This window comes from Drancourtella sp. An57 (assembly GCF_002161525.1).
Classification (GTDB): domain Bacteria; phylum Bacillota; class Clostridia; order Lachnospirales; family Lachnospiraceae; genus Sellimonas; species Sellimonas catena.
Genome location: NZ_NFHY01000010.1, coordinates 1 through 57,671, shown reverse-complemented (window position 1 = coordinate 57,671; position 57,671 = coordinate 1). Strand labels below are relative to the sequence as shown.

54 protein-coding genes and 3 pseudogenes (1 of these 57 running past the window's edge) are annotated in these 57,671 nt (G+C 48.1%); 4 read left to right on the top strand and 53 right to left on the bottom strand.

The annotated features are described in order from the left end of the window. The 14 genes and pseudogenes from lysS to B5G11_RS09655 all read right to left on the bottom strand — a co-directional run. A protein-coding gene (gene lysS, locus B5G11_RS09715; protein WP_087253167.1) for a lysine--tRNA ligase crosses the window boundary here: on the bottom strand, positions 1–308 show its beginning. It extends 1,612 nt beyond the left edge of the window; 308 of the gene's 1,920 nt are visible here — the first part of the coding sequence; the start codon lies at positions 306–308; its stop codon lies off the left edge, out of view. Positions 309–360: 52 nt separating this feature from the next. Then, positions 361–843, bottom strand: coding sequence for a transcription elongation factor GreA (gene greA / locus B5G11_RS09710; protein ID WP_087253165.1), 483 nt, complete (start codon positions 841–843; stop codon positions 361–363). A gap of 172 nt (positions 844–1,015) precedes the next feature. Then, positions 1,016–1,978 carry a tRNA dihydrouridine synthase DusB gene (gene dusB, locus B5G11_RS09705; RefSeq protein WP_087253163.1) on the bottom strand — a complete coding sequence of 321 codons (963 nt, stop codon included), beginning with the start codon at positions 1,976–1,978 and terminating at the stop codon, positions 1,016–1,018. Beyond that, the gene (locus tag B5G11_RS09700; protein WP_087169183.1) at positions 1,975–2,334 is read right to left on the bottom strand and encodes a DUF6145 family protein; all 360 of its coding nucleotides are present in this window, start codon (positions 2,332–2,334) and stop codon (positions 1,975–1,977) included. The genes dusB and B5G11_RS09700 overlap by 4 nt, the downstream gene beginning before the upstream one ends. A 27-nt stretch (positions 2,335–2,361) precedes the next feature. Next, positions 2,362–3,156: a biotin--[acetyl-CoA-carboxylase] ligase gene (locus B5G11_RS09695; protein ID WP_087253161.1), complete on the bottom strand. Its 795-nt coding sequence runs from the start codon at positions 3,154–3,156 to the stop codon at positions 2,362–2,364. A 187-nt stretch (positions 3,157–3,343) separates the two neighbouring features. Next, a complete protein-coding gene (gene argF, locus B5G11_RS17000; RefSeq protein WP_330677447.1) occupies positions 3,344–4,282 on the bottom strand; it encodes an ornithine carbamoyltransferase in 939 nt (312 codons plus the stop codon). 525 nt (positions 4,283–4,807) lie between these two features. Beyond that, a pseudogene (locus B5G11_RS16995) lies at positions 4,808–5,383 on the bottom strand (patatin-like phospholipase family protein); the annotation flags it as partial. A 284-nt stretch (positions 5,384–5,667) separates the two neighbouring features. Further along, the gene (locus B5G11_RS09685) at positions 5,668–6,339 is read right to left on the bottom strand and encodes a cell wall hydrolase (protein WP_242959022.1); all 672 of its coding nucleotides are present in this window, start codon (positions 6,337–6,339) and stop codon (positions 5,668–5,670) included. Between the two features lie 526 nt (positions 6,340–6,865). Continuing rightward, entirely contained in the window at positions 6,866–7,129 is a 264-nt protein-coding gene (gene rpsR / locus B5G11_RS09680) for a 30S ribosomal protein S18 (RefSeq protein WP_048620576.1), read from the bottom strand. Positions 7,130–7,146: 17 nt separating this feature from the next. Then, positions 7,147–7,602: a single-stranded DNA-binding protein gene (ssb, locus tag B5G11_RS09675; protein ID WP_087169180.1), complete on the bottom strand. Its 456-nt coding sequence runs from the start codon at positions 7,600–7,602 to the stop codon at positions 7,147–7,149. Between the two features lie 19 nt (positions 7,603–7,621). After that, complete coding sequence (gene rpsF / locus B5G11_RS09670; RefSeq protein WP_087169179.1) at positions 7,622–7,909, bottom strand: 30S ribosomal protein S6; 288 nt, start codon at positions 7,907–7,909, stop codon at positions 7,622–7,624. Between the two features lie 105 nt (positions 7,910–8,014). Beyond that, a complete protein-coding gene (locus B5G11_RS09665) occupies positions 8,015–8,206 on the bottom strand; it encodes a DUF951 domain-containing protein (RefSeq protein ID WP_087169178.1) in 192 nt (63 codons plus the stop codon). Between the two features lie 19 nt (positions 8,207–8,225). Further along, positions 8,226–9,122, bottom strand: coding sequence for a class B sortase (srtB, locus tag B5G11_RS09660; RefSeq protein ID WP_087253156.1), 897 nt, complete (start codon positions 9,120–9,122; stop codon positions 8,226–8,228). A 154-nt stretch (positions 9,123–9,276) separates the two neighbouring features. After that, a complete protein-coding gene (locus tag B5G11_RS09655; protein ID WP_087169176.1) occupies positions 9,277–9,687 on the bottom strand; it encodes a sugar transporter in 411 nt (136 codons plus the stop codon). 224 nt (positions 9,688–9,911) lie between these two features. Here B5G11_RS09655 and B5G11_RS09650 point away from each other — a divergent pair, with 224 nt between their 5' ends. Next, positions 9,912–10,310, top strand: coding sequence for a hypothetical protein (locus tag B5G11_RS09650; protein WP_087169175.1), 399 nt, complete (start codon positions 9,912–9,914; stop codon positions 10,308–10,310). Between the two features lie 18 nt (positions 10,311–10,328). Beyond that, on the top strand, positions 10,329–10,847 hold the full coding sequence (locus tag B5G11_RS09645; protein WP_087253154.1) for a flavodoxin family protein: 519 nt from the start codon (positions 10,329–10,331) through the stop codon (positions 10,845–10,847). 27 nt (positions 10,848–10,874) lie between these two features. Here B5G11_RS09645 and B5G11_RS09640 read toward each other — a convergent pair whose 3' ends face one another. Genes B5G11_RS09640 through ilvD form a run of 3 tightly spaced genes read right to left on the bottom strand, consistent with a single transcriptional unit; the run spans position 10,875 to position 14,644 of the window. Next, positions 10,875–11,948 carry a Xaa-Pro peptidase family protein gene (locus tag B5G11_RS09640; protein WP_087253152.1) on the bottom strand — a complete coding sequence of 358 codons (1,074 nt, stop codon included), beginning with the start codon at positions 11,946–11,948 and terminating at the stop codon, positions 10,875–10,877. Between the two features lie 11 nt (positions 11,949–11,959). Further along, entirely contained in the window at positions 11,960–12,946 is a 987-nt protein-coding gene (locus tag B5G11_RS09635) for an ornithine cyclodeaminase family protein (RefSeq protein ID WP_087169172.1), read from the bottom strand. 27 nt (positions 12,947–12,973) lie between these two features. Further along, complete coding sequence (ilvD, locus tag B5G11_RS09630) at positions 12,974–14,644, bottom strand: dihydroxy-acid dehydratase (protein WP_087169171.1); 1,671 nt, start codon at positions 14,642–14,644, stop codon at positions 12,974–12,976. 213 nt (positions 14,645–14,857) lie between these two features. Between ilvD and B5G11_RS09625 the strand changes: the two genes are divergently transcribed. Together B5G11_RS09625 and B5G11_RS09620 are read left to right on the top strand one after the other, a co-directional pair. Then, positions 14,858–15,727 (top strand): LysR family transcriptional regulator, encoded by an 870-nt coding sequence (locus tag B5G11_RS09625; RefSeq protein WP_087253150.1) that lies wholly within the window; start codon positions 14,858–14,860, stop codon positions 15,725–15,727. 104 nt (positions 15,728–15,831) lie between these two features. Continuing rightward, positions 15,832–16,380, top strand: a complete 549-nt coding sequence (locus B5G11_RS09620; RefSeq protein WP_087253148.1) for a Uma2 family endonuclease — start codon at positions 15,832–15,834, stop codon at positions 16,378–16,380. A gap of 53 nt (positions 16,381–16,433) precedes the next feature. On the opposite strand, the gene eda is transcribed toward B5G11_RS09620, so the two are convergent. The 36 genes and pseudogenes from eda to B5G11_RS09440 all read right to left on the bottom strand — a co-directional run bounded on the left by eda (position 16,434) and on the right by B5G11_RS09440 (position 57,569). Continuing rightward, positions 16,434–16,874 carry a bifunctional 4-hydroxy-2-oxoglutarate aldolase/2-dehydro-3-deoxy-phosphogluconate aldolase gene (gene eda / locus B5G11_RS09615; RefSeq protein ID WP_343215496.1) on the bottom strand — a complete coding sequence of 147 codons (441 nt, stop codon included), beginning with the start codon at positions 16,872–16,874 and terminating at the stop codon, positions 16,434–16,436. Beyond that, positions 16,865–17,065 (bottom strand): hypothetical protein, encoded by a 201-nt coding sequence (locus B5G11_RS16990; RefSeq protein ID WP_343215495.1) that lies wholly within the window; start codon positions 17,063–17,065, stop codon positions 16,865–16,867. The genes eda and B5G11_RS16990 overlap by 10 nt, the downstream gene beginning before the upstream one ends. Positions 17,066–17,096: 31 nt before the next feature. Then, entirely contained in the window at positions 17,097–17,636 is a 540-nt protein-coding gene (hxlB, locus tag B5G11_RS09610) for a 6-phospho-3-hexuloisomerase (protein ID WP_087169167.1), read from the bottom strand. A gap of 28 nt (positions 17,637–17,664) precedes the next feature. Beyond that, entirely contained in the window at positions 17,665–18,291 is a 627-nt protein-coding gene (locus tag B5G11_RS09605) for an orotidine 5'-phosphate decarboxylase / HUMPS family protein (RefSeq protein WP_158099251.1), read from the bottom strand. Next, a complete protein-coding gene (locus B5G11_RS09600; RefSeq protein WP_204229595.1) occupies positions 18,269–18,493 on the bottom strand; it encodes a hypothetical protein in 225 nt (74 codons plus the stop codon). The genes B5G11_RS09605 and B5G11_RS09600 overlap by 23 nt, the downstream gene beginning before the upstream one ends. Before the next feature lie 311 nt (positions 18,494–18,804). Continuing rightward, positions 18,805–19,761, bottom strand: a complete 957-nt coding sequence (locus tag B5G11_RS09595; RefSeq protein WP_087253145.1) for a PH domain-containing protein — start codon at positions 19,759–19,761, stop codon at positions 18,805–18,807. A gap of 17 nt (positions 19,762–19,778) precedes the next feature. Then, positions 19,779–20,198 (bottom strand): DUF3887 domain-containing protein, encoded by a 420-nt coding sequence (locus B5G11_RS09590; protein WP_087253143.1) that lies wholly within the window; start codon positions 20,196–20,198, stop codon positions 19,779–19,781. Next, positions 20,195–21,517 (bottom strand): sensor histidine kinase, encoded by a 1,323-nt coding sequence (locus tag B5G11_RS09585; protein ID WP_158099250.1) that lies wholly within the window; start codon positions 21,515–21,517, stop codon positions 20,195–20,197. The genes B5G11_RS09590 and B5G11_RS09585 overlap by 4 nt, the downstream gene beginning before the upstream one ends. Before the next feature lie 10 nt (positions 21,518–21,527). Beyond that, a complete protein-coding gene (locus tag B5G11_RS09580) occupies positions 21,528–22,229 on the bottom strand; it encodes a LytTR family DNA-binding domain-containing protein (protein WP_087253140.1) in 702 nt (233 codons plus the stop codon). A 318-nt stretch (positions 22,230–22,547) separates the two neighbouring features. After that, positions 22,548–22,847 carry a hypothetical protein gene (locus B5G11_RS09570; RefSeq protein WP_204229594.1) on the bottom strand — a complete coding sequence of 100 codons (300 nt, stop codon included), beginning with the start codon at positions 22,845–22,847 and terminating at the stop codon, positions 22,548–22,550. 250 nt (positions 22,848–23,097) lie between these two features. Beyond that, positions 23,098–25,734 carry an ABC transporter permease gene (locus B5G11_RS09565; RefSeq protein WP_087253134.1) on the bottom strand — a complete coding sequence of 879 codons (2,637 nt, stop codon included), beginning with the start codon at positions 25,732–25,734 and terminating at the stop codon, positions 23,098–23,100. A gap of 18 nt (positions 25,735–25,752) precedes the next feature. Next, positions 25,753–27,411: an acyl-CoA dehydratase activase gene (locus tag B5G11_RS09560; protein WP_087253132.1), complete on the bottom strand. Its 1,659-nt coding sequence runs from the start codon at positions 27,409–27,411 to the stop codon at positions 25,753–25,755. Next, entirely contained in the window at positions 27,405–28,679 is a 1,275-nt protein-coding gene (locus B5G11_RS09555; RefSeq protein ID WP_087253130.1) for a 2-hydroxyacyl-CoA dehydratase family protein, read from the bottom strand. Before B5G11_RS09555 ends, B5G11_RS09560 begins: the two co-directional genes overlap by 7 nt. Before the next feature lie 88 nt (positions 28,680–28,767). Beyond that, a complete protein-coding gene (locus B5G11_RS09550) occupies positions 28,768–29,793 on the bottom strand; it encodes a low specificity L-threonine aldolase (RefSeq protein ID WP_087253126.1) in 1,026 nt (341 codons plus the stop codon). A 107-nt stretch (positions 29,794–29,900) separates the two neighbouring features. Beyond that, positions 29,901–30,593 carry an LrgB family protein gene (locus B5G11_RS09545; RefSeq protein ID WP_087253124.1) on the bottom strand — a complete coding sequence of 231 codons (693 nt, stop codon included), beginning with the start codon at positions 30,591–30,593 and terminating at the stop codon, positions 29,901–29,903. 1 nt (position 30,594) lies between these two features. Continuing rightward, positions 30,595–30,957, bottom strand: a complete 363-nt coding sequence (locus tag B5G11_RS09540; protein WP_087253122.1) for a CidA/LrgA family protein — start codon at positions 30,955–30,957, stop codon at positions 30,595–30,597. Positions 30,958–31,011: 54 nt separating this feature from the next. Continuing rightward, a complete protein-coding gene (locus tag B5G11_RS09535; RefSeq protein WP_158099248.1) occupies positions 31,012–32,124 on the bottom strand; it encodes a DUF3810 domain-containing protein in 1,113 nt (370 codons plus the stop codon). Then, positions 32,096–32,515 (bottom strand): riboflavin kinase, encoded by a 420-nt coding sequence (locus B5G11_RS16330; protein WP_158099247.1) that lies wholly within the window; start codon positions 32,513–32,515, stop codon positions 32,096–32,098. The genes B5G11_RS09535 and B5G11_RS16330 overlap by 29 nt, the downstream gene beginning before the upstream one ends. Before the next feature lie 92 nt (positions 32,516–32,607). Next, positions 32,608–33,042, bottom strand: coding sequence for an A24 family peptidase (locus B5G11_RS09525; protein ID WP_087253118.1), 435 nt, complete (start codon positions 33,040–33,042; stop codon positions 32,608–32,610). 120 nt (positions 33,043–33,162) lie between these two features. After that, complete coding sequence (locus B5G11_RS09520) at positions 33,163–34,575, bottom strand: HAMP domain-containing sensor histidine kinase (RefSeq protein ID WP_158099246.1); 1,413 nt, start codon at positions 34,573–34,575, stop codon at positions 33,163–33,165. 25 nt (positions 34,576–34,600) lie between these two features. Beyond that, positions 34,601–35,281 carry a response regulator transcription factor gene (locus B5G11_RS09515; RefSeq protein WP_330616794.1) on the bottom strand — a complete coding sequence of 227 codons (681 nt, stop codon included), beginning with the start codon at positions 35,279–35,281 and terminating at the stop codon, positions 34,601–34,603. Between the two features lie 137 nt (positions 35,282–35,418). Then, on the bottom strand, positions 35,419–39,795 hold the full coding sequence (locus B5G11_RS09510; RefSeq protein ID WP_087253327.1) for an acyl-CoA dehydratase activase: 4,377 nt from the start codon (positions 39,793–39,795) through the stop codon (positions 35,419–35,421). 227 nt (positions 39,796–40,022) lie between these two features. Next, complete coding sequence (locus B5G11_RS09505) at positions 40,023–40,778, bottom strand: PEP/pyruvate-binding domain-containing protein (protein WP_087253114.1); 756 nt, start codon at positions 40,776–40,778, stop codon at positions 40,023–40,025. A 518-nt stretch (positions 40,779–41,296) separates the two neighbouring features. Continuing rightward, the gene (locus B5G11_RS09500) at positions 41,297–41,488 is read right to left on the bottom strand and encodes a hypothetical protein (protein WP_087253112.1); all 192 of its coding nucleotides are present in this window, start codon (positions 41,486–41,488) and stop codon (positions 41,297–41,299) included. A 167-nt stretch (positions 41,489–41,655) separates the two neighbouring features. Next, complete coding sequence (locus B5G11_RS09495; protein ID WP_087253110.1) at positions 41,656–42,489, bottom strand: undecaprenyl-diphosphate phosphatase; 834 nt, start codon at positions 42,487–42,489, stop codon at positions 41,656–41,658. A 44-nt stretch (positions 42,490–42,533) separates the two neighbouring features. Continuing rightward, entirely contained in the window at positions 42,534–43,400 is an 867-nt protein-coding gene (locus tag B5G11_RS09490) for an EamA family transporter (RefSeq protein WP_087253108.1), read from the bottom strand. Between the two features lie 21 nt (positions 43,401–43,421). Beyond that, a pseudogene (locus B5G11_RS09485) lies at positions 43,422–44,038 on the bottom strand (response regulator transcription factor). 28 nt (positions 44,039–44,066) lie between these two features. After that, positions 44,067–46,364 (bottom strand): cation-translocating P-type ATPase, encoded by a 2,298-nt coding sequence (locus B5G11_RS09480; protein ID WP_087253106.1) that lies wholly within the window; start codon positions 46,362–46,364, stop codon positions 44,067–44,069. 374 nt (positions 46,365–46,738) lie between these two features. Continuing rightward, a pseudogene (locus tag B5G11_RS09475) lies at positions 46,739–47,578 on the bottom strand (ISAs1 family transposase); the annotation flags it as partial. Continuing rightward, entirely contained in the window at positions 47,568–47,870 is a 303-nt protein-coding gene (locus B5G11_RS09470; protein WP_087253102.1) for a transposase family protein, read from the bottom strand. The gene B5G11_RS09470 and the pseudogene B5G11_RS09475, both read right to left, overlap by 11 nt. Then, positions 47,857–48,438, bottom strand: coding sequence for a hypothetical protein (locus tag B5G11_RS09465; RefSeq protein ID WP_087253100.1), 582 nt, complete (start codon positions 48,436–48,438; stop codon positions 47,857–47,859). The genes B5G11_RS09470 and B5G11_RS09465 overlap by 14 nt, the downstream gene beginning before the upstream one ends. A 196-nt stretch (positions 48,439–48,634) precedes the next feature. Beyond that, positions 48,635–52,090, bottom strand: a complete 3,456-nt coding sequence (locus tag B5G11_RS09460) for a carbohydrate binding domain-containing protein (RefSeq protein WP_087253098.1) — start codon at positions 52,088–52,090, stop codon at positions 48,635–48,637. Then, a complete protein-coding gene (locus B5G11_RS09455) occupies positions 52,087–54,531 on the bottom strand; it encodes a glycoside hydrolase family 3 protein (protein ID WP_204229592.1) in 2,445 nt (814 codons plus the stop codon). Before B5G11_RS09455 ends, B5G11_RS09460 begins: the two co-directional genes overlap by 4 nt. A gap of 121 nt (positions 54,532–54,652) precedes the next feature. Next, positions 54,653–55,498, bottom strand: coding sequence for a carbohydrate ABC transporter permease (locus tag B5G11_RS09450; protein ID WP_087253094.1), 846 nt, complete (start codon positions 55,496–55,498; stop codon positions 54,653–54,655). Between the two features lie 3 nt (positions 55,499–55,501). After that, positions 55,502–56,464, bottom strand: a complete 963-nt coding sequence (locus B5G11_RS09445) for a sugar ABC transporter permease (protein ID WP_087253092.1) — start codon at positions 56,462–56,464, stop codon at positions 55,502–55,504. Between the two features lie 70 nt (positions 56,465–56,534). Beyond that, complete coding sequence (locus tag B5G11_RS09440; RefSeq protein ID WP_343215494.1) at positions 56,535–57,569, bottom strand: carbohydrate ABC transporter substrate-binding protein; 1,035 nt, start codon at positions 57,567–57,569, stop codon at positions 56,535–56,537. Positions 57,570–57,671 lie beyond the last annotated feature (102 nt).

Here is a 57,671-nt window from a genome sequence, read left to right as displayed (position 1 = left end):
TTATAGTGGTCTTCACCGATATTGTCTCTCGCAACGTAAGACTGAATGTTTCCTTCTAAATCCTGAATGTTGCAGAAGGACGCTTTTCCCATCACACGTTTCTGCATGATACGTCCCGCTACGGAAACTTCTTTATTTTCCAGTTCCTCAAAATGATCCTTGATTTCCTGGCTGTGATGTGTCACATCATATTTTGTAATCAGAAACGGGTCATCTCCTCTTGCCTGAAGCTCCGCCAGTTTCTCACGGCGCACCTTTCTAAGCTGATTCAGATCCTGATCCTGCGCATTATTCTGCTGTCCTGCCACTTTTTTCACTCCTTTTTTCTGTCAGACAGATATGTTCTCCCGTACCGTACGGTTAGATAGAACGCTCAATCTTTAATACTGTATATCTGATATTTCCGGCCGGTGTCTCAACATCTACAACATCTCCGACCTTCTTTCCCATCAGAGCCTGGCCTACCGGAGACTCGTTGGAAATTTTGCCCTGAAGGCTGTTTGCCTCTGTGGAACCTACGATTTTGAATTCAATCTCTTCATCAAATTCGTCGTCATGTACCAGTACTGTACATCCAACGTTGATCTTTTCCAGATCTACTTCTTCTTCTACAACAACCTCAACATTTTTGAGGATTTTTTCGAGTTCATCGATCCGGGCTTCAATATCTCTTTGTTCATCTTTTGCTGCATCGTATTCTGCGTTCTCTGACAAGTCGCCCTGCTCTCTTGCCTCTTTGATCTTCTCGGCAACTTCTTTCCGCTTTACGACCCTTAAATTTTCAAGTTCATCTTCCAAAGCTTTCAAGCCCGCATAAGTCAATATTGTTTTCTTTTCTTCCATCTTGTTTACCTTCCTTACATAAATGAACTAGTACGCAGCCGGATCTGCTGCAAAATGGTATGGAATATTCTACTTCCGTAATTTCAATATTATACATAACGCATCCCGGCATGTCAAGATTTCTGCGGGATTCCTTGCACTTTCCTCACTATTTCCCAGGCGTTTCCAGGCCCTACAGACGGTCATTTAAAAGTGCTTCCAGTTCCTCATAACTTTCGGCATGATTGATCTCATCCCGCAGCTTTGCGGAATTCGGAAATCCGGATGTATACCACGCCACATGCTTCCGCATTTCCCGGATTGCCGTGTAGTCTCCTTTGTAGCGGATCTGAAGTTTCGCATGACGCAGCATCATCTCCCGTACCTCATCCGCCGTCCGCTTTGCCGTCTCTTCTCCGGTCTCCTCATAGGTAATCAGATCGCGAAAGATCCACGGATTTCCCTGGGCGGCACGACCGATCATGATGCCATCGCAGCCGGTTTCCTGAAACATCCTCTCGGCATCTTTCCCGGAAGCCACGTCTCCGTTTCCGATCACCGGAATGGATACCGCCTCTTTCACTTTGCGGATAATCTCCCAGTCCGCATGTCCGGAATAATACTGTTCCCTCGTCCGTCCGTGCACAGCCACTGCGGCGCCACCGGCATCTTCGATGATTTTCGCGATTTCTACTGCGTTGACATGGTCATCATCAAAGCCCTTCCGGATTTTCACCGTCAGCGGTTTTTTAATTGCCCGGGAAACTTTCGATACAATCTCATGCACCAGTTTCGGGTTCTGCATCAAAGCGGAGCCTTCACCGTTCTTCACAATTTTCGGCACCGGACATCCCATATTGATATCCAGAAACGCAAACGGAAGCTCCTCGATCCTCTTTGCGATTTCACTCATGATATCCGGATCCGATCCAAAAAGCTGCAGCGATACCGGCGGCTCTTCCGGATGAATTTCCAGAAGGCTTTTCGTATTTTTATTTCCATATAAAATAGCTTTCGCGCTGACCATCTCCATACAGAGAAGGCCCGCTCCCATTTCCCTGCACAGAAGGCGGAAGGGAAGATCCGTCACCCCCGCCATCGGCGCCAGAATGTAGCGGTTTGCCAGTTCTACGTTTCCAATGGTTAATGTTTTCATACGTTTTCTTCCTGATCCTCCTGCTCTTCCAGATCTTCTCCCATGAAGAAGACTCTGTAATAGAGCTGAAGTGACTGAAGCAGCTCCTCCTTTGTTCTCTGAAGTTCCTTGATTTTCAGGGCGCTTCCGATATCGTCAAACATCGGATCTCCCTCTTCTGACGTAACTTCAAAGCAAAGGGAACCATCCTCTTCGTATACAAGCGTAAGAATTCCGCCGACATCGTGGACATAGAGAACACACATAATCTTCAGTTCGTCCTTGATATGATCCGGAAGATTATCAAAATCCGGATTCAGATAATATTTTTCTTCATATGAATTTGCACCGCACAATACTACTTTTTCTTCGTACATCCTGCTTTTCTCCTGACATTTTATTTTCTATACATAGCCGTACACGCCGCGGACAGACACTTCCCCGGATGAAATCTCACAGATCTCCCCACTGTCCTTTTTCACGATCAGCTCACCCGTCTCCGTGATCCCCGCAGCCACTCCGGTCCATTCCTTTCCCGGCTCCAGCACGCAGACACGCTTTCCTTCATTGACAAGAAGGGTCTCATACTCATCCTGGATAAACTCCAGCGACTTTCTTCTTGCGAACTCTTCGTACAGGCTCTCAAACTCCTGCAAAAAACGTGCAACGATCTCTTCCCGGCAGACCTCATGGCCGTACTCACATTTCAACGAAGTCGCTTTCTGCCGGATCTCCTCCGGGAACTCCGTCTGATTACAGTTGATTCCGATCCCGACGATCACATATTCCGTGCTTACACCTTTCATCCCCATCTCGGTTAGAATCCCGCAGATCTTCTTTCCATCCATAACCAGGTCATTCGGCCACTTGATCTGAGGCCTCTTCTCGCCGGGCTGGTACACTGCCCGCGCCGCCGCACAGGCCGCAAGAAGCGTCAGCATCGGCGCCTTCTCCGGCTCAAAGTCCGGGCGCAGAAGCACCGTCATATAAATATTCTCACCCCCAGGTGACTGCCAGGCCCGGCCCCTCCGGCCGCGGCCGTCCGTCTGCTGCTCCGCCAGAATCACCAGACCCGCACTCGCGCCCTCACCGGCTGCCGCCTTCACTCTCAGATTCGTCGAATCCGCTTCGTCCAAAACCCGGATCTCCCGGCCCATCCATCCCGTCCGAAGCCGGGATATAATCTCCTGTCCGCGCATAACCAAGCCACTCCTTCACTCAGAACTATTCTTTTTTCCGCTCTGAATCTGATACTTTCCTGATGAATTATAACACACCTTTCACAAAACGCAAATCCATAAACGATTCTGAAAATTTTCATTGGGGACGGGTTCCGATGCATCGGAACCCGTCCCCAATGATAAAAATATACACCGTATTCAATATTTATTCTTCTCCGAGTGTTGCTACCATCACGGCTTTGATGGTGTGGAGTCTGTTTTCTGCTTCGTCGAATACGACGGATGCCGGGCTTTCGAATACGTCTTCTGTGACTTCGTATCCTTTGACCGCTGGCAGACAGTGCATAAATATAGTTGTGTCTTTTTGTGTCTTTTCCATCAGTTTTCTGTTAACCTGGTACTTGTGGAGGAGTGCTTTTCTTTCGTCTGTTTTTTCTTCTTCGCCCATGGAGATCCATACGTCCGTGTAAATGATGTCAGCGCCTTCGACGTCGTTTGTGTTATCGGAGATGGTGATGGTGGATCCGGAGGCGTCGGCATATTCCTGGCATGTGCGGACGAGGGAGCGCATCGGCCACAGTTCGGACGGTGCGATCAGCACGAAGTCGATTCCGACTTTGGCGCAGCCGATCATGAGGCTGTTTGCCATATTGTTTCTTCCATCGCCGATATAAACGAATTTCAGACCTTCAAAGTACTGGAAATGTTCCTGGATGGTGAGAAGATCGGCGAGTACCTGGGTCGGATGGTAATCATCGGTCAGCCCGTTCCATACCGGGACTCCGCTGTATTTTGCCAGCAGTTCTACGTGGGAGTGCCGGAAGCCCCGGAATTCGATTCCGTCAAACATTCTTCCGAGTACCCGTGCTGTATCCTCCACGCTTTCTTTATGTCCGAGCTGAATTTCATTGCCGCTTAAATAGGTAGGAAATCCTCCTTCGTCATTTGCAGCTACCGTAAAGGCGCATCTTGTTCTGGTGGACGGTTTTTCGAAAATCAGTGCAATATTCTTTCCTTCCAGCGCATGGCCCCGGATTCCTTTTTTCTTTTTTTCCTTCAGTTCTGCCGCCAGGTTTACGAGATAACGGATCTCATCCGGCGTGAAATCTTTCAATGTTAAAAAGCTTCTTCCTTTTAAATTCATGTTCTTCTCCTCCCTGATTCCTGCCAATATATGGATAAATCCCGGTAATCCGGGTTCTCCTTTCATCTTCTCATATTTCATATGCACAAGTGCCGCGAGTTCATCTTCTGTATAAATCTGATATTTGGGGATCCGGAAATATTTTGCGCTTGCTTCCAGCATGGACAGATACAAGGTCTCATCTGTCGCTCCCAGCGGAACTTTGAGCACAAATTTGATTTCCCGTTTTTCTTTTTCCCGGAGGCCGGAGAGCATCTGCTGATAGTCCTCTTCTGTCCGGTCTGTGTCAATGTAGTAAATCAGGCCTTTCAGCCCGTAAATCACCCGTTTCGCATCATAGTATCCGATTTTCAGATTCTGTCTGCTGCGTTTCCCGTGAAATTCCAGAATGCTTCCCAGACTGACTCTCGGCGCGATCTCATACACTTTCGTATCCTCATCCAGATGTACCCGAGGCTCCCGCCCCGGTCCGTAAATCCGCACGGTAATAATGTTCTTATAGCCGCGTTTCACAAGCGAATTCAGCGGTACATTATTGATTACCCCTCCGTCCAGATACGTTTTCCCATGAAGCGGTTCGTTTTTAAAACCGAGCAGATAGGCGCTTGCCAGAAGAAAATCTGCAAGCAGCCCTTCCGGAATCTGATCCAGTGTAAGATCGAGTTCTTTCATATCTGATACGGAAAATGTGAGAAGGGAAAAATCAATCCCTGCATTCCGGATTTTTTCTTCATCCAGCACCTGATGAATCAGCTCTTTCAGAGGCGTCACATCAACTCCGCCGTCTTTCAGACAGCTCATCAGCTCTTTTATGAGTTCCCGTACTGTGACTTCTTTCTGAAAGAAACGCTCCATCCAGTTATCATCCACGTCCATGACTTTTGAAAATGTCATTTCTTCCCAGACACGTTCTGCTTCTCCTACATCTCCCATACAGATCAGCGCTCCATTCAGTGCGCCTACGGAAGTTCCTGCTACCCCTCTGATCCGGACCCCTGCCTCACGAAGTGCCTTCCACGCCCCAATCTGGTATGCGCCTCGTGCTCCTCCACCGTCCAGCACAAGCCCGTATTCTTTTGATAAATCGATCACAGGTTTCATTCTTTCACTCCTTATGCATTATAATACTCTTTTTTGCATAAAATTACAATCTATATTTTCAACAATCTTTTTCATTTTTTCATCTCTTTCTTGTGTAAAACATGGATCTATCAGCTTTTCACCGCTTTTCCCGCCAGGTTTCCCGCAGCATGATTTCATGCATTTTTATAAATCCATGCTGCTTGTATACAATTATAAGCCGTTTCCAATTCCCCGTAAAGCAAAAAAAGAGTTTCTTCCTAATCAGAAACTCTTTTTTGAAATCTATCTTTTCTTTCTAACCCCTAGTGGAACCAATGTGCTCCAATCTTGATTCCTGCATTTACTCCGTCCCCGAAATGCAGCGCGTTTCCTACCGGGCTGACGCCTGAAAGTGCGTCTACCGCTGCCTGGCGGCAGGATGATGGAATATTTCCGGATGCCAGTACCCGGTCAAGCTTTCCTGTCATCGCCGGTCCGAACTGTCCGCTCTGGTAAATGACTCCTCTCAGTGTGCTTGCATATCCTGCTTTCAGACGGTTCATTACAACAGCTCCTACTGCTACCTGTCCGTCATACGGCTGGTTACCCGCTTCGCAGTAGATCAGCGCAGCCAGAAGTGTCGTGTCCGCCTCCTGAGCCAGCTTTTTCTGACGTTCTTCTTCAGCCTTTCTTGCTTCTTCTGCTTTTCTGGCCTCCTCAGCTTTTCTCGCTTCCTCAGCCTGTTTTTCTGCTTCTGCTTTCTGCTGTTTTGCGGTTTCTGTATAAGTAAGAAAACTCTGTGAAACATTCTGTGCAGTTTCGGCATCCGCTGTCACAACAAGCTTTGCGCCCTGCGGCTCCTCCGGAGCAAATACGGAATTTCCATCAGCTGCAAATACCTGAACACTCATGCTCGCTGTAAGGATCACCGCCGAAAGAACTCCTGCGACCGCACCTTTCTCCAGACGTCTTCTATGACTGTTCCATGTTTTCATTTTTGTCCTCCTTTAATTATCCGCAGACTTCCTTCTGCGTCTTCCTCATTCTCAGTCCCTGTATCAATCGAACATAATATATATTACGTTCTGCCGCTTTTGTTTATTACAAATATTACGAATTTGTTACATCTTCTTGCGACGGTGTTAATAATAGCAGAGTTTTCTTTTTCTGTCAACCTTTGCACCTATTTTAGTACATTTTTGAAGTGTTTTAACGATTTTTCCAATCGCTTTTTATGTATTTTGTATATTTTTAATTGTCCGACAATTTCGAGGATTCCTATACTATTTTCCACTTTTCGACAATTTCTGCAAATAATACCAACTTCACTTTGTCACAATAACGTAATATATATTTCTTTTTTCTGTCGTATTTTTTACATTTGTTTCTTAATAATTTCGAAAACAGTTTTACCCGAGTGCGCATCCCGCGGAGCGTTTTTGTTTACCAGGGAACGAAGTTTCCTGGTAAACAAAAAAAATCCCGAAAGCTTTCGCTTTCGGGATCTTTCCTTATCTCTACTTATTCCTGAACGTATGGCATAAGAGCGATGTGTCTTGCTCTCTTGATTGCAACTGTCAAGGCTCTCTGATGCTTTGCACAGTTTCCTGTGATTCTTCTCGGAAGAATCTTTCCTCTTTCGGAAACGTATTTTCTTAATTTTGCTACATCTTTGTAATCGATCTCATTGTTTTCTTTTCCACAGAATACACAAACTTTTTTTCTTCTGCGGCCTGGTCTTCTTCTCATCTGAGAATCCGGTTTGCTTGTTTTATCGTAAGCCATTGTTCTTACCTCCAATACTAATTAAATGGTAATTCCTCATCAATTCCATCCGGGATGTTCATAAATCCATCACCCGCATCCACACTTGGTGCCTGCGGTGCCGGAGGAACCGGGCTTGCCTGATAACGGCTCTGATTTGCTTCACTCGCGCTCTTGCTTTCTGCAAATTCCTGCTCTTCTACGACAACTTCTGTCGTATAGACCTTTACGCCATCTCTGTTCGTATAGCTTCCTGTCTGGATGCGTCCACAGATCGTGATACGCATTCCCTGGCGGAAATACTTCTCCGCGAACTCAGCTGTTCTTCCGAATGATACACAGCTGATAAAGTCTGCCGTCTGCTCTCCATCGCGCCGGAACCGTCTGTCGACGGCCAGTGTATAACGGGCAATGGCCAGCGGGTTTTCCCCGCCCTGAGAATAGCGGACCTCAGGATCTCTTGTCAGGCGTCCCATTAAAATTACTTTATTCATATATTTCCTCTTTTCTTCTTTATGCTTCCTGTTTCACGCATAAATATCTGAGCACGTTGTCCATAATACGGATTCTCTGTTCGATCTCGCCCGGAGTCGTTGCATCAGATTCGAAGTGGATGAAATAATAATATCCTTCTTTCATCTTCTGAATTTCGTAAGCAAGTTTTTTCTTACCCCATTCATCAACGTCAGTAACATTGCCACCGAAACGTGTGATTAACGCTTTCACTCTTTCGATTACATCTGTTCTGGCATCGTCTTCGATTTTTGCATTGACAACAACAGCTAATTCATATTTGTTCATGTCACTTGCACCTCCTTATGGTCTTTTGGCTCCCGGCTCCCCGGCCGGGGACAAGGATAAATAATATATCACGGTGTATTATTTTAACATTATCCCGCGTAAGTTTCAAGCCTTTTTTTGAATTTCTTTCGTATTTTTTTCCACGATTTTCCTGGAAATCATGATCTGATGTCCGCAGCCGCAGCATTTCAGCCTGAAATCCGCACCCACCCGCAGAATCTCCCACTCAAAACTGCCACACGGATGTTTCTTTTTCATCCGGATCTTATCGCCCACCTCATACTTGATCTCTGACATATTCTTCCCTCTTTTCCGGTCAGTTTACTTCCACCTGGTATCCCTGTACAATCAGACGTTCTTCATTATTTGCTTTTGTACATGTCGACAGTGTCACTACATTTGCATCGGACGGAACTTCCACCCCTGTATCATAAAAGGAATGTTCCTTTGAAAATGCCAGAAACGACTGGAATGCCTCGTCATTTTCAAAGACTGTCTGATACGCGTCTGATGTATCATTAACCTCTCCTACTGCAAAGATCTGATATTTCAGTTCTTTTCCATCCGGTGTATAAATGTAAAAATACGGATAGGATCTATAGAATTCCTCATCCTGATATTCCTCCAGTTTTCCAAACATGGATTTACTGTTCATTCTGTGCCCGTATATGACACTGTTTTTGTCCGTCATATCCTTATTATTGGAAACGTTCAGGAAAATCGCGCCATAGGTGTTCGGATAGCCTGATATGGTCTTATCCAGATATTCCTGATTATCTTTTCCCTGCACAACCGGATAGCTGATGATGGACGGCTCATCAAACCGGATCCACGCAATGATGTCCTCGTTGACTTTCCAGAGCTCCTCGAAATCCACCGTGTATCTTGTGCTCTCTTCTCCCGTTCCCGCATCGGCGGAAATTCCGATCTCCTTCAGGTTATCGTACTCCTGATCTCCTTTGTGATATCCGTAAAAAATCCGGAACAGCTGGAATCCCGAAAAGCAGAACACGATAATTGCGGCAACGAGTATAATTGTGGAAAAGATTCCTCCCTTTTTCTTCTTTTTTCTTCCGCCTGTCTTCTGATTAATAGCAGGTCTTTCTTCTCTCTTTTCTTTTGTTCCGGCTTCCCCTGCCCCGGATGATGCCTTTTTCCGGGCTTTTTCTTCCTCAAGCCGTTTTTTTCTATCTTTAATGCGGTATTCGTCCATGTAACCTTACCTCTGTCTGTTTTATTTTATCATCAGGGTTTCTATATCGTACAGTTTCTAGTATAACGTATTTTTCGCAATAGAAAAAGAGGATGTTGCAGAAAATGGACTCTCCTTTTCCGCACATCCTCCCGGCCCGTTCTGTTTTCCTGTCTTAGAATGGAATTTCCAGATAAATATCCTTTCCTTCTTTGATCGAAATCACAAGCTTGCCTGCTCCTGCAGTCACCCTGGCTCCCTCTACAGAAACCTCCGGTGCCGGAGCTGCCTGCTCTTCTTCCTCTTTTTCCGGCTCCTCTCCTTCATCCGCGCCCTCGACAACGGCATCGATCACATCTGCTGTCACCGGTGTCAATGAATCACATGTCTTGATCAGTTTTGCGCCAAGGATCTGATGAATCTGAAGGCATCCGTCCAGATTCAGAAGGCCGCTTTCAACCAGCTCATCAAAAATAGCCGGATCTTCCAGATTTTCCGGTCCTATTGTAATGCCTTCCTCTGCCCTGCAGCAAAGTACTGCAGGATCATGAGCATGCTGTTTTGCTGTTTCTGCTGTGATAGACATATCTATTCCTCCTTCATAATTCTGTTTCTTTCATCTTAGTCCTGTTTATCACTGTTTTCCAATACATTCTTTCTATATTTTAGATCATTTTATCAAAAATGTCGATACCCCCGCCCCTCTCCATTTACGAATTTAATATAATTTTTATATACAGTTTATTGATTCCTGAGAAAAATGCGGTAAAATAGAATTCAGAAAAATATTAAGACAGGTTGTGTAGAAAAATGAAAGATAAGTTTTTACGCTTTATGTACGGCCGCTACGGCGTTGACCAGTTTTCAAAATTCCTGGTGATAACAGGGATCATTTTTTTACTGTTATCCGGATTTACCCGATACGGCGGAATTCTATATCTGTTTTCGCTTGCCGTTTTAATTTATTCCTATTTTCGAATGTTTTCACGAAACCATTCCAAACGTTACGCTGAAAATCAGCTCTATCTGAAATACACGGCCGGGATCCGGAAAAAGTTTTCCGCCATCCGTTACGGTCTCAGTCAGAGAAAACACTATCACATATATAAGTGTCCTTCCTGCGGACAGAAAATCCGGATTCCCCGCGGAAAAGGCAGGATCGAAATCCGGTGTCCGAAATGTAATGCCCATTTTATTAAGAAAAGCTGAGAAAGGAGGGCCATTATCATGCTTGATTATATGGTTCTGTATCAAAGTGAAACCGGCAACACAAAAAAACTTGCCACATCCATTTTTGCCGCCCTTCCTGGAATGGCAAAAGATCTCAGAAGTATCGATGAACTGAACGGTCTGCCGGATGCAGCCACTTATTTTGTCGGTTTTTGTGTCCACCGTGGCACCTGCAGCCTTGAGGTTGGAAATCTGCTTTCTTCCATCTCCGGAAAGAATGTCGCCTTATTCGGCACATGCGGGGCCGGTAATGTGGATAACTACTATAAAAACATCGAAAACAGTGCCCGGATCTGGCTCGAAGATGACAATCTCTATCTGGGCGGATTCTTCTGTCAGGGCAAGATGCCTGTGCAGATTCGCCAGAAATACGAGTCCATGTTAAATGGAGATCAGGCTCACGATCACCATCTGAAGCTTCAGCTGTCAAATTTTGATGAAGCGATGATTCATCCGACAAAGGAAGATCTGGCATGCGCCGCGGATTTTGCAAAAGAATGCCTCAGCCGTCTTTAAAAAGATGGCTGAGGCTTTCTTTTTTATTTATAGAATCATCAGATCTTTCGGGAAGTGTGTCAGTGTCTCTGCACCGTTTTCCGTAATCAGCACCGTATCCTCGATACGGACACCTCCCCATCCCGGAATATAGATTCCCGGTTCCATTGTAATCACGCAGCCAGGCTGCATTATTTTTGTACCATACATTCCAAGAAACGGCTCTTCATGAAGATCAAGTCCTACGCCATGTCCCATTCCGGAATAATAATACTCTTCATACTTTTTCACCAGTTTCCGAATCTCCGTGTCCGGTTTGGAAGCAACAATTCCCGGTCCCATGTTCCGGACTCCTGTTTCCTGCGCTTCGCGTACCAGTTCGTAAATTTCTTTTTGCTGTTCAGATACATGTCCTACCGCAAACGTACGGGTCGTATCGGAAATATATCCGTTGTATTTCGCACCATAGTCCACAAGAACAAAATCGCCTTCTTCGACCTTCCTGTCTCCCGGCTTTCCGTGGAGCAGGGATGTCTTGGCCCCGGAAATCAGAATCGTCTCAAATCCAATATCCTGTGCCCCGTGCATCTTCATGCTGAATTCCAGACGCGCGCACAGCTCTCTTTCCGTAACGCCCGGTTTGATATACGGAACCAGCTCTTCCAGAGCTTTATCCGCAATCTCGCAGGCAATTCTTGTATTGGCCACTTCTTCTTCGCTCTTTACATACCGCAGCTCTTCCACAATGTTTCTCGTTCCGGTCAGTTCAATCCGATGCTCTGAAAGAAGTCTGTGGATTTCTTCATATTTATCATAGGTTGTAAAGCATTCCTCAAATCCCAGTCTCCGGATTCCCGACTTGACGCAGATGCTTTCCACGGCCTTTGGGATACTCCTGCCACAGTTATGCCAGTTGACAACCTCAAAGTCCGGGCAGGACTGCTCTGCCAGCTCTGTAAAGCGGCTGTCCGTAATGAGATAATTCCCCTGCGGGCAGATCAGTGCATATGCCAGCTCATCCGGATATCCGCTGATGTATTTGACATTAGCTTCTTTTGTGATATAAATTCCGTCCAGACCTTGTTCTTTTAAAATCTCCAATACTTTTGCTATTTTTTCCATCACAAAGCTCCTTATCCCCAGATCATTCCGATTCCTGCTTCTTTTGCTTTGTCATAGATTGCTTTTGCCGCAATCAGGTCCTGTGTTGCCACACCGACTGTCTCAAACACAATAATTTCTTCATCGTTTTCACGCCCCGGAATTTCTCCTTTAATCAGCTGTCCCAGATCGCCTGTAAAATCCTCTTTTGTGATGATTCCTTCATCCAGCGGAATCAGAATGTCTCCGGATTCGGAAAGTACCGCTTCCTCAGAATCAAAATAGATTTTGGACGCTCTCGGAAGAATGGCCGGATCCATCTCCTGCATATGCGGTTGATAAGCTCCTACGCAGCTGATCGTTGCTCCCGCCTTTACTTTGGAAGCATCAAACACCGGTCTGGAGGACGGAGTTACCGTCACAAGAAGATCTGCACCTTCTACCGCTTCATCAGAAGATGCTGCCGCAACGATTCTGGCACCATATGATTTTAATTCTTCATTCATCTGCTCCGCGAAGGCTTTTGTCCGTTCCGGATTCATGTCATACACACGGACCTCTTCCAGATCTCTTACTGTCACCATTGCCTCCAGCTGAGTCGCTGCCTGTCCGCCTGTTCCGATCAGCGCGCCGACACGGCAGTCTTTCTTTGCAAGAAGATCAAATGCGGCTCCTGTAGCTGCTCCTGTACGAAGCTGTGTCACATAAGTTCCGTCCAGCACGGCCTCCACAATTCCGGTTGTTCCATCGATCAGAAAGACCTGTGCCGGTGATGACGGAAGCCCACGGTCAATATTGTGCGGGAAAATATTAACTACTTTTAAGGAAGCTGTATCCATCTCTTCCACGTACGCCGGCATAAAAAGGAAGCTTCCGTCATATTTCGGCGCCTGAATGTTTGTCCTGATAGGAGAGTCACATTTTCCCTCCACTACAAGCTGAAACGCTTTTTTGTCCGCTTCCACGGCGTCTTTCATGGTAAATACTTTTTTGATATCTTCTCTTGATAATAATAACATTTCTGAACCTCCTGTTCTCCTTGTATCCTATCGTTTAAAGCGCGCATCCAGTCCCCACGGCTGCATAGCGCCTCCCTCTTCTGCCGGTCTGCACATTTTTGCGTAAATATTCAGACATCCTTTTTCCTCTTTCAACGGCGGACATACCCAGTTTGCCTTTCTTCTTTCCAGTTCTTCATCGGAAACAAGCAGATTGACCTCTCCATTTGGAATATCGATCACGATTTCATCCCCATTTTCCACAAGTGCGATCGTTCCTCCATCGTATGCTTCCGGTGATACATGCCCGATAATTGCACCATAGTTAAATCCTGAGAATCTGGCGTCCGTGATCAGCCCCACGCTCTTGTGCAGTCCCAGTCCGATCAGGGCATCGATGCTCAGCATCAGTTCCTTCATGCCAGGAGCCCCTTTACATCCTTCATAACGAATGACAATGATGTCACCCGGTACGATTTCTCCTGCCTGGATTGCCTCAAACGCCGGACGGTCGCCTTCGAATACTTTTGCTTTCCCTTTCAGATATTTCACTTCTTCGTATACGGCTGTCGGACGGACAATCGCACCGTTCGGTGAAAGGTTTCCTCTTAAGATCTTCAGTCCCGGCTCATGGAATAACGGACGTTCCAGAGAATGAATAACTTCATTTTCTTTTGGCGTTACCTTGGAAAGGAGCTCTTTCCATGTGCAGCCGTACATACTCGGAGCATCGGTAAACAATTTGCTCTCCAGCATCTTCATCACATTCATAACACCGCCTGCGTAGTGGAAATCCACAACAGTATACGGGCCGCTCGGTACTACTGCATTGATGCAGTAAATTTCATCTGCGTATTTTTCAAAGTCTTCCAGAGTCAGTTTGATTCCCAGTTCATATGCGTAGGAAAGAATGTGAAGAACCGCATTGGTGGATCCAGCCACGGCCATATCAAACATAATCGCATTGAGGAGCACTTCTTTCGTGATCAGATCTGAAGGTTTTCTTCCTTCTTTTGCCATCTTAACCGCGTATTTTCCGGCTTCTCTTGCTCTGCGGAGCTTTGCGTTGTCGGATGCAGGGATCGTAGACGTACCCGGAAGCACCAGATTCAGCACCTCTCCAAGCATCTGCATGGTATTTGCTGTTCCCATGGACGGACATGCACCAAAGGACGGACAGACATTGTCTTCCATGTCCATCAGCTCTTCTTCTGTAGCGCCTGAAAATCTTGCGGAATCCAGATCCGCTTCCACTACGGTTTTCCCGCAGTACTGTCCCGGCTGCATGGAACCGCCCGTCACGATCATGGACGGAATGTCCAGACGCATTGCCGCAAGGTAACATCCGGCAATGATATTATCACAGGATGCGACCATAACAAGACCATCGAAATTGTGTACGCGTGTAACAAATTCCACGGACATTGCCACGATGTCCCGTCCAACCTGTTCGTATTTCAGTTCTTCTGCTCCGTTTGCGATGTTTCCGCAGGTTGCCGGAATTCCGAATTCCACCGGCACTCCTCCTGCTGCCCAGATTCCTTCTTTTACCGCTTCAGCGATCTGTCTTAAGTGGGCAGATCCCGGAGATCCTGACATATATGAATTCGGAACTCCGATATGCGGTTTCTTACGGATGTCCTCGTCGGAATACCCTGCCGCTTTCATCATAACTCTTCTGTGCGCCGCCTCGGCGCCATTCCAGTATTCTGTTCCCATAATTTCCTCCTGTCTGCGCTTTGCTTTCTCTTCAATCTCTTGACAAATAAATTGCCTTTGATGATAATAATAAAATAGAAACTGCAATTTCTGAATTAATATTTTTTAAATATACTATTCGGTTTTGCTTATATCCGCATTTGCATTATAGAAAATCATTTTAATTCATTTTTTCTAATATGAACCATTAAGAAATCGAATGGAAGGTGAATCATGAACAAGTATCAGACCATTTTAAGCGTCTGCGAAACACGCAGCATCTCCAAAACCGCCGCTTTGCTGAACTATACCCAGTCGGCGGTCAGCCAGACGATCAAAAATTTTGAAAAAGAGCTGGGGCTTGAGCTTTTCATCCGTTCCAAAAACGGTATGGAACTGAAATCCGACATGGCCTGGATCAAAGAGTCTCTTCGGACCATCTGCGAGGCCGAAAACCAGATTGCACGGACCGCCGCTTCTCTTTCCACTCTGGACAGCGGTCTGATCCGCATCGGCACGATCCAGAGCATTTCCTATCACTGGTTGCCGGGCATTATCAAAGATTTTTCTGAAGAATATCCGAACATTCTTTTCCAGCTTACCATCGGAGGATTTGGCGAACTGAAGGAAAAACTGATGGGCAATGAGCTGGACTGCATTTTCGTGTCCGAATTCTCCGTTCCGGGACTGCCGTTTGTACCACTTGGAAGTGATGAACTGATGCTCGTCACACCCCTTTCGCATCCTCTTGCAAGTCACCTGTCCGTCTCCCTGGCAGACGTCAACAACCAGGACTTCATTCTGTCCGCAGACGGTCTGGACTACGAAACCGGCAAAATCTTCGAGCTGAACCAGATTTCTCCAAACATCCGCTATCAGCTCAACGAAGATTTCACAACATTGAAAATGGTAGAACAGGGCTTTGGCATTACCATTCTGCCAAAACTGCTTCTCCACAACGCCCCGTTTGAAGTCTGCATCCGCCCGTTTACCGAGCACTACACCCGTACCCTCGGGATCGCTCTTCCGTCCGGCATTACGCCGTCCAAAGCAGTTTTACAGTTCCGGGCATTCGCAGAACACTGGTGCAGGGAGAATCTGTAGATAAAACGGAAATGATTTCCCCGCGTTATCCTACCTTTGTTTTGTATACCTACTCTTAATTTTATGGTATACTAAATTCATAGGAGAAGAAAGGATGTGTTACCATGGCATTAACACCGAAGAATAACGAATACACGATCGATGATATCTACGCTCTGCCTGACGGCCAGCGTGCAGAACTGATCGACGGTCAGATGTACATGATAGCACCGCCGAGCAGGAGACACCAGTTAATACTTGGTTTCCTTTACCGCAAAATTGCTGATTATATCGAACAGAAAGGCGGATCCTGCGAAGTCGATATTGCTCCATTTGCCGTATTTTTAAACGCAGATGATAAAAACTACGTCGAACCGGATATCAGTGTAATATGCGACTCCAAAAAGCTGAATGATAAAGGATGTACCGGCGCTCCGGACTGGATCATTGAAATTGTCTCTCCCGGAAGCAGACGGACAGACTATTTCACTAAACTCTTCAAGTATCGAACAGCTGGAGTTCTTGAATACTGGATTGTCGATCCTGATAAAAACAGAGTTACCGTTTATAATTTCCAATCCAAAGATACCGCGGAATTCACTTTCGCCGATTCTGTAAAAGCAGGAATCTACGGTGATCTTCAGATTGATTTCAGTTCATTAAATCTTTTATAGCGTCAAAAAGCGGATCCACTATAGGATCCGCTTTCCTCTTGTCTCATATTCTTTTATCTGATCTGCTCCACCGCTTCTTTGCAGAGTGCTTCAATTTCATCATACTTTTTCTCTGCAATCAGACTTTCTTTTACCATCCAGCTGCCTCCGCACGCAATGACCTGCGGGCAGGAGAGATAGATTCCAATATTCTCCTGGCTGATACCGCCTGTCGGCATAAACCGGAGCTGGAAATAAGGTGCCGACAGTGCTTTGATTGCTTTGACGCCTCCGTTTACTTCTGCCGGGAAAAATTTTACGACAGACAAACCAAGCTCCAGCGCCTGTTCAATCTCGCTTGCCGTTGCCACACCCGGATAAACCGGAATTCCTTTTTCCTGACAGTAGCGTACAATCTTGGGATTGAGCCCCGGACTTACGATAAACTTTGCCCCGGCCTCGATGGCTGCATCCACCTGTTCTGTCTTCAGGACGGTGCCTGCGCCTACCAGCATGTCCGAATATGATATGACTCGCTCATCCGGCGGATCGCTTCCGCGGCCGCATCTGTCCGAAAGGTCACCTCCGCACACGGGATGCCGCCTCTTACAAGAGCTCCGGCAAGATCTTTGGCATCCTCCGCTTTCTCAAGCTTGACTACAGGAACAATCCGGATTTCTTCAAACCTTTCATCTATTGTTTTCATTTCGTGTTTCCTCCTTCTACGCTTCCTCCGCCTACCAGTGTGCCCCGGTTGCACTTTCGTTTGCCGTGTTGTCTCTGTAACTTAAGAGCAGGCAGACCGCATCCAGAACAATGTGAAGGCTCTGGTCAAAAAGGGAACTCAAAAGCTGAATGGAACCACGCTTCTCCCCTGTATCTCCTTTTACGGTCCCCGGAATCACAAGGATCTGATCCGCAAATCCCGCAAGCGGCGACTCTCTTTTGCTTGTCACAGCAATTACCGATGCATTTTTCTCTTTCGCTTTTCTGGCAGCGTCCACAACGCTGATGCTCTTTCCGGATCCGGATACTCCTATCAGAATATCCCCCTCCTTTATGGCCGGTGTGATGGTCTCTCCCACCACATATACGGTGTATCCAAGATGCATCAGCCTCATCGCAAATCCTTTCGCGCTGAATCCGGAACGTCCTTCTCCCGCCACGAAGATCCTCCGGTCCTTCTGGATCAGACCGATCACCTGATCAATCTCGTCTTTCTTTACATTTGCGACTACATGTTCAATCTCGTCCATGATTGTCCGTAATACATCCATTGTCCTGCCTCCGTTCTCTATCCATATCTTACATCCGGACGGCCCCGGCAAACCGTGCGGCCGTCTCTCGTTTGTTTCCTGATTTTGTAATCGCGCTTCCCACGATCCCGATTTCAATTCCGCACTCTTTTAACAAAGGTACCGTATCAAGTGTTACGCCTCCGGCTGCCGCTATCTTTCGGACTCCCGAGAACTCTCTGACGCTGCTTCTGACCAGTTCCGCGAGCCTTTCCCCCTGTCTGTCGGACGGAAGGTGAATACAGAAAACAGCCTCCGGAAATGCTTCGCCAAGTACCCGGATCCGTTCTGCCGGCACTTCCAGCAGGTCAATCACATATTCCTTTCCAAACTCCCTGGCCACATCGGCACATGCCCGGATCGTTGTCACGGAAGAAAATCCCATGACTGTCGGAATATCTCCTCCGGCCTCATATGTTTTCCTGAACTCGTAAGCTCCCTCATCGCAGGTCTTGATGTCTGCCAGAAAACACTGTTCCGGAAACCGCTTCCGAAAATACGCAACGCTTCTGTCCAGACCGTAGTCTTTGATCAGGGATGTTCCGATTTCAATAATATCGGCAGACTCTTTAATCTCTTCTATCATAGCCTCTGCCGTCTCAAGATCTGTCCTGTCAATTGCTACCTGAAGTTTCAATGAGCCTGTCCTGGATATTTGTGCCTGCCCCCAGCTTTGGCGTAGATCCAATGAGAATGCGCACCTTCCCGGAACGCACCTTTGCGAACAGTTCCGCTTTTTTTACCTCTGTACCTGCTTCATGGATAAAAGCAATCTCCTCCCTGGGGATACCTTTTGCCACCAGCTTTTCCCGCACGTCATCATATACATTAACTTTCATATTTATTGTTCAAAATGCCGGAAACATCATCTTTCTGACAGCTACAATATACCGCGTCAGGAAAACAGTGTTCGTATTCGAACAGGTCTATACAATACTATGACATAAAAATCACGGAAACCGATTGTCCGTCCCCGTGATTTTCTAAATATATTATGTTATTCCAAATCATCAGCCTGTTGAGTCGTATGCCTTTGATTTCCTGCTTCTAATTCTTTTCTCTAACTAACGAAATCACTTCCAGATACGATTTTATCTCTGACTTCCATTTTCACCATCTCCATTTTTAGCATCTCCATTTTATCCAGCCCTTACTCCCAGATTCCTGCTCTTCGGTACACTTCCTCGATAAATGCCTGCTTCTCTTTCACCGCAACAAGAACATCATCCCCGGAATTTGTATGAATATAAATCCGGTCCAGCGACATAGCAAGTGATGAAAGCGGATTGTGTGTCTCCTCAAGCAGTTCAATGTTTCTGTACCGAATACGTTTTTTTATGAAACCGAATACGATCAGCAGTTCCTGCTCTCCAAGGTAAATATAATTTCTGAAATATATCGGTACCATCAGAAGATCCACCAGAACGAGTACAATCAGGGCTGTGATCACAGATGCGATTTCCTCTTTTTCTCCTCCTGCAGCCGGAATGACTGACCAGAGAACCAGTACATTGACAAAAATCAGAAGCGCCCATGCCCACAGATCCACTTTTCCCTGAAACTTCATATCCGGAATTCCAAGAGTATCGTCCCGTTTTTCGGTTCTGTATACTTCCTCTTCTCTCTGTACTCTGATCCTGCCGCTCTCCTGCGCCCGTCTCTGCTCCTGTCTCTGTCTGATAAATATGAAAACAAACAAAGCTGCAACAAATCCGAGGACAACAAAGAAAAAGTATTTTCCGAGTCTTCCAAGCCAGATCGTCCCCACGCTGCACCATCCAAAGATCAATGCGAGAAAGGGTCCGGTCACCGCGAGGGTATCTCTGTTCATCATACTGCCGGCCCCGGTCTTTACGGAATTTTTCACCGCCGCATGGAGAGCCCACTGTTCGATCACGGCCATCACCACGCTCACTCCGTAGAGAAAGAGAAGGCTTGTTTTGCTTCCCCAGCTGTCCGGCTGTCCCCATAGTCCAAAATGCGTCGGGATCACATCCGGAATCTTCTGATACATCACTGCAATATAGATTCCCACGCCGATCGTAACAATCCACATCAGAAGCATAGAAAAAATCTCAGTCTTTCTGTAGTGTTCAAACATCTTCATACCTGGTCCCTCCCGTCTTATTTGATGTAAAATCCAATACAGTTCATTTCCGTATCAAAGGAAATGGTAAACTGTGCCCTGCCGTCTGAAAACTGAGCCATTACAATGGCCAGCGCGTATTCTGTTCCCGTGTCCTTGTCCTTCTGTCCGCTGATATTGGTTCCGCTGATCTTTTCGAAATCCCCCAGCGGTTCGATGGTTCCCTCGATTCCGGCCCGGATCTGATCCTCCGTAATCTGTGCTTTCATCATCTCGCTGAGCATTCCGTAAGCTTCGCCGATCTTTCCCGTACAGGAAAGCTCTGCGATTTCTTCCGCTTTTTCCTGCACCTCCCTTTCATCGAAGTTTGACGAAAGCCTCGATGCACATCCGGCCGCAGGAAGCATCAACATGATTGCCGCCACCATAATACAAATTATTCTTTTTCCCTTTTTCATTTTTCTTCCCTTCTTTCTATTGGTATGGTGATACTCGTCTGGTATCCGTCTTTCAGTCTCGAAACCTGCATCGTTCCTCCATATGATTCCACAACATACCGGACATTGACAAGTCCGAGCCCTTCGTGTCCCTTTCTCTTTTTCCGCTTTGCCGGGCAGGAATTTCGAAGGCAGATCACAAGAAAATCTTTTGCTTCATCCATCTTGAGCGAAAGATAACGCTCTTCGCCGCACTCGGCAACTGCTTCCCTCGCATTGTCCAGCAGATTGGAAAAAATCGTCGTTACATCGATATCTTTCATGAACGAAAGATCCGCCTGCCCGATCTCAATACGAAGCCTTGCCCCTTTCATTTCCTGAAGATTCAGCTTTTCATTGAGGATCAGATTCAGCATCCGGTGTTCCGTATAGGTGACCCGTTCCAGACTCCTTAACATTCCTCCGATATCACTGCAATACCGGTCCGCCGCCTCCAGATCACCCAGGTGATACAGTTCCCCGATCATCTGAATATGATTTTTCACATCGTGAATTACCTTTCTGGATGCCTGATACTTCTCTTCCAGTTCCCGGTACTGATGCATCATCATCTCCTTTTGCTGTTCGTAGAGCTGATACTGTAAATTTTTCTTTTGCTGGCCGATCATATATCCGAAAAGATAAATAACCAGAAGATGAAGCAGTACAATCCCGAGCACCGCCACTGCCAGGCTCCCGTACCCGTAGATCATCAGCAGTGTCTCACCGTTCAGATACAAAGCAAAAATCAAAGCCAGCATCAGGAATGGAATAAGCAGAAATACTGCTGTCTGCCCGTTGGAAAGAAACACCTGATCCTTTTCACGGAACACTTTGACAAAATACCGGGAGACCAGAATGTATTCAGCTGCCAGCAGCAGATAAACCGCCGCCCGGAGCAGAAAATACCAGTTTCCGACCATCAGTGTCACGGAAGATCCAAAGCCGTATCCGAAAAAATCAAACAGCATCGTAAATACCAGATAACTTCCAAATACCGCCATGGCAAACAGGATGGTCTCCACAATTCCCGCCTTGGTCCGAAGGTAAAACAGCGATGACAGGACGAAGAGAATAAGCATACCGCATCCCGCATAAAGCAGCGCGTTTTCCTGCCTGAGTGTTAAAACCGAACTTAAGAATAAAATCAAAACCGTCGGAATACGGATGATGTGCGGGATCTCTTCCGCCCTGTGGTTCCGCTTCATGAAATACCATGCCGCATAGGTGTATGCCAGGCAGTAGAGAAGCTCTGCCAGTACAATAATGATTCTTTCTGTTTCTGTAAATCCTGTATTCATAACCATTTCCTCACAGCCGTCCGGCCAGAAACTGATTCAGTTCCTCCCGGAATGCCTTTCCCTTTTTCTGCGAAAGCGGAAGAACGCTTCCATCCATCATGGTAATCTCGTATCCTTTAATTCCCCTGACCTGATCCAGATTGACTACAAAGCTTTTGTGCGGCATTGCAAAGCCATACGGCCGCATTTTTTCCAGGCATTCACTGATCTTTGCCTGCTGGTAATAGACGCCTTCCTTTGTATGCACCTCAAGCATCCGGAATGTATATTCAAAGTAATAGATTTCCTCCGCCGGAATCCGGATTCTTCCCTCCTTCGTCAGAAGATCCACAACCGGCTTCTGATTTTCCTTCTGCATGTATTCCAGCGCTTCCTTAAGCTGCCGTTTAATTTCCTTTTCTTTGACCGGTTTGAGCAGGTAGCCGAAGGCATGAACTCCGAAAGCATATCCTGCATATCCGCCATAATTGGTAATATAAATAATTTCAACCTGCTTATCTGTCTTTCTGATCTCCTTCGCCGTCATGATTCCGTCCATCCCCGGCATATCAATATCCAGAAACAGAATATCATATTTACGGCCTGCCTCCAGTAATTCCTTTCCGCTTCGAAAGAGATCTACTTCGTATCGGTCCTCCTCTTCATGCAGGATCATTTTCCTGACATTTTCACACACAATTTCCTGATCGTCACAGACTGCAATCCGAATCATAAGCCCCTCCTTTTCCCCTTGTGCGTTCATTATAATTCTCTGAATTTTTATCTTCAAGTACCACAGCACGAAAGAAAGAAAATCCGGCATAAAAGACAGCAGCGGCGTTTCGTAGAACAACGAGTTGCGCTTGCGGAACTTTCGCGCCGGGCGTGGTCGCTTTAGCGACAAATTTCTGCTTTGCGCGAGTGTGCATCCCGCGGAGCGTTTTTGTTTAACAGGGAACGAAGTTTCCTGTTAAACAAAAAAAGACTCCGTCAGGTTTTGCCTGACAGAGTCGGTAATATTTCCATTTTTTATTTTGTCTGAACCTGTTTTTCAGGCAAGTGCCTCCTCGTTTCCTGCTATGGTCACCGCCCTTCGCCCTACCGCATCAAAGCTGCTCCAGAATGTCTCTTTCTCCACGGTCTGCCATCCGTTTATCGGATCCGCAACCCGATACTGCCCGTATTCTTCCCCGGTCAGAACGACACAGTGCAGGTTGGTATAAGGCACATATTCTTCGCCTTCCGGAAGGATCCATGTGTAGGAATCCGAGTAGGACGGCGGTGCATAATTCATCGTCACCCAGACCGCCACCGGAACAAGCAGCCATTTCTTCCTGTTTATTTCACTCATCTCCTCAAATTGGTTCTGTCTTTTCTTTCCGCCCCGCTCAATCGAAAGTACTTGTGAAATATGGCTCTTTGCCACTTCTCTCATTGCCAGGTTGTACACGTTTTCCGCGTTCTTCCTTTTATGCTTTCCTCTTCCGGCTGCCTGATTTATGAGGTAAGTGTAGCAGAGATTTTTTCCTTTGTAAAATACCTGTTTTAAATACAGCTCTATTCACTTTACCTATAAAAAGGCACAGGCCCGGGATTCCCTTTTATTTCCCGTTCCCGGCTTCTTTCCATATTTTCCGTTCCATCACGGTCAGCCAGATCTCCCAGATCAGGTAGTAGAGGATGGTAAAGACCGCTGCCGATGCCGAATACCGCAGCATATCCCCCGTCTGGTAGGACCGTACCTCAAATGTCAGCAGCGCAAATACTGTCTCGATCAGAATTCCGGCAGCCGCGGAAATCCAGAATGGCCGGTGAATCTGACGGTGCATCAGTTTCCGACGCTCTTTTCCCTTCATTCCAAGCCGGATCAGGAACAGATCCTGCTCCTGCATCGTTCCCGCCTCGCTCTGCGTCTTGGAATAAATCTGGAAGAGTCCGAATACAAAGACAAGCGCCGCTGCCACAGCCTGTGTCGTCAGATCCCGGACATTACTCTCTTTCACCTTTCCAATCATCTCATCCTTCGGATAAAGATTGCCGACCCGCTCATCAAATAACCGGTCGATCGGATGCTCTTCCTCCAGGAAAGAAAGCGCCGAAACCACATCCTCGTACTGATCCTTCGGTACTTCCCACAGAATCAGATTGGTCGGCCCGTCCGTCAGGTTGTCCTCATTCTGAACCATGTATTCTTCCCATGCTGCCTCTCCCTGCTCCAGAAGAACCGGCATGTTTTCTTCATTTTTCTTCCGTACGGATTCGTATCCCCGCTCAAATTCTTCATCGGAAAAGACAACAAGCTGTTCCTGTTCTCCTTCTCCCAGAACTCCCGTCAGAATGTCCCGCTCTCTGCCGACTTCCTCATGACCGGTATAAATCTCATGCCTGCGGTCTACGCTGTAGTAGAGAAGCGGCTGTCCGAACCGGAGATAATTTCCCGTTCTGGAACCGCTGTAATCCAGATTTCTGGCCGGCATGGATACATTCTGCTGGTAAACCGTGTGAATCTCTCCATCTTTTAAATCCAGATTCTCCGGTGTTTTCCCAAGTGCCTCTTTCAAAGCCCGGTAGGTATCTTCGGAAATCCCGATATACTGTCCCTGCTCCATGCTTACCATCCGCTCGTCTTCCAGACTGCTGTTTCCTCTTACCGAGTTAACCCGCACCATCGGATAAATCTGCGTTTTCACGTCATACTCTTCCATGACCGCCTCCACCCGGTCCATATCCTGATCATAGGCCATGCTGACAATATCATATGGCAGCTGCGCCTCCGCCGATGGCGTAATCATTCCACTGATTAACGGAATTCCGGCAAAGGAAAGGACGCAGATATGTACAACCGTCATGACGTAAATACTCCACCGGTTCTTTTTAAACCGGTATCTCCATTCCTTGTTCCAAAGCACATCCTTGATATATTTTTTCGGATTCAGCCGGGCTTTTTTGACGCTTCTTACCATCACTCCGGTCAGAATGAGGAACACGCCAAGGACAACAAACAGATAGCTTCCCTTATTCTCGCTCCAGGCCGCAGATGTATACCATGTTGCTGCCACATCAAGCAGCACCAGTCCTATAATCACCCTTCTCCATACGGCAGACGGCACGGTCTCCGCCTCTTTCTCTTCGTAGAGCACAGTGGAATTGCCCATCCGCAGGATATTCTCCTGATTCAGCATGGTAGCCAGAATCAGTGTCAGAAGAAACGCGATCCCGCCCCAGCCGATGACATAGGAGGAAAAGAACGATGGAAGCACGATTCTTCCCTGAAGCGCTTCTCTGAGTACAGAGTAGAGACCCCCTCCGGCAAGTATGCCGAGAATGGCGGATAATACCATACTGATGCCAAATTCTACCGCAAACAGAAGGTAGATCGTCCGGGTACGGATACCGAGAATCAGGAAAGTCCGGTATTCCCGGTTTCTCACCTTTGTATAATTGGAAATCAAGTTGTACATCAGCAGGATGCAGAGGAAAATAATCATCACTGTAGAACTTGTAAAGATCCCCTGCAGTTTCAAAATCCACTCCGGGATTCCCGGTACCTGCGGAATATTTCCGGATGAAAGGAATACTCCGAAGGCAACAATAAGGAAGATCGCAGTAAAGATCCCTCCCAGAATGAGAAGCACACCGTCTTTCATGCTGGAACGGAAGTTTTCCCAGATAAGGATTCCAAGCTCTTTCGGATACCGCCCCGGAAAATAAAGCGCCTGTTTTCTTCGGAGTTTCGCCGCTCTTTCCTGCCGTTTTACCTCTCGGTAGGCTGCCATCTGCTCATACCATTCATCCAGGAAGCGGAAACCTACATATTCAAACAGACTGGCAATGGATACAAAGAGCAGAGGCATCAGCTCAGCCTGTTCGCTGTTCAGTTCTGTTCCGTGTACGCCTTCATAAGCGTTTGCCGCCTGTATGCAGGCGATCAGGCACAGAAACACCATAGCCCGTGACGCAATATCCAGTGCATGTACCTCTTTTTTTAAAATCATCAAAATCAGGCGCGCTACATAAAGCAGTACGGCAATCGTTCCCAGAATATGGCAAAACGCCAGCGTCGGACCTGCCGATGATCCAAGCCAGAAGTGCATATAGTCACCGGACTGAAGCGCCTGAATCCATGCACTGATCAGATTGTAGTTTTCCCCTCCCACCGGAAGCTGCCAGACAACTGTATATAAGACCACTACACTCAAAGATAAAACAATTCTCCAGATTTTCGCCGCCTTCTTCATCTCTTCCTCTCTTTCTACCTACATCTGCTCCAGTGCGTAAAGCGCAGCTCCCACTGCTCCCACAATCTCCGGTTCCGGACAGATATAAAGTTTTTCCCCGATTTTTTCTTCTACCGCACGCACAACACCCGGATTTTTCGCAACGCCGCCGGTCATCATAAATTCCGGCTCCATCCCTGCTCTCTTTAAAAGTGAGTAGGATTTATTCGCGATCGCCCTGCAGATTCCATTTGCGATATCCGCCTTTTCTTTGTTATTGGCGATCAGAGAGATCACCTCCGACTCCGCAAAAACGGAACACATGCTTGTGATTTCAATATCCTCCGTCGATTTCATGGCGATCGGTCCCAGTTCATCGATATCGATCTCCAGAGATCTTGCTATCATCTCAAGGAAACGTCCGGTTCCTGCCGCGCACTTGTCATTCATGACAAAGTCCACGACTTCGCCGTTTTCATTTAACCGGATTCCCTTACTGTCCTGTCCTCCGATGTCGAGAATCGTCCGGATCTTCGAATTGAAATAATGAGCGCCCTTGCCGTGGCAGCTGATCTCGGTAACATTTTCATCTGCAAACGGAATGCTGACTCTTCCATATCCGGTAGATACAATTCTTGCGATGTCCTCTCGTTTCAGTCCGGCCCGGTCAAGCACCTCTTTTAAAATCCGGTCCGCACTCTCGCCGGACTTTGCTCCGGTCCGGATCACGGAAAATGCCCGGATTTTTCTGTCCTGATCCATGATCACGGCATTGGTCGACGTCGATCCGCTGTCAATCCCCATTACATACATGCTTTCCTCACCTCTCCTTTTTGATGTCTCTTTCCTGCTGCCTTTCAGTGATTCCAGAAATGCTTCCATCCTGGTCAGCACCTGTCCGTAACTCTGCTTCGTGTAATCTGTCTCCAGAAGCAGCATCGGCTTCTTTAAAATCCCTTTGAGCCATGCGTACTCATACGAATAATTATCGCAGAATTGGACGGTATGGTAAAGTACCCCGTCCACACTTTCTGCATATTTCTGAATCAGATCGTCTCTTCCGGCGGCAGCCTCCATCCGCATACACGGAAACTGGCTTAAAAGCCCTCTTACATATCCGCCAAACACATCTTCCGCATCGTAGAGCAGCTTTCTCGCAAGACCGGTACAGGTCAGGTCAAATGCCACATTGGCCCCTTTGTCCTTTAAGATCTGTTTGATCGTCTCGTCGGCTCTTGCACCGATGATTCCGATATTCGGCCCGCCCTTTTTCAGGGAAATCATTTCCTCCCTTTGATGGGCCCGGATAATTTCTTCCAGCTTTTCCTCCTCAAACTTCTTACCGGAATATACTTCATAAGCATGGATCATGTCACGGATCCGCTGTGCGTAAAGTGTGATCCCCGCATCTTTGATGATCCGCGGCGTATCCAGCATGTAAATGAATTTATCCGGCATCTCCTCGGTCAGTACGTCATAGAGCCTGCGTATGCTGTCGCAGCACGTCGTCAGGATGATTCCGTCATACTCTCCTTTTGACACTTCCTCCAGCACGCCCTTCGCAAAGCTGCAGATGTTCGGATGCATCTTCATATCCGCCTGATTAAAACTGGTCACCTGCGGCTCAATCCTCTGAACCGGTTCTCCCATGGCCGCGAAGACTTCCACAGGTGCATATTTACATATATATCCTAACATTCCTTTTCCTCTGTCTCCAACAATTCTAAAAATGCCTCCAGCCGCGTCTTGATCTGTCCGTCGTGGCTGTTTCTCTTGTCAATCCCGTCACCGTCCAGAATCAGCGTCGGGATGCCTTTTTCTTTCATCCGGTCTTTCAAGATCAGACTTCCGCCGGATGCCTGCTTGCATCCCCAGTGGCAGAAATGGATGACTGCGTCCGGTTTCAGCCGGTCCGCCAGCTCTCCGACCATATCGGCCTTCCGTGAATAAGAGCCATTGTACAGATTCCGGATGATCTTTTTGGCAAGTGACTCAAACGGTTTTTCCGGATCCATCTTCTCCATGTAATCAATGACAATATCCCCTGCCGTGATCTGATACTCTTTGCTTCCGTTAAAATATTTCTTCAGTGTTTCCTGATAAAACGGCAGAAGATGAATCCAGAGAATCCTCTTTCCTTCAAATTTCGGGTATGTCTGAATATCCTCGACCATAAAACGGATCAAGTCAAGAAATTCCTGCGTTCCGATAAGCAGATGGGTTCCCATCATCAGATACAACTGGCTGATAATCTCTCCCGGATAATAATAGGTATTCTGAAGTTCAAAAAACCGGAACAGCTCTTTTCTCGTCTCATTTTCGATCCGGATGGTCTCCCGCAGTTTTTCCTCGCTGAAACGTACTCCAAAAGTTTCGGAAAGCTTCTCTGCAAGTTCCCGAAGCTGATCCGCCAGATAGGAGACTGACGCCTCATCATCCCGGTACGGGACATCCAGAAAGGTAAACGGTACTCCCTTTTTCTTCTCCAGATAACGGAACGTATTGAGGTTTCCGTCACAGGAAAGAGAGGTCGTCACCGCATAGTGGGGCTGGCGCACCACGCCGCTGTCCACGCCTCCGACAAAAGTCTTATGATAGGAACAGAGTGTCGGCGCAATTCCGGCATTCTGTGCGTAGTCGATGAACTGATCTTCCAGATGATATCCGCTTAAATAGCACGAAAGACACTCGATGGAGAGTGTCCGGATTCCCATGCTCTGCATGATCTCGCACGGCGCGAAAATATTGCTCCACACATAGCTGTCCTCTCTGGCAAGAGCGTCCGCCACCAGTGACATCATCATCGATTCCAGCTTCTGATATCCTTTGGAAAGCCCGCTCTTTGGCAGAAGTCTGGTTCTCCATTTGTTTGCCTGAAACCCGAAAATCATTTTGTTCCAGCTTTTCTCAGGATGCTCGATTGCTTCCTGTCTTACAAAGTCAATATATTTGTCTGCAACTGACATGCTGTCATCCCTCCTTATTTCTTTGTAAGCGGTACGAAAGCCCCGATGAAAAGAGGATTCTCCTGTTTTTTCATCAGGGCCGGGCGTCTTAAAATGCCGCAAGCAGTTTTTCAATATGTTCTTCTTTTGTTGCCCATGACGTACAGATCCGGATCACCGTATGGTCCGCGTCATAGCGTGTCTCATGGTTAAACAGGAATTCTTTTTCCAGTTCCTGTAATTTCGTATCTTCCACAATCACGAACTGCTGATTCGTGATACTGTCCATATAGAAGCGGTATCCTTTCTCCTGAAGCTCCTTTTTCAGCTTCATGGCAAGCCGGTCCGCATGGCGTCCCATCTCCATGTAGAGGTCATTCTCAAACATGGCAAGGAACTGTAGGCCGAGGAGCCGTCCCTTTGCGAGCATTCCGCCTTTCTGCTTGATCAGGTAGCGGAAGTCCTCCTTCAGCGCCGAATGGCTGATAACGACACACTCCCCGAACAGCGCTCCCACTTTGGTGCCTCCGATATAAAAGGCATCTGTCAGTGCCGCAATGTCAGAAAGCGTCACATCGGTCCCTTCCGCTGCAAGTCCATAGGCAAGCCTTGCACCGTCCAGGAAAAGATACAGTCCGCACTCGTCGCAGACCTTTCTCAGATCTGTCAGTTCCTGTTTTGTATACAGCGTGCCAAGCTCTGTCGGATGTGAGATGTATACCAGCTTTGGCTGTACCATATGTTCATGCGCTCCATCCGCCCAGTGGCTGTCATGGGCCTCTTTGACCTGCGCCGCCGTAATCTTTCCGTCCTTGCCCGGCAGAGCAAGAACTTTATGGCCGCACGCCTCAACAGCACCGGTTTCATGAACATTGATATGTCCGGTCTGCGCGCAAAGCGCCCCCTGATACGGGCGAAGTGCCGCGTCGATCACGGTCAGATTGGTCTGAGTGCCGCCCACAAGAAAATGGATGTCCACGTCCTCCCGGCCAACTACTTTTCTGATACGGGCTCTTGCCTCTTCGCAGTACGGATCTTCCCCGTACCCGACACTCTGCTCCATATTCGTATCTATCAGTTTCTGAAGGACGGCCGGATGCGCTCCTTCCACATAATCATTCTGAAACATAATCATAGTCTTACCCTCCTGTCCGTTCTTTTACTCCTTATAACTCTCTATAACGCTGCGGATTGCTCCGCATTTCATGCCAACGTTATCAGTATATCACATTTTCCGGACATTTACATAAGCTGTGCGAAAAAGGATGCGCCCACAACCGTCAAAAGTCCTGCCGTGACGATCGCAAGGCTTCCCATGGCTCCCTCGACTTCGCCCATCTCCATGGCCTTGGCGGTTCCCATCGCATGGGAGGCGGTCCCAAGGGCCAGTCCTTTTGCGATCGGATGGCGGATCTTTAAGATCTTATAAAGCCATTCTGACGTGATATCTCCGATCATTCCGGTCACACAGATGACCGCCACGGTGATGGCGGTTATACCACCCATTTCCTCTGAGACTCCCATCCCGATAGCTGTGGTGATGGACTTCGGGAGCAGGGTTACATACTGCTCGTGGTTTAAACCGAACAGTTTGGATAACAGAAAAATGCTGACAAGGCTTGTCAGTACGCCCGCCAGGAGCCCGCACAGAACAGCCGCCAGATTTTCCTTCAGAAGCTTGAGCTGTTCGTAAAGCGGCACCGCAAGGGCAACCGTCGCCGGAGTCAGAAAATAACTGATATATTTGGCGCTTGCATTATAGGACTCGTACTCTACGTTGGTGAGCGCCAGAAAGGCGATCAGTACAATCGCTGTGATCAGAAGCGGGTTCAGCACCGCAAGTTTGTACTTCCGTTTCAGCAGAAGCCCCCCTTCGTAGACAACCAGGCTGATCACCGGTCCAAAAAAGAGGGAATGTTCAATAAAGCTCTGCATCTTATTCTTCTACTCCTTTCTCCGTTTTCTCGATGACCTTTTCCGTCACAATGCCGGTCACTACCATGACGAGAAGCGTCGTCACAAAGGTGATCACTATCACCGGCACTACCACCGGGCGCAGCTTATCCCAGGCTGTCATCAGTCCTACCGCCGCCGGAATAAACATCACCGGCATCAGTTCGATTAAAATCACCGATGCCTCTTTGACCTGAGGCACACGGATTAATCCGGTCATCAATGCCGTCAACATCAGCACCAGTCCATAAACACTGGCCGGAACCGGAAACGGGAGAATCCGGTTAAGGATCTCTCCCAGAAGTGAAATTATCATTATAATTAAAAATTGCCGTAATACTTTCATATTTTTCTCCTGTTTCTTTTCTGTCATTATGTAAAAGGCATATACGCAGCCGTTTTAGGATACGCCCTGCCCGGACGCATGATCCAGCAGATAGACAACAAGCATATCCACCATCTTGTCATAGCTTTCCATACCGTTTTCCTGCCCGTTCGACTTTAAATAGGCATCGTTAATCTGATTGGACACCTCCGCAATCCTGCCTTCATGCTCTGCCCAGAACGCATCATTTCTCTGAAGGTCTTTTCTTGCGTTTTCCGGAAGCATCCCGTAAAGTTCCTCGTAGGATGCCTGATCATAATTCCAGAGCTGGTTGGTCGCATACAGCCATCCGGATAAAGCCGCACTGTACCGGAATTCCGCCACATCCGACCGGCTGCACGCAAGCCAGGCGATGAAGTTTGCCTCCCGCTCCTGCATGAATCCTTTCAGGTGAGAGAGCTCGTGGCACATGGTAAACGGAATATTATACGCAGTCATGTCCCCATTATAATTGGCTTCCACCGTAAACGGGGAATAAATTCCCGTCAGTGACTGTATGGAAAGGAATTCCGAAAAAATCAGCTTTTTCGGCTCCGGATAATAACCCTTCAGTTCCCGGTAGTCTTCCCCCAGCGTCTGCATGGCCCGGACCGCATTCTTTCCGGCATCGGTCGTAAAGAGAAGCTCCCCGTCATCGTCCCTTGTAACAGAAGGCTCCGTATCCTGCACCGCCTGAGTCAGCGTCAGGCAGACGCTCCGCAGTTCATCCACGGTATAGTCCCGCGGAAGAATTCCGCTCCGCTCTGCAAACGAGGTGCTCCGGTAATTGATCCCGCAGTTGATCACATATAGAAATGCGAGAACCGATACGGTCCACAGCAGTACGACCGCCGTCTTCTTCGTCCGGTAAAAATTCCAGTTTTTATGGATAATCGAAAGCAGAATGTACAGAAAACCTAAAATGAGAGTCAGCACAAAAAGATACAGGCCGATCTCCGCCACAGAGGTCGGAACCAGCCCGAAAATCCGCCCGATACTTCCCGTCAGAGCCGGATAGATATGCTCTGTATGCCAGTCGGCAAATCCGTCTACATACACCGACGCAGCCATCAGGGCCACTGAGACGGCAAGAAGAATCAACGGAATCAGCACCCGCTTTTTAACTCGTCTCTTTCGTCTCTTCCTCATTTGCAAAACCTCCCGGAAACATCTTGTGAAAATAGTCTCTTGTCCGGCGGACATCCTGATCCACCTGATTTTTGACTTCCTCAAGGGAATCAAACTTCTGAATCCCCCGCAGGAAAAGATAAAACTCAATCATCACTTTTTTCCCGTACAGGTCCATGTCAAGCCCCGGTATATATGTCTCCACCGTAGTCTTCGGATCATTGTCCACCGAAGGTCTTGTCCCTACATTGGTGACACCTGCGTACCGCTTCCCGTCAATCCACGCCATAACTCCGTAGACTCCGTGCTCCGGAAGTTTGTCCTCTTCCTGATACTGTAGATTCGCCGTCGGCATACCGACCTTTCTTCCATTTCCTTTTCCGTGAATAATGATTCCTGTTAATGTATACAATGGTGTTCCTCCGCCTGTCCATTTTACTTCATAACGCTTATTATGACATTTTTCTCCAAAGCAATCAAGACTAACTTCTTTTTTGCACAAATTTATGGAAGCATACTTGCGGCCGCAAGACCGAGGGCAAGAAAGGGGCCAAGGGGAATGGTCTCTTTCCTTTTGCGCTTTTTGACGGCTGTCATGGCAAGTCCATAGATTCCTCCCGCCAGAAGCCCCAGAAACAGCCCAAGGATCCCCCGACTTGTTCCGAGGCAGAAGCCGGCTGCCGCCATCAGTTTGATATCTCCGCCTCCAAACGCTCCCTTTACAAGCAGGGCGGAAAGAAACAACGGAAATGCACTGGACACTGCCCCTGACACCGCCTGCAGAAGAGACAGCTGCTGCCACGTATCCGTAAAAACGGCAAGCAGCCCCGTAATCAGGAGAAGTGCCGGATAACGGTCCGGAATCTTTTTTTCGTTCCAGTCCGACACTGCCGCACCAAAAAGTACTGTCAGAAACAGTAGTTCACATACGATATTCATAACATCCTCTTTTCGTGATCATTTTATGATAGGTCAAATTGATAAAACAGAATTGTTTTCAGAAAAGGAGAAAGGGATGCGCCCTTTCCCCTGTTGAATGGTCTTTGAATAATCTTTTTGCTATTTTGATTCCTCATCCTTTAACGTCCGGAACCAGAAGACCGTCATCTGATCCTGATAATCCACCCCATAGGTCATGCCATGCGCTTTCAGGATCGTGCTGACAATGGAAAGCCCAAGCCCGGTTCCCTCCCTGCGTCCTGCCTGATGCTGGCTTCTCTGATACCTCTCCCAGATCAGTTCCCGCTCTTCCTCCGGAATTGGATTTCCCGGATTTTTCACTTCTACAAGACAGCCATCTTCTCCCGTCTTCAGGGATACGATAATTTCCTTTTTATTTTCAGTATGATTCAAAGCATTATATAGAAGGTTTCGGATCACCTGGCTCATTTTCAGCGCATCTACATATACCGGAATCTCCGTTTCATCCGAGACGTAACGGATCTGAATCCCGTACTCTCTGGCACTCGGTTCACAGAACATGATTTCGGATTCTACGATTTCATACAGGTTGTACCATTCTTTTTTCAACTGAAGATAGCCGGTCTGAAGCTGAGAATAGTCCAGAATATCATTTACCATCTCGCTCATACGCTTTGATTCCCGGATAATCAGGTTCAGATCTTCCGTACGTTTTTCCTCATCCTTCCAGTGGATGTCGCGGACCATTTCCGCATACCCTCCGATCAGGGCCAGAGGAGAACGGAGTTCATGAGAGACATTGGCAATGACTTCTTTCCGTAAATCGTCCACTCTCCGAAGTGCCCGTGAAAGCTCTTCCACGGAGTCCGCCAGCTGTCCGACTTCATCATTCAGCTTCAGGTTCGGTACCGCTGTCAGATCCCCTTTTGCCAGGTCATCTACGGTACCTTTGATAATATGGATCGGTTTCGTAAACTTTCTGGAAAGGATATGCGCCAGAATTGCCGAAGCAATCATCAGAAGAACGCTGAAAAAGATCAGCTGTCTGCGGTTCATATCCAGTACCTGATTCAGTTCCGTAAAATTCTGTGTCAGAATAATATATTCCTTTTCTCCGTTATAGAGGACCGGAATCCCGATTTCATAAGATATCAGCTGTGATCTTTCCCTCACTTCCCTGCTGAAAGACTCCCCGTCCAGAATGGATTGGTATTCTTCGCTGTCTCTGATATTCTGCCAGGGCTTGATATTTTTCTCATCTTCATCGATGTCCAGCTGGTGTCCGTAACTGTAAATGGCTTCCAGCCGGCCTTCGGAATCGACAATCATCAGCTTGCCGTTAATCGTCTTGCTCAAATATGGAATCAGCTGATCATTGTCTGCCAGATCTTCACTGTTGAGCTGTTCCTCCACCGGTTCCAGCCGTTCCTGTATCCCTTCAATCGCCACCTTGGTATAATTTCTCTCCAGGACAAGGATCTGGATAACCCACATCAGGACGATCGTAAAGATGACAAGAGCCATCATGATGAGCCAGAGACGCGCCATCATGCTGGAAAAAAGGCAGTGCTTTTTTTTATTCTCTGTACTCAAATTTATATCCGACTCCCCACACAGTCTGAATCAGCTTCCGGCGGTCTCCCAGATGCTCTCTCAGAGATTTGACATGGGAATCTACGGTCCTTGTATCTCCATGGTACTCGTATCCCCATACTGTCTCCAGAAGCTGTTCCCTTGTCAGGACAATGTGTTCATTTTGTGCCAGCTTAACCAGCAAATCAAATTCCTTTGGCGGCAGATTGATCGTCTTCTCCCCGATTTCCACCAGCCTCGCATCGATCTGAATCCTCAGATCACCAAACTGTAAAATCATATTCGGCGCGCTTCCGGTTCTTTTGAGTACCGCATTCACTCTTGCCATCAGTTCTTTCGGACTGAACGGCTTGGAGACATAATCGTCCGCGCCCAGATTAAATCCAAGAAGCTTGTCATACTCCTCGCTCCTTGCAGTCAGCATGATCACCGGGATCTGTGAGTGCTCCCGGATCTCCGCAAGAGCCTCAAAACCGTCCTTTCCCGGCATCATAATATCCAGAATCAATATATCAAAATCCGTCTTATCCAGCAGGTCGATTGCTTCCTGCGCATTTTCCGCCTCCTGGCACTGGAATCCCTCCAGTTCTGCGTAAGTCGATACCAGTTTTCTCAGATGCATGTCATCATCCGCGATCAGCATCCTTCTCAGCATCCGCCTCATCCTTACTCCTCCTTCCATCCTGCCCCATGGGCAGTACCCCTTTTCGGGTTCATTTTTTCTATTATAAAGTGTAATTGTAAGAATTTTGTGTGCATTTTCTAAAAAAACATGGGAAAACGGATGAGGCGGTTTTCCTGCTATTCTTTCCGTGTTTTCGCATTCATTACAAGCATCTGGAGCCGGTTTTCTATATTTGCAAAACTGACATCCGGATCATAATCCAGCGTCAGGATCTGGATATCCGGATACCGCTCTTTGAGCCTCTTGGAAATTCCTCTTCCGACCACATGGTTCGGTAGACATCCAAACGGCTGTAAAATAACGAAGAACTTACAGCCATTCTTTGCGTGGTGCAGGATTTCTCCCGGAATCAGCACCCCTTCTCCCGCGTCAAACGTATGATGAATGATCGGATCGCTGTCCTTGACCAGATCCTGCATTCTGCATGCCGGGCGATAAAGCGGATGCATTTTTGCGATCGAATCCGTCACGTTGTGGGCCAGATTGAAGATCTGATTTGCTGTGTGGAACCACACCTTATCCTTGACCGGCTTCTTCAGATGATATTCCCTGTTCTGGCTGTCTTTATAAAAATAAGTCTTACGGATTACATCCGTCATCCGCGCTTCAACAATCTCAAACCCGTTGTTTTCCAGATATCTTTCAATCTCATGATTGGCACCCGGATGGAAATTCAGAAGGTACTCTCCGACAATCAGTACCCGCGGCCGCGTGGTTGTCCGGTCATATGAAACCTGTTTCATGATTTCGATGGCCTTTTTAAAGCCTTTCTTCATTCCGGAAATGCCGGAGCGTTCCAGTCCTCCTATCACCTGATCCATTGCTTTTTCAAATGCCCGGTCCGCACTTCCTTCTTCCGTCTCATACGGCCGGATCTTCCGAAGAAGTTCCTCCAGCACATCGATCATCGGAAGACCGAAGGCAATCCGCATGGCGGAAAGCAGATTCATCTGAAAGCCCGGATGCAGGTTGTGATAATCCATATCGTCATTGGTCAGAATCGGAACATTCTCGTATCCCGCATCATCCAGAGCCTTGCGAAGCAGCGCACCGTAATGGGTAAGACGGCAGTCTCCGATATATTTTCCCATTGCGATTGCCACATGGTCGGTATCGTACTTTCCGCTTTTCAGTGCCGCAAGAGCTTCGCCAATGACAATCTGTGCCGGGAAGCAGATATCATTGTGCACATACTGCTTCCCGAGCCGGATCGCTTCCTCCCGACCGATCTCCAGCGGAACCGTGCGGATTCCCTGCCCTGCATAGGCCGCTGCCATCAGTCTGGAAAAGGCATGGGATGTATTCGGGATCAACACAACTTTTTCCTGTCTGCTTTCTTTCGTATATTTCACCGGATACGGATCTTTCAGTTCATGAAGTTCAAGTCCCCGTTTTTTCTCCCTTCCCATGGCTACCGTCTCCAGGAAGGAACGGACACGGATTCGGAGCGGTCCTTGAATATCACTTTCATCCAGCTTCAAAACAAGCGGTGTCTTACCGGAAATCTCCTTCATGAGACGGATGATTTCGTCTGAAAGGTATGCATCATGACCGCAGCCAAAGCTTACGATCTGCACATATTCCAGATGTTCGTTGCCAGCCGCAAGGATTGCAGAAGAAATCATCCGTGCATGGTAGTTGTTTACGATATCCAGCCGGCTTTTGCTTAAATCCACCTCATTGGCCTCCGTCAGGGAGTCCGCCGTCAGCACCGGGATTCCCATCCGCGTAAACATATCCGGCAGATCGTGGTTGACCAGAGAATCATTCTGATACGGCCTTGCCGCCAGTACCACCGCGAATCTTCCGGTACGGGTCACTTCCTCAAGGATGGCGCTTCCCGCTTTTTTCAGTTCGGTGTGGAAGGTATCTTCCGCCCGGTCTGCCGCTTCCATGGCCTGTCTTGTCATCTCTTCCGGGATCTGGAAGGTCGCTTTCATATACTGAGTCAGCTGCCTGTCCCGGTCTTCCTTCGTATACCAGTGGAACAGCGGGGCGTCATACGGGATTCCCCACATCTGCGCCGGATTGTCCGAGTTGCGCACGACAATCGGATATCCCTTTACAACCGCGCACATGGACTCACTTGTCTTTTCCGTGTTCTCGGTCGGAACCGTCGTGATCGATGGCATGAAAATCCGGTCCACCTTTTTGGACGCCAGATTTCTCAGGTGCCCGTGGACAAGCTTTGCCGGAAAGCAGACTGTATCTGAAGTTACCGCTGAAAGACCTTTTTCATAAATCTTCCTTGTACTCGGATCCGAAATCTTTACATCAAATCCCAGAGATTCAAAAAATGTTACCCAGAACGGCATCGTCTCCCAGAAGGAAAGGACACGCGGAATTCCGATGGTGATGTTCCTTTTCGGTGCAAGCTCCGGATGCGGATACTCCCGGAACAGAAGCTTTTCCCGCTTCCGGAACAGGTTCGGCACGGCATTTGCCTTCTGCGTCTTTTCCTTTAACTGCTGCCGAACATTGGAATCCTCCGGCATGCCAAGCACCGTTCCCCTTTCACACCGGTTGTTCGTGATCCACGCATTGCCGTTGGAGAAGGTGACGATCGTCCTCTTACAATGGTTCTGGCAGAACGGGCACGGAGAATTGGACTCCTGCTTATAGGAAAAATCATCCAGAGAGTCCAGATCGATAAACGTCCTTTTCTCCGGTTCTTTCTGGTGGCGTTCCTTTGCGATCAGCGCAATTCCGATGGCTCCCATGATGCCCGGATACGGCGCCCGGAATACTTCCCGCCCGAGGTATTCTTCCATCGCCCGGACTACCGCATCATTTTCAAACGTGCCGCCCTGCACGACAATCCGGTCTCCCAGAGAGTCCCGGTTGGAAATGCGGACGACTTTCGTAAAGACATTTTCTATAATGGAACGGCACAGACCGGCCATGATATCCTCCGGCTGTCTTCCGTTTCTCTGCTCTGTAATAATGCTGCTGTTCATAAAGACCGTACACCGGCTTCCAAGCACCGCCGGATGCCTGGACGAAAATGCCACCTCGGCGATCTGCTTTGACGGTATCTGCAAGGTAGATGCGAAGTTTTCCAGGAAGGAACCGCAGCCTGATGAACATGCCTCATTGACAAGAATGTTGGTAATAACACCGTTGTCCATCCAGATCGCTTTCATGTCCTGTCCGCCGATATCTAGAATAAATGTCGCATCACTGACATATTTCTGCACCGCCCTTGCGTGTGCTACCGTCTCTACGGTATGGTACTCTGCCTGGAATGCCTTGGCAAAGAGCTGCTCACCGTATCCGGTTGTCCCTGCCGCAATGATTTCCAGTCTAGCACCCGCCTTTTTGTAGCGCTCCCGCATCTCAATCAGGGCACGCTTTGCCACCATAAGCGGTTCTCCTTCATTCGGTGCATAGAAAGAGCCGAGAATTTCCTCGTCTTCTCCGATCAGAACAAACTTTGTCGTCGTGCTGCCCGAATCGATTCCCAGATAGGCTCTCACCGTCTCTCCCGGTTCCGGCTGTTTCCATTCCACCGGTTTTGTCGCATGTCTGCGGCGGAATATCTCTTCCTCTTCTTTAGACGCAAAAAATGGCCGGGCTTCCTTCGAGTCGGCATCCTTTTCTTCTTTTGCATTCTGAAGAAGCTGTGCGTACTCGGAAGCGGTACGGCTTTTCGTTTCAAACATCGTCTTCAGCGAGATGGCTGCGCCATAGGCCACCATCAGTTCCGGGTGTTCCGGCCTTAAAATATCCTCCGGAGAAAGATCCAGACGCTCGGCAAAGACACGGACGAGAACCGGATTAAAGGTAAGCGGTCCTCCCTCAAATGCTACCGGCTTTTCGATCTCAAGTCCCTGGGCGAGACCGCCGATGGTCTGCTTGGCAATCGCGTGAAATGCAGAAAGAGCCAGATCGGTCTTGGCCACTCCCTGATTCAAAAGGGGCTGGATATCGGTCTTGGCATACACGCCGCACCGTCCTGAAATATCATAGACACAGGTTCCCTGTTCAGCCAGCGCATTGAAATCCTCCACGGAAACTTTGAGAACAGACGCGATCTCATCGATAAATGCGCCGGTCCCTCCGGCACAGCTTCCGTTCATCCGCATATCCGCAACCTGGAGCGCGCCGGTCCCCTCTTCCTTTCGGAAGAAAATCATCTTTGCATCCTGTCCTCCAAGCTCAATGGCACTCCCGACGGACTCATATTTGTCCTGAAGCGCGATGGCATTTGCCGCCACCTCCTGTACAAAAGGGACATCCATTTTCTTTGCAACGGGTTTGGCTCCCGAACCGGTCAGCGCGATCCGCACCGGCACATCCGGGCATTCCCGCGCGAATTCCTCTACCGCGCGGACGACACTTTTTAACTGCTTTGCATGGTGCCGTCTGTAATTTGAATACAGGATTGTCCCTTGTTCCGGGTCCACCGCAACGATCTTTGTCGTGGTGGATCCAACGTCAATTCCAACCAGTAATTCCTGATCAGATGAAAGTCTCAAATTTCTGCTAATCATATACTTCATCTGCCTTTTCTTAATGTATCTTAAATTTTTTCATCTACCTTGAAACAGGATTCCCCTGACGGACCATCTGTCGGCAGGGGAATCCCATTCAATTTGTCATGATTGAATTATTAACACAAAGTGAGGAAAATGTCAATTTATCTCTTTACTGATTTAAAATCTGCATAAACTCCTCTTACAGTACCGGACATACGGTTTTCATATCCGTACCGTCTGTTTCATTTACGGTCAGGAAAAGTCCGTCTGGTCTCAGGGCGCAGCAGACCGCACAAAGTTTCCCCGGTCTGTTCATTATTCCAGTACCACAGATCTTCCGGCTCCGTCACCCGGAACATACCTGAAAGCACCTTCCGGTCCGGACAGATCTTCGGGAAAAGATCCTCCAGCCCGGCAAACAGTTCTTCATTATAATACTCCGTTCTGTCATCGCCCCACAGCGCACAGTAGAATATCCCCGCCTCAACCAGATCCTGGAACATATGGCTTCCGTAACTCAGCTCCGGCATATATCCCGCACGGCTGTCCGAGACTTCACAGATTCCCCGGAATCCGGAAATCTGTGCAAAGCTCACCGGCACTCCCAGTTCCGGTGAAGAAGTTCCCACCCTTCCCGGCGTCATAAGTAGGATCTTCTTTCCTTTCCCTCTGTACCATGCATTGACCGCGCCCACCGCCTCCGCCGCCTGAGACTTGAGCGCATAAGGATATTCATAGTAGGCTTTCGCATCGATCTGTATGACCACATCGATCTTCTCCTTCTCCGAAGTCCCCATGGCAGAATCTCTGAGACGGAAAAAGCAGTCCTTTTCCGGCAGTCCTGGAATCCCGGTAATGCTTCCCTTCTCCCCCGTATAGAGCGGCCGGCACTGGAGAAGGTTGACTACGAACTCGCCTTCTTCATTCAGATTGACTGTATACTCAATATCCACCGGATTGCCGTAGACCTGACCTAGTGTTTTCAGTACGCTCTGCATAAAACCGGTAAACTCCCTGTTCTCAAGAAGTCCCTATAACTAAAAACAGCGAAAATGATATGCTGTCCTTCCTGACAGGAAATCTGATCCTCAGGACAATACGAAGTTAACCTCTTTCTTTGTTTATCATAATTATTTTCTGTCTATTCTGGTTTTTTTATTTTATATGGATTTTTTTCTGACTTTATATTGACACGTCCCGATTTATGAGTTATTATTAAGACATCAAAAGAAAAGGAGGACGGACCACCAAAAACATAAGTTCAACATTTAAATTTTAAAGAAACGAGGTATAGTCCAATGGCAAAGTAATCGAAATATTATTGAAAACACTATTCAGAAAGGATAGTTTTAAATAGATATCAATTAAACAAGGAGGAAAGACCCATGGATGGAATAGGTAAATAATCCACTGTACGAATGCGAAATCGATACAGTGGATTTTTATTGCCCTCTTATATATTTTTACTTTACACAAAAAGGTGATTATTGAAAAGCCATCGGACCTCGGCAGATTTTCAACATGCCAAGGTTTCCCGTCCTTTCATCAGAACTTCGATATAATGGTCGAAATCTACATCATTTTGTTTTTTCAATATCTCAATATAACTTTCCTTGATGTGATCTGCCGCGATATCCGTTGCATCCGGCATTCCCATGGCATCCCCCAATGCCATACCAAACAAAGCACCTGCAATCTTATTTTTCATTCCGCCACTTCCATGCTCTATTGCAATTGCAACTTACTTTTTGTCCTGTATCAATTGAACAAAATGACTGCATTTTTCATAAACGGTTATTAACTACAGAACAAAGTTTCCTGTTTAATAAAATATTGCCCGGTACAAACCGGGCAACACAAAAATCTGTTTTTTTATTATACCTGAATCACTCCTGCCATGCTGCAGAGCAGGACGATAATTCCAAGAACAATCCGGTACCATCCGAAGGCCTGGAAGTCATGCTTTTTGATGTAGTCCATCAGGAAACGAATAACTACGATAGACACAAGAAAGGCGGTAATCATACCGACCGCAAGCACCAGCAGTTCGGATCCGCTAAAGGCAAATCCATACTGAAGAACTTTTAAAAGGCTTGCGCCAAGCATAACCGGAACCGCAAGGAAGAAAGTAAATTCGGATGCCGCTTTTCTTGATACACCGATAAGCAGGGCGCCGACAATCGTGGCACCGGACCGGGAGGTTCCAGGAAAGATTGCCGCAATCAGCTGGAAGACCCCGATGATCAGCACAGCCGAAATTGTCAGATCCTCCACTGTCTTCATCCGCGGTCTTTTCCCTTTATTCCAGCGTTCAATCACGATGAACGCAATACCAAAGACAATCAGGGCAATCGCAACCGGAACTGCATGATAGAACATTGCTTCAAATACATCATCAAACAGAATCCCGATCACAGCTGCCGGAATGCAGGCCAGAAGGATTTTTCCCCAGAGGATCATTTTCTCCATTTCGATTACCGGTCTGTTTTTGTCTTTAAACTGAAACGGGAACAGCTGGTTCCAGAACTGCAGTACGACCGCAAAAATCGCGCCAAGCTGAATCACAACAAGAAAGACATTGACAAAGTCCGCGCTTCCTTTCAGCTTGACAAACTCGTCCAGAAGGATCATGTGTCCTGTACTGCTGACAGGAAGCCATTCCGTGATTCCCTCCACAATTCCAAACAAAACTGCTTTTATAATTTCCATTTATTTTCTCCTTGTTTCTTTTTTGATTGATTCTTTTTCATGTATCAAAGTGCTGCCATGGCAATCGTGCCTGCAGTCAGCAGAACCAGTCCTGCCGCCGCTTTCCTGCTGAGCTTTTCTCCAAATACAAAGTAGGAAAATGCAACAGTCACAAGCACGCTCAGCTTGTCAACAGGAGCCACAATACTGGCCGGGCCTTCCTGAAGAGCCCGGTAATAGCAGAGCCATGAAGCTCCTGTAGCGATCCCGGAGCAACAGATAAAGATCAGCTCTATTTTCGGAATCTGCCGGACTTCCTGCTGCTTTTTCCGGATTCCCACCATAAGCCAGGCCATCACAAGCACCACACAGGTACGGATTGCTGTGCCGAGATTGGATTCCACGCCGGAGATCCCGACCTTTCCGAGGATCGCCGTAAGACTTGCAAATACTGCGGATCCTGCCGCATAGAGAATCCAGCCTGCACCGCCCCTGGAATCTTTAATCTCCACATCCTTTTTCTCGATCATCAGAAAAATTCCGGCCGCAATCACAATTACCGCTGCCGCTTTCGGAATTGAGATTCCTTCCTGCAGAAAGATCAGGGCAAGCAGGATTGTCAGCACTGTACTGGACTTGTCGATCGGAACAACCTTGTTGATATCCCCTGTCTGCAGCGCCTTAAAATAACAGAGCCACGATGCTCCCGTGGCCGCGCCGGACAGAATCAGAAAGACAAGCGTTCTCGCATCAATCAATGAAATCTCATCTGCCGATCCTACAATTCCTACAATCACCCACGAAAAAATCAGGATCACGATCGTCCGTACCGCTGTGGCTACAGTAGAATCGGTTTTCCTGATTCCGCATTTTGCCAGAATGGACGTGACCCCCGCAAAAAAAGCAGAACCCACAGCATACAAAAGCCACATCAGACATTCCTTCTTTCTCTATCAGGATTCCCGGTCATTTAACCGGTAACCAGCACCCCACACCGTCTCGATGATCTTCGGATTTCTGGCATCATCCTCAATTTTCTCTCTCAGACGGTTCACATGAACCGATACCGTCGCCGCATCGGATACATACTCAAATCCCCATATCTTTTCAAAAAGTTCTTCTTTTGAAAACACGATATTTGGATTTTCTGCAAGGAACCGAAGCAGCTCAAACTCCCGGTTCGGGATTTTCAGTTCCACACCATGTTTCCATACTTTCCAGGTCTTTGGCTCGATCACCACGTCCTGGATCGTGATCTTATCTCCCTTGTTCCGCTCCTCCCTGCCGCGCCCGGATGTCAGCCGTTCGTACTGCTTCAGATGGGAGCGTACCCGCGCCACCAGCTGAGACGGATCAAAAGGTTTTGTAATATAGTCATCAGCACCCAGTCCGAGGCCGCGGATCACATCCACGGCCTCGGTGCAGGCTGTCACCATCAGGATCGGAATATCGATCTGATCCCGGATCTCCCGTCATCTAACAACACGGTTTCATATCCATTGCTCTCCAGATAATCTTTTTCCAGCCAGGCAATTTTTTCATCATCCTCCACAATCAGAATCTTCGTCATATCAGTTCCTCCTATGGGAAACATATCTCTATTTCATTTTTGCCTTCCGCAGCTGCTCCAGAATCAGAATCACCGCAAAGCAGACAGCTGCGCCGATCAGAACCGTGACCGCCATCGGCATGGTAACTGCGACAATCTCAAGCAGAGACGGGAACAGTGCAAGAGCCAGGAACGTACCGCCGACCATGGTCACGCAGACAAACAGTCTGAGCGGAGTAAGCGGGATACAGCTCTTGATCACTGCCAGCATGGAAATCAGAATCAGCAGAAGATACATCACCGTCTGTCTTTCCTCAGTGCCAAACGGCGCAAGCAGCGTAAATACCGCAATCATACATGCAACCGTAATACCAAACGGTGCGGCATGGGAAAGTGCCGTCGGGAGGAATTTCCCGCGGATTCTCCTTATATCCGACTCCACAATCGATACGAAGGACGGATATGCCTCGATGCAGGCATCGATCAGCGTGATCTGAATCGGAATAAACGGGAACGCCTTATTCGTGATCAGACAGAAAAACGATACCAGTACAGAATAGATCGTCTTGATAAAGAATACCTGCGCTGTTCTCGTTACGTTGTTGATGACCTTCCGGCCTTCCATCACAACATGTGGAAGGTTCGTAAAGTCGGAATCCAGAAGCACTATCTGCGCAATCTGGCGGCTTGCGTCACTTCCGTCCGCAACTGCAATCGAGCAGTCCGCCTCACGCAGTGCCAGCAGGTCATTGACTCCATCGCCTGTCATCGCCACCTGATGGCCCTGACGCTTCAGCGCCTGCACAAGCTCCTGCTTCTGCTTCGGCGTCACTCTGGCAAAAACAGCATATCTCCGGCAGAGCATATCATAATCCAGATCTTCGCCAAGCGTGGACAGATCGATGGCATCTTCCCATCTCTCCAGTCCGGCACGTTTTGCAATCATCGATACCGTCTTTACATGGTCTCCGGAAATAACTTTGACATCCACGCCCTCTCTCTTAAAGAACGCAAGCGTTTCCTCGGCATTCTTCCGGATCGTATCTTCCAGAATCACACTGTAAACCGGACGGATTCCCGCCGGCAGCTCATTATCATTCTCCCACGTCTGTCCGGAATATCCGATAATAATCACTCTTCGTCCTTTTTCCAGCTCACACTCCAGATTCTCCGGAAGATTTCCCATCAACCGCTCCGGCGCGCCCACAAAAATACTTCCCGCACCTTCAAAACTGATGCATCCCCATTTTCTCTTCGAAGAGAATGCGATCTTGTGAACCGGACGGTACGCCGCTTTCGGCTCAAACTTTTCTTTCAGCGCCTGAAACGTCGCATTGTTGTCATCACTGGCGGCCATATAAGACTGCACAAGCGCATCCATCTCGCCGCCCGGCAGATCCGTCAGCGGAATCACCGAATGGACTCTCAGCTTTCCATCTGTGATCGTCCCTGTCTTGTCCAGACAAATGGTATCCACATGTGCAAGCGTCTCCAGTGAATAAATATTCTGCACAAGAATTTTCATTCTCGCAAGCCGAATGACACCGGCTGCCAGAGAAACAGATATCAGAAGAACAAGTCCCTTCGGAAGCATACCAAGAAGTGCCGCCGAAGAAGAAATCACCGCCTCATCAACCGGAGTATTTCTAAGGAAATACGCTTCCAGGAACAGGATAATTCCAAGCGGGATAATCAGAAAACTCGTAAATTTCGTCACTTTCCGCATGGAACCAAGAAGCTCCGAATGAATCTGCTTTTCCTGCTTTACTTCATTTGCAAGTTTCGTCGCATAGTTTTCATTCCCGACATGGGTTACTCTCGCATACGCCTTACCGGAAATAACAGAACTTCCCGAAAAAAGCTCCGCTCCCTGTTCCTTGACAACAGCATCACTCTCACCGGTCAGAAGAGACTCATTGACCTCAAGCATCCCATCCACAACGACCGCGTCATTACAGATCTGATTACCGCTGGCAAGCACCATCAGATCATCCTTTACGATCTCTTCCATCTCCACGGTCATTTCCCGGTTATCCCTGCGCACATGCACAGTCGGACGGTTCAGAATCGACAGCTCGTCCACAAGCTTCTTCGCCTTGAACTCCTGCGCAATCCCAATCACAATATTCAGAATAATAATCGCGATGAACAGCATATTCGAATATGCCCCCACCAAAAACAGCAGCACCGCAATTAAAAAGTTCAGAAAGTTGAACAACGTACAAAGATTCTCCCGCACAATCTGCGGCTTCGTTTTCGTAATCTTTGCGGCTCCAGTACCACCCTCACCACGGGCCTTCCGTTCCTCCACTTCCCGGGCCGACAGCCCAGACAGATTCTCACTCATCACACTACGCCTCCTGCACTACTTTTCTCTCTCAAAGACTAGCATCTTCGACTAAACAAATTTTTATGAATTCTTAAACAATTTCTAAACTCTTCCCGTGTCCTCTCCGCTCCCGTCAGAAGCACACTCACACGGAATTCTATCATAACAGAAATCATGCAAAAATGCAATTTCAACCACATTATATCAGCCAAAAACCATACATACAACAATTATCGGGGACGTGTCAGGGTTGTTTCATGAACAACTCAGACCGGACTATACCTGAAATTATTTTCCTATATCGGTTCTGTTGAGCTTAATACGAAAAAAAGCGCAAATTCCCCCCTCTTCTCTTTACATTGCCTTTTTTTAGAGCTATTCTTTATATATAGTCAATACAAACCGGTTATGCCTTGAAACACATACTGTTCTCGCAGGACGGCATTGTCACAAAAACAATCCATCATTTCTGTCATAATGTTTGTCATGCCGGCTTCGAGCATTGACAGGCGCAGGATATTATACGCATATTTTCTGATTAATGCCAGGTTGTTTCGGGATTTTTTTGCAGGCGAACGGTCTTCCCTGAACGTATCGTCCAATACATGGTGGAGCCGGTTCTCTATTGACCAGTGCATTCTTTTAATGCTTCCCAGTTTCTCTGCGGTAAGGGTCCGGTCTGATATCATTGCGGTACACTGGATGTCTTTTCCTGTTCCTTCTGCCGCAGACGGAACCGGGGCTCTCATCGAACCTTTCTTTAAGAATTCTTCCAATGACGGCGTAATATCATTCCCCTCTTTGTCTCTTTCTACCAGTACCCTTACCTGCTTGATTCGTCCGATACTTTTCACCATGTTCCATTCTTCCTGACTCTTTGTCAGCCATGACACATCTCCGCATATCTGATAAGTCCTGTGTTCATATCGGTCGCGGTTCTTTTCTGTCCGGCTGACTTCTTCATAGTTTTTTAGGCTCTCCCTCAATACCGGATCCAGACGTTCTCCCTTTTTCTTTTTTGCAGTTTCCCTTTCCAACCGGTCCATGACTGCATGGATTTCTTCGCAGGCCTCTGGCTGGTTATTCTTTACTGTCAGGACAAAATGCCCGCCCTGTTCATGGATCTGATTCATGATTGCGGTCTGGGTACCGATAGCATCGATCGTTACGGTGCTTCCGCTGATATCCAGTAGTTTTAACAATTTAGGGATTGCTGTAATTTCATTGGTCTTTGAGTCTATGGGAAGCTGCGCCAGGATCAATCCCGCTCAGCATCCGGCTGATCGTTGACGGAGAGGCAATCCCGTTTTTCAGTTCCAGGTGCTTCCGCAGCCATTCTATATGGTTCCTGCACCAGTTCAGACTCCTGCGGATGGTTGTTCTGCCACAAAGAAATCCGATCGTGACACACACCAACATTTCTGCAAGGTCATGCTTTTTCTCCCTGCCACACCGATAATCCGGAATCTGTCTAAAGTAATAGATCAGCGGGGCCGTTCGGAATTCTCTTTCAGCACATATCAAATGCCACCTGTATTTTTCTCAGGAGTTCCCGCTGTTCTTCATGAATTCTGGAAATGATTTCGGTTTTGCCAAGACATATCAGATAGATGGTCTCCAGCTGATGCAGCTCTTCCAGCTCGACACCACACGTTTTATAAATCCGTCGCGACAGGGAGGCTGTCTGGGCTGCAAACTGATAGCGGAAATCCGATTCTTTTTTGATTGTTCTGGTTCGTTGGATATAAGATGTTGGGGACTGTTTGAAAAGAATGATGGAGAGGACATCTTCCCAGTCATCGCCTAATGGTTTTTTCCAATCATCCGGGCATAATTCCCAGACGGCTTTCGAAAAGCCGTACTCCCAAACTTCCGCATCCGTCAGAGAAACTTTCTTTTTGTTACTTTGTATCACTCCATTCGGAGTAATCACGCCGATATAAGTATCGACTGGCTGTGGATATTTTTTCCCTTTCACGCGCCGGGAAGTCCTTTTATAAAGATAATAGGAATCCCCTTTTTTCTTTACTGTAGTTCCTCTGGTCCGATATTTTTGGACCCACTCTGGATATTTCTTTTCAGTTACCGGCATAAAATCCTCCTTCCTGCATGGGTAGAATATACCTATACTATATAAGACATTATACCTCTACTCGAACAAAAAGTCGAGGATTACATATACTGATGTATAGCATATATAACCCTCGATAAAATCAGATCGATTTATACTTTTAAAAATCATTCATGAAACAACCCTGGCTGTTATTCCGGCGCTGCCGCGCTGTATCTTACTCTGTCCTGACCAGAGAAAAATCCGACAGCTCGATCATTGATGCAGGAGTTTCTATTCCCGCAATCGCCCCCATGGAAATGACCATAGATGCGTTCATTTCCGTTGTCTCATTCATTACAAAGTCTACAGTGACCTCTTTCTCCTGATCCTTTTCCAGGGCTATGTCCGCTCCGCCGTACCACGCATAGCTCGGGCTGAGCATGGCAAGCTTGATCGTTCTCGCCTCTGAGGATTTTACTTTGAACGAAACTTTATAGTGAGCGCCCTGTTCCAGAACGATCCCGCTCTGTTTGAGCTGTACGTTCCAGTCTTCGGTTCCCACATCCGTAATATCATATACTGCACGGCCGTTCTCAAAAGAAACCTCTGCCGCTCCCGGAGCGGTAACCGCATTTTCCCATCCTTCACTTCCGGAAGCGAAATCACTGTTCGCAAGGAGATTTTCTCCGACCGGCTGTTCACCGATATCCGGTGCATCGATCTTTTCAAGGTTGATATTGTCAATGCAGATCCTGTGGTTTTCTGTTATCCGGATCCCATCGACAGCCCCCATAGATATACTGAGAACGGCCTTCGGATCTGTCTCGCCCGTCATCTGGAATACGATCTCATATGTATTGTAATCTGTTCCGAGATCTACGATCTTCTCTCCCGAATACGGCGTCCAGTCGTCATCAGAAGTGCCGTCCCTCTGGATCGCAAACATCAGTTTTCTCGGTATGCTTGCCTTTGCGTCGAGAGAAAGCCTGTACCACTGTCCTTTTTCAAGCTCCACGTTATTTTGCTTCAGCTGGATCTTCCATGCCGCGTCCCCGGTGTTACTGATCGAGAAGTCTGCCGCATTGTCCTCATTCAGGCTGTCCACGACATAAGTAACGTCTGATGAGATGCTGCTGTCTACATATGGTTCATATCCGGAAAATCCTGCGTTAAAGCTTCCGTTTTTGATCAGGCTGTCTTCTTCTATCCGCACATTATCAAGATAATAAAGTCCCGGTTCTTTGAAGATAAATGCAAGATCCGTATCTGCCGGTTCCGTATCCACAGTCAGTTTGTAGTCATATTCCTGCTCTGTCCCGTTCATTTCGGCGCTGTATTCCTGTCCGGCGGCTTTTACCGTGATCTCCCTGCCGGGTTCACCTTCCGCCGTAAAACTCATTGCATACGTGCCGCCTGCGGACAGCGCAAGATCACTCTGCGATACGATGACCGGATGATCTGCCGATGTTCCCTCAGGAGCATTTACCATCAGTCTGCGGATATTATCCTCATTCGTGACGCTCACTTCCGCTCCGCTACTTTTTGACACATCCCAGTATCCGAGACGTCCTTCTCCTTCCTGGAAGCTGCCGTTATACACGTAGTTGCCGTCGGCAAGGATGCCTTTGTCTCCTTCGGTGATCTCAATCTCATCTATTTTCTTCAATGAAACATTGCTGATCCGGATCCCTGCCGTCGAACCGGCTGCTCCCATATTGAATTCCAGACGTCCGTTCGCATCATCGCTGTCTGTCATGGTAAATTCAAACGTATATGTCTGTTTTTCCGGTGTCAGGTTTACCACCGTATCTTCCAGATAACGCCGGAACGATCTGTCAGGCGCGGATACGCCTACTTTCATTGTTCTGTCTGCATCTGCATATGCATCGAACGTAAGCCGGTATACTCCTCCCTGTTTCATCGGAAGATCCGGCTGTACCAGCTGCACACTGTAGTCCACTGTCCCCTCGTTTTCTGTTGTAACCGCGATTTCATTGTCTTCGATTCCGGCTTCGGCTTCACCGCCCAGCGCAGTAAGGAATGTCCAGTCTTTCTCGTCTGTCAGGTCTTCCTTTACAGAAAAATCTCCGTTCACAACATAATTGCCGTTTTCATCGGGATCTCTTAGGATCACTTCTTCAACCGGCTTTGTAACATTTTCATCGTAGCTGTCTTTCTGGTAAACTTTCACATAGTCAATATAGTATGCGGCGTTTGCAATATCAGTCGTCTCGTCCGGATTGCCCGGCCAGTTTCCGCCCACCGCCAGATTCAGGATGATATAGAACGGCTGGTCAAACGGAGCCGGATATGTGATCTCTCCCTGTCCTTCTGTCGCAGAGTACCAGTTATCCTCCGTGTGGATCAGTTTCCCGTCGACGTACCAGCTGATCTTTCCCGGTTCCCATTCTACGTCAAACACATGATATTCATCCGAGAACATACCTTCTTCCAGTGTATAGTTGCCCTGGCTCTCGCTGTGCGGATTTCCGTAATGGATCGTCCCGTAAGAAGTATCTGTATCGTTTCCGAGTACTTCCATAATGTCGATCTCACCGCATCTCGGCCACTGTCCATAAAGGTTTTCATCTGTCGGCATCATCCAGAATGCGGGAAGGAAGCCCTGCCCTTTTGGAACTTTCACTCTTGCTTCAAACAGACCGTATTTAAAATCATGTTTATTCTGTGTATTTACACGTCCGGATGTGTAGGACACACTGCCGTCTTCATTCACGGTCTCCACCGGTTTCAGCACAAGGCTTCCATCCTCAATATAGATGTTCTCCGGTGAATCCACATAGGACTGGAGCTCATTATTCACCCAGCCCGGATCATGCAGTTCTACATTCCAGTCGTCTCTGTTCAGAGTCTCTCCATCGAACTGATCCTCCCATTTCAGGTTATACCCTTCATATGAGAGATCTGTTGTCTGCTCCTCCGCTTTCTGTTCTGTCCGGTATGTAATCTCCGCCTTCAAAGTAACTTCCTCTCCGTCTATCAGTATCGTTTTTGTAACCTCTTCTGTTTTCTCTTCCGCCGTCTCTGCTCCCGGTTCCGCCGCTTTCGCCGTCAGGGAAGCCGGAAGAAGCGTGCCGGCCATTGCAGCCACAAGCAGCAGGGAAAGTAAATGCCTGCCTTTCCGCTTTCTTACTGCGGCAATGATAACACAGAAGCTTACGGCGCCTGCGATGCACCACGGGATTATATTGGCCGTATCGCCTGTCTGTACGGTTTCCTTATCGCCGGTTCCATCGCTGTCCGGCCGGTTCCCGGGATCTGTATCTTTGTCCGGCCTGTCTGTATCAGTTCCTCCCGGGATCTGCGCACCGCCTTGCTCCTGATCTGTCCCGGAAGTCTTTCTGACCAGCCTGACCGTACATTCTCCTGTCCTGCCGCTTCCCACGTCGCCGGTCTTCATCTCCCATTGATCCGGCGAGGCGACGCCGTCCTCCGTCTGATACCCTTCGGGAATACTTCCGCTGATCACAATATCGGTCAATATATCGTCCGACGCATTGTAGATTTTTACCGTCTCATTGATCGGGTCTGTACTGCTGTATTCCGTCCGGTCTGTCTCGATGGAAATTTCCGGCCCTGCGGCTTTTGTTTCTGCCATTACCGCAGTATTCGCCATCAGTACTGCAGTGGCTGCCGCCAGTATAACGGCTGCCGCCCTTCTTGTTTTCTTCATTTCTGCGTCTCCTCATTCAGTTTTTTCACTAACGCTAAGATTCTTCCCGCACACTCGCGGATCTGTTTTTCTGACAGTTCACCCCTCTCATACGCCCGGCGGATGTCCGCGTCGTCCCGCCGGTTCCCCGGCATGATGATATCATTTCCGGCGGCCGCGCATTTCCACGGGATACTACCGTCTTCCGGTACTGTCGTATTCCAGTCTGACATGATCACCCCCTTAAATCCCCATTCCTCCCGGGCGGCAACCGTGCACAGGTCACGGCTGTTTGCCGCGTGGACTCCGTTGATCAGATTATAGGAAGACATGATCGCCGCCGGCGCGCTCTCTTTTACCGCGATCTCAAACCCCCGCAGATAGATCTCACGGAGCGCCCGCTCAGAGACACAGGAGTCCACTCCCATCCGGTTATCCTCCTGATTATTGCAGGCAAAATGCTTGATCGTCACACCGCATCCCGTATGTTCCTGCACGCCCCGGGTGACCGCGCTGGCAAGTGTGCCCGAGAGGAAGGGATCTTCCGAAAAATATTCAAAATTACGTCCGCAGAGAGGATTCCTCTGGATATTCATGCCGGGCGCAAGCCAGAGATCGACATGGAATTCCCGCATCTCCTCCGCGACCGCACGTCCGAACTCGGCGAGCAGCTCTGTATCCCAGGTCTGCGCCAGAGCAGTGCCTGTCGGGAACGCCGTACAGTACTGATAATATGTATCCGCGTTTTCATGGATTTCCATCGGTTCCAGGAAGCCGTTTTCGAGGGATCCGAGAACACCGGTCCCATATACGGAATCTGTCTCCCGGTCGACCTGATAGCTCTGCCTGAGCCTGAGCCCTGCCGGACCGTCCGCCATGATCAGAGAGCGGATCCGGTACTTTTCTTCCAGAGCCTCTGTTGTCTCCCCGGCTGATCCGGGCACCCGTATCCCTGCCGATCCGAGCGTACTTGCGCCTGCCGTGATATTCCCGTACAGGAGAGGGATCAGTTCCTCCACGGGATACTGTTCTTCTGCCGGCTGCACATTCTTTATTTCCGGTTCACGGCACGGCACAAATTCACAGACCGGTATCCCGGTCTCCTTCTTCTCTTTCTCCCTGTCTCCGGCTTCTCCCCGGCTCAGCTCTTCAAACGGCTCCTCCAGCGGGCAGATCCGGTGTGTTTCCTCTATCACCGTCTCCCGGGCGACTGTAAGATACGCTGAAAGTACGGCAGAGTCCAGGCTGTTTCCGATCCAGACGCCGTATGTCCCTGCTTCTGTTATCCATGCCTGTCTCTCCTGGGAGAATACCGCCAGCTGCTTCTGAGGGATCTCTATCTTCACTTTTCCGCTCTCTCCCGGAGCCAGCCGCTCTGTCTTCGCAAAGCCTGCAAGCCTTCTTCTCTCCTTTTCTATCCCGCTGTGCGGCAGAGATACATAGACCTGCACCACTTCCCGCCCCGCATAGCGTTTTCCTGTATTTGTGACGGATATTTCCGCCCGCACCGAAGACTGCTCCTGCTTCAGGCCGCACAATTCCAGTCTGAACGAAGTATAGGAAAGCCCGTATCCGAAAGACCAGAGCGGTCTTACGCCAAAACTGTCAAAGTACCGGTAGCCGACATATATCCCTTCTCTGTATACTTCTTTTTCCAGATCTCCGTTTAGATAGCTGTATGTATCCGGGAACGGATGATCCTCATATCTCCTCGCCCACGTCGCCGTCAGTTTCCCCTCCGGCACCGCCCTGCCGAAGAGTACATCCGCGGCGGCGCGTCCGCCTTCCTGCCCCGGCTGCGAAATATTGAGTACAGCGCCGATATTTTCCGTTTCCTGCAGGATATCCGTCAGCTCAACCGGCCCGCCGGAATTCAGGATCAGGATCAGCGGGATCTGAAACCTGTCAAGGTATAACAGATCCTCCCTTTCCCTTACGCTCAGGTAATAGTCCCCTTCTTCCAGCCTCCGGTCCTTTCCTTCTCCGGAGATCCTGCTGATGACATAGACGGCTGCCCCGGCTCCTCTCAGATCCTGCTCTGTGATCCTGCGGCCGTCGGGAAGGACAAAAGGATTTGCCGCATATGCATCAAACGGATTCTGTACATGGCGCGCGTCCTCCAGTATCTTTTCTTTCCACTCTTCTCTTACTTCTTTATAACGTTTATCATAATCTCGGATCCAGTCTTCATTTGTAACGGATGCCCCGGCTTCTTTTATTCCTTTGTAAACAGAAATATTTTCCCTGTTATTGACATCGCCTGATCCGATGCCGCCTTTTACTGTTTTCTCTGCTCCGCTGCCGAACAGGGCAACAGGAGCCGAAGTCTTCAGCGGGAGCACTCCCTCGTTTTTAAGGAGTACGATTCCTTCTGCCGCCGCTCTTCTCGCCAGCGCCCTATGTTTTTCTTCGCGTGCGGACGGCTCCTGGTTCAGGCTGCCGCTGTGTGTCCAATTTTTCATCATTCATACCTCTTTATCTGTCATCATTTTTCAGTCATGGTATAAAGAGACCGCCATAGCGTTCTCCTGCATATACTGAAAGGATTCCCCTATGGCGGTTCTTTCATGGATTACTGTCCGTTTACTCCTTTACGCCGCCGAGCGTTACACCCGCAATAATGTATTTTGAAAGAAGCAGATATACGATAATGATCGGTACGATTGCCACCGTGATCATCATATAGATTTTACCCATATCAAAGTTCATGTAGTCCGCTCCACGGAGCGTTGCGATCAGGATCGGTACTGTCATCTTGTCCTTAGACTGGATGACCAATGCCGGAACGAAGTAATTATTCCATGAACTTACAAATGTAAATATTGCCTGCACCGCGATCGCCGGCTTCATGATCGGAAGCACGATCCGGTTGAAAGTCCGGAATTCTCCGGAGCCGTCAATCCTTGCCGCTTCCACAAGCGACAGCGGAAGAGACGACTGAAGATAGCTGTACATAAAATAGAATACAGCCGGTGACGCAATGGACGGTATGATCAGCGGAAGAAGCGAATCATACATCCCCATATTTGTAATCAGGCGCAGGAATCCCATCGCCGTCACCTGCGTCGGCATGACAAGGATTGCCATGATAAATGTAAACGCAGCCTTTTTTGCCTTAAAATCATAGGCGTACAGACCGTAAGCCGTCAGCGATGAAAAATATGTACATAACGCCGCGGAACAGGTCGACACGATCAGGCTGTTCAGGATTCCCTTAAACATCGGGAAGCTTCCGTCATTTGCCACGTTCTTCAGATTTTCCAGAAAATAGGTTCCCGGGATCGCCGAAAATCCTTTCTGCAGATCCGCATGGGAGCGCGTCGCATTTACGATCAGGATGTAAAAGAAGAACAGGCATAAAAATGACAACAGTATCAGCACCACATAAGCCAGTATTGTCTGGCTGTGTTTCGCCTTTTTCGACTTCATAACCTATCTCCTCCCTTTCCGCGCATCTTTAAGTTTTCGTTTCGACGCTTTCGAGCCATAGCCGTCGTCGTTGTTTCCATTCGTCATCCTGTATACAAAGAAGCACAGGATACCGCTTACGATAAACAGGTATACAGACAAAGCGCCCGCCATGCCGTAGTTTCTGCTCTTCAGATGGCTGTTCAGGAACATGATCAGCGTCATGGACGTACGGTCCGGATTTCCCTGCCCGTTCGTCAGGATCTGCGGAACATCGAACATCTGCAGGCCGCCAATGATCGAAGTGATCAGTGTGTAGGCAAGGATCGGACGGATCAGCGGGAGCGTGATATAGAAAAATCTCTTGACGCTCGTACATCCGTCCAGCTCGCACGCCTCGAAGATATCCTGGCTGATCCCCATGATTGCCGCCATGAGCATGATCGTCGTATTTCCAAACCACATCAGGAAGTTCATAAGTCCCACAAGTGATCTGGTACCGATCACAGAGCCGAGGAAATCGACCGGCTTACTGATCCATCCCAGAGACATCAGGATCGAATTGATCGGTCCGTTGGTCGAAAACATCGCGAAGAACAGCATGGCAAACGCAGACGCCATGATCAGGTTCGGAAGATAGATGACGACCTTAAAGAACTGTTTGCCTTTGATCTTCAGACGGATATCCGTAAACCAGTTTGCAAGGAGCAGCGCGATCACGATCTGCGGAACAAAACCGATCACCCACAGGATCAGGGTATTCCCCGCATATTTGAGCATATCAGAGCCCAGCAGGCTGATATAATTCTGCATTCCGACAAAATTGGGACCGATTTCTTTGATTCCCGACCGGTAATATTCAAAGAAACTGTATCTGACCGTATCAATCAGCGGGATCAGAGAAAATATCAAAAAGCATATAAAAAACGGCAGGATAAAAATATATCCCCACTTGGCATAGCTGACACTTTTACGTTTCTTTTTCATAAAGTATCATTCCTTTCTATTTCCGGCAGCCGCACAGACTGTCCGTCCGCTGGGCTGCCGGCTTGCTGCATTATTCGGACCACTCAACCTCTGTGATATCCGGATAACGTTCTTTGATCGCAGTCTCGAAATTCTCTTTTGCCTTATCAAAGTCTACATTACCCTGGAAATAATCGCTGAATGAGTTCTGGAACAGCTCGACACATCCAAGATCATATGCGGAAAGCGGAGCAATCTCTATATTTTCCGCTACCGGTGCATAGTACTCATACGCATTCTGTCCGCCGAGGAAATCAGATGCATATGCATCGTCTGCGGCCGCTTCTTCCATACCGCTTACCGTATTTGTAAAGTCAAGATAATCCTGTGAGATCTTCAGCAGTGTATCTTTTTCCGCTGTCATTGCCAGGATGATATCTTTTACGTGCTCCGGATTATCCGTGCCTGTTGCCGCATGGATATAAGAACCGCCCCAGTTGTATTCCTGCGGAGGATTTGTGACCGCCCATGCGCCGGCTTCTCCGTCCCAGTTCGGATTCAGTGTGAAATCAATGCCCCACGGCGGAAGCAGGAAAGCGAACACCTTGGAAGAAGATCCCATCGCCTTGTTCCAGTCATCGTTGAACTGTCCCTTTACAGTCTTGTCCAGATATCCGGCGTCAAGCCATTCTTTGGAATTCTCTACCCAGTCCATGATCAGCGGATCGATTTTTACTGTTGTCTCGCCGTCCGCTACCCACGGCTCGCTGATATTATTGCTGTATACACGGAATGTATCCGCATAAGAAGCAAATGTATAATATCCTTTTGCCTTCAGCTCCTCAGCTGTCGCTTTCAGCGTATCCCAGTCTTTCACTTTTTCTCCCACAGCCGCCGGATCATCGGTTCCGAACACATCCTTGGCAATATCTCTGCGGTATACGAGAACTCCCGGACAGCACTGCCATGTGGAACCTCTCTGGACTCCTTCACGGTCAGAAGCTGTCGTCTTGGTGAATGCATACTGGTCTGCCAGATCCGTATCAGGATCGATCCCGAGATCTTTCAGAGGCATGGCTACATCTGCTTCTGCATCTGTATACTTATATACTAAAACTTCCCACACCAATACGGTGTGTTGAACCTTGAAAATTCAATATTTCAGCCAATAAAAAAGGCATAAACCTGTCCCGTTTGGTATAATGGAATTGACGAAAAACCATCTATA

Excerpts from the sequence above, each read along its gene's own strand:
- B5G11_RS09695 (WP_087253161.1), bottom strand. The coding sequence starts at position 3,156 with ATGCGCGGACAGGAGATTATATCCCGGCTTCGGACGGGATGGATGGGC.
- B5G11_RS09645 (WP_087253154.1), top strand. The coding sequence starts at position 10,329 with ATGCTTGATTATATGGTTCTGTATCAAAGTGAAACCGGCAACACAAAA.
- B5G11_RS09540 (WP_087253122.1), bottom strand. The coding sequence starts at position 30,957 with ATGAAAGTATTACGGCAATTTTTAATTATAATGATAATTTCACTTCTG.
- B5G11_RS09455 (WP_204229592.1), bottom strand. The coding sequence starts at position 54,531 with ATGAAAAATTGGACACACAGCGGCAGCCTGAACCAGGAGCCGTCCGCA.
- B5G11_RS09490 (WP_087253108.1), bottom strand. The coding sequence starts at position 43,400 with ATGTGGCTTTTGTATGCTGTGGGTTCTGCTTTTTTTGCGGGGGTCACG.
- B5G11_RS09685 (WP_242959022.1), bottom strand. The coding sequence starts at position 6,339 with ATGAAAACATGGAACAGTCATAGAAGACGTCTGGAGAAAGGTGCGGTC.
- rpsR (WP_048620576.1), bottom strand. The coding sequence starts at position 7,129 with ATGGCTTACGATAAAACAAGCAAACCGGATTCTCAGATGAGAAGAAGA.
- B5G11_RS09625 (WP_087253150.1), top strand. The coding sequence starts at position 14,858 with ATGAACAAGTATCAGACCATTTTAAGCGTCTGCGAAACACGCAGCATC.
- B5G11_RS09515 (WP_330616794.1), bottom strand. The coding sequence starts at position 35,281 with ATGAGGCGGATGCTGAGAAGGATGCTGATCGCGGATGATGACATGCAT.
- B5G11_RS09640 (WP_087253152.1), bottom strand. The coding sequence starts at position 11,948 with ATGGAAAAAATAGCAAAAGTATTGGAGATTTTAAAAGAACAAGGTCTG.
- B5G11_RS09665 (WP_087169178.1), bottom strand. The coding sequence starts at position 8,206 with ATGTCAGAGATCAAGTATGAGGTGGGCGATAAGATCCGGATGAAAAAG.
- B5G11_RS09620 (WP_087253148.1), top strand. The coding sequence starts at position 15,832 with ATGGCATTAACACCGAAGAATAACGAATACACGATCGATGATATCTAC.
- ssb (WP_087169180.1), bottom strand. The coding sequence starts at position 7,602 with ATGAATAAAGTAATTTTAATGGGACGCCTGACAAGAGATCCTGAGGTC.
- B5G11_RS09550 (WP_087253126.1), bottom strand. The coding sequence starts at position 29,793 with ATGATTATGTTTCAGAATGATTATGTGGAAGGAGCGCATCCGGCCGTC.
- greA (WP_087253165.1), bottom strand. The coding sequence starts at position 843 with ATGGAAGAAAAGAAAACAATATTGACTTATGCGGGCTTGAAAGCTTTG.
- srtB (WP_087253156.1), bottom strand. The coding sequence starts at position 9,122 with ATGGACGAATACCGCATTAAAGATAGAAAAAAACGGCTTGAGGAAGAA.
- B5G11_RS09585 (WP_158099250.1), bottom strand. The coding sequence starts at position 21,517 with ATGAATACAGGATTTACAGAAACAGAAAGAATCATTATTGTACTGGCA.
- B5G11_RS09465 (WP_087253100.1), bottom strand. The coding sequence starts at position 48,438 with ATGCCGGTAACTGAAAAGAAATATCCAGAGTGGGTCCAAAAATATCGG.
- eda (WP_343215496.1), bottom strand. The coding sequence starts at position 16,874 with ATGCTGGTAGGCGCAGGCACCGTCCTGAAGACAGAACAGGTGGATGCA.
- B5G11_RS09600 (WP_204229595.1), bottom strand. The coding sequence starts at position 18,493 with ATGAAAGTTAATGTATATGATGACGTGCGGGAAAAGCTGGTGGCAAAA.
- B5G11_RS09650 (WP_087169175.1), top strand. The coding sequence starts at position 9,912 with ATGAAAGATAAGTTTTTACGCTTTATGTACGGCCGCTACGGCGTTGAC.
- B5G11_RS09510 (WP_087253327.1), bottom strand. The coding sequence starts at position 39,795 with ATGATTAGCAGAAATTTGAGACTTTCATCTGATCAGGAATTACTGGTT.
- B5G11_RS09520 (WP_158099246.1), bottom strand. The coding sequence starts at position 34,575 with ATGATGGCGCGTCTCTGGCTCATCATGATGGCTCTTGTCATCTTTACG.
- B5G11_RS09570 (WP_204229594.1), bottom strand. The coding sequence starts at position 22,847 with ATGAGTGAAATAAACAGGAAGAAATGGCTGCTTGTTCCGGTGGCGGTC.
- B5G11_RS09460 (WP_087253098.1), bottom strand. The coding sequence starts at position 52,090 with ATGAAGAAAACAAGAAGGGCGGCAGCCGTTATACTGGCGGCAGCCACT.
- hxlB (WP_087169167.1), bottom strand. The coding sequence starts at position 17,636 with ATGGATGTATTACGGACAATCATGGACGAGATTGAACATGTAGTCGCA.
- B5G11_RS09450 (WP_087253094.1), bottom strand. The coding sequence starts at position 55,498 with ATGAAGTCGAAAAAGGCGAAACACAGCCAGACAATACTGGCTTATGTG.
- B5G11_RS09500 (WP_087253112.1), bottom strand. The coding sequence starts at position 41,488 with ATGAAAAATAAGATTGCAGGTGCTTTGTTTGGTATGGCATTGGGGGAT.
- B5G11_RS09480 (WP_087253106.1), bottom strand. The coding sequence starts at position 46,364 with ATGAGTGAGAATCTGTCTGGGCTGTCGGCCCGGGAAGTGGAGGAACGG.
- B5G11_RS09445 (WP_087253092.1), bottom strand. The coding sequence starts at position 56,464 with ATGAAAAAGAAACGTAAAAGTGTCAGCTATGCCAAGTGGGGATATATT.
- B5G11_RS09700 (WP_087169183.1), bottom strand. The coding sequence starts at position 2,334 with ATGTACGAAGAAAAAGTAGTATTGTGCGGTGCAAATTCATATGAAGAA.
- B5G11_RS09545 (WP_087253124.1), bottom strand. The coding sequence starts at position 30,593 with ATGCAGAGCTTTATTGAACATTCCCTCTTTTTTGGACCGGTGATCAGC.
- B5G11_RS09505 (WP_087253114.1), bottom strand. The coding sequence starts at position 40,778 with ATGCAGAGCGTACTGAAAACACTAGGTCAGGTCTACGGCAATCCGGTG.
- rpsF (WP_087169179.1), bottom strand. The coding sequence starts at position 7,909 with ATGAACAAATATGAATTAGCTGTTGTTGTCAATGCAAAAATCGAAGAC.
- B5G11_RS09495 (WP_087253110.1), bottom strand. The coding sequence starts at position 42,489 with ATGGAAATTATAAAAGCAGTTTTGTTTGGAATTGTGGAGGGAATCACG.
- B5G11_RS16990 (WP_343215495.1), bottom strand. The coding sequence starts at position 17,065 with ATGAAAACAATAGATGAAAGGTTTGAAGAAATCCGGATTGTTCCTGTA.
- dusB (WP_087253163.1), bottom strand. The coding sequence starts at position 1,978 with ATGAAAACATTAACCATTGGAAACGTAGAACTGGCAAACCGCTACATT.
- B5G11_RS09595 (WP_087253145.1), bottom strand. The coding sequence starts at position 19,761 with ATGAAGATGTTTGAACACTACAGAAAGACTGAGATTTTTTCTATGCTT.
- B5G11_RS09655 (WP_087169176.1), bottom strand. The coding sequence starts at position 9,687 with ATGTCTATCACAGCAGAAACAGCAAAACAGCATGCTCATGATCCTGCA.
- B5G11_RS09560 (WP_087253132.1), bottom strand. The coding sequence starts at position 27,411 with ATGTTAGGATATATATGTAAATATGCACCTGTGGAAGTCTTCGCGGCC.
- ilvD (WP_087169171.1), bottom strand. The coding sequence starts at position 14,644 with ATGGGAACAGAATACTGGAATGGCGCCGAGGCGGCGCACAGAAGAGTT.
- B5G11_RS09535 (WP_158099248.1), bottom strand. The coding sequence starts at position 32,124 with ATGAGGAAGAGACGAAAGAGACGAGTTAAAAAGCGGGTGCTGATTCCG.
- B5G11_RS09590 (WP_087253143.1), bottom strand. The coding sequence starts at position 20,198 with ATGAAAAAGGGAAAAAGAATAATTTGTATTATGGTGGCGGCAATCATG.
- B5G11_RS09525 (WP_087253118.1), bottom strand. The coding sequence starts at position 33,042 with ATGAATATCGTATGTGAACTACTGTTTCTGACAGTACTTTTTGGTGCG.
- argF (WP_330677447.1), bottom strand. The coding sequence starts at position 4,282 with ATGAATTTAAAAGGAAGAAGCTTTTTAACATTGAAAGATTTCACGCCG.
- B5G11_RS09565 (WP_087253134.1), bottom strand. The coding sequence starts at position 25,734 with ATGAAGAAGGCGGCGAAAATCTGGAGAATTGTTTTATCTTTGAGTGTA.
- B5G11_RS09555 (WP_087253130.1), bottom strand. The coding sequence starts at position 28,679 with ATGTCAGTTGCAGACAAATATATTGACTTTGTAAGACAGGAAGCAATC.
- B5G11_RS09635 (WP_087169172.1), bottom strand. The coding sequence starts at position 12,946 with ATGTTATTATTATCAAGAGAAGATATCAAAAAAGTATTTACCATGAAA.
- B5G11_RS09580 (WP_087253140.1), bottom strand. The coding sequence starts at position 22,229 with ATGATTCGGATTGCAGTCTGTGACGATCAGGAAATTGTGTGTGAAAAT.